Source organism: Streptococcus gordonii (assembly GCF_001553855.1).
In the GTDB taxonomy this organism is placed as follows: domain Bacteria; phylum Bacillota; class Bacilli; order Lactobacillales; family Streptococcaceae; genus Streptococcus; species Streptococcus gordonii.
In genome coordinates this window covers 288,358-346,028 of the sequence record NZ_LQWV01000012.1, presented here as the reverse complement: position 1 = coordinate 346,028, position 57,671 = coordinate 288,358, and the positions used below count along the sequence as shown (strand labels likewise).

At 41.5% G+C, this 57,671-nt stretch carries 45 protein-coding genes and 3 pseudogenes (2 of these 48 only partly in view); 13 read left to right on the top strand and 35 right to left on the bottom strand.

The window, feature by feature from the left end:
* The 5 genes from AWH02_RS04650 to AWH02_RS04630 all read right to left on the bottom strand — a co-directional run.
* Positions 1-679 carry the beginning of a DUF2194 domain-containing protein gene (locus AWH02_RS04650; protein WP_060553096.1) on the bottom strand. The gene continues 1,151 nt to the left of window position 1, outside the view, so the window shows 679 of its 1,830 coding nt (coding positions 1-679); it begins with the start codon at positions 677-679; its stop codon lies off the left edge, out of view.
* A gap of 9 nt (positions 680-688) precedes the next feature.
* On the bottom strand, positions 689-1,588 hold the full coding sequence (locus tag AWH02_RS04645) for a hypothetical protein (RefSeq protein ID WP_060553097.1): 900 nt from the start codon (positions 1,586-1,588) through the stop codon (positions 689-691).
* A 1-nt stretch (position 1,589) separates the two neighbouring features.
* Positions 1,590-3,371, bottom strand: coding sequence for a hypothetical protein (locus AWH02_RS04640; RefSeq protein WP_060553098.1), 1,782 nt, complete (start codon positions 3,369-3,371; stop codon positions 1,590-1,592).
* A 475-nt stretch (positions 3,372-3,846) separates the two neighbouring features.
* Complete coding sequence (locus tag AWH02_RS04635) at positions 3,847-4,575, bottom strand: pseudouridine synthase (RefSeq protein WP_060553099.1); 729 nt, start codon at positions 4,573-4,575, stop codon at positions 3,847-3,849.
* A gap of 1 nt (position 4,576) precedes the next feature.
* On the bottom strand, positions 4,577-5,719 hold the full coding sequence (locus AWH02_RS04630; protein WP_060553100.1) for an MFS transporter: 1,143 nt from the start codon (positions 5,717-5,719) through the stop codon (positions 4,577-4,579).
* A 155-nt stretch (positions 5,720-5,874) separates the two neighbouring features.
* Here AWH02_RS04630 and def point away from each other — a divergent pair, with 155 nt between their 5' ends.
* The 4 genes from def to AWH02_RS04610 all read left to right on the top strand — a co-directional run bounded on the left by def (position 5,875) and on the right by AWH02_RS04610 (position 9,055).
* Positions 5,875-6,489 (top strand): peptide deformylase, encoded by a 615-nt coding sequence (gene def / locus AWH02_RS04625; protein WP_060553101.1) that lies wholly within the window; start codon positions 5,875-5,877, stop codon positions 6,487-6,489.
* Between the two features lie 229 nt (positions 6,490-6,718).
* Positions 6,719-7,762 carry a bifunctional glycosyltransferase family 2/GtrA family protein gene (locus tag AWH02_RS04620; RefSeq protein WP_060553102.1) on the top strand — a complete coding sequence of 348 codons (1,044 nt, stop codon included), beginning with the start codon at positions 6,719-6,721 and terminating at the stop codon, positions 7,760-7,762.
* On the top strand, positions 7,759-8,658 hold the full coding sequence (locus AWH02_RS04615; RefSeq protein ID WP_060553103.1) for a phosphodiester glycosidase family protein: 900 nt from the start codon (positions 7,759-7,761) through the stop codon (positions 8,656-8,658). Before AWH02_RS04620 ends, AWH02_RS04615 begins: the two co-directional genes overlap by 4 nt.
* On the top strand, positions 8,639-9,055 hold the full coding sequence (locus tag AWH02_RS04610; protein WP_060553104.1) for a hypothetical protein: 417 nt from the start codon (positions 8,639-8,641) through the stop codon (positions 9,053-9,055). The genes AWH02_RS04615 and AWH02_RS04610 overlap by 20 nt, the downstream gene beginning before the upstream one ends.
* An 87-nt stretch (positions 9,056-9,142) precedes the next feature.
* On the opposite strand, the gene AWH02_RS04605 is transcribed toward AWH02_RS04610, so the two are convergent.
* From AWH02_RS04605 to AWH02_RS04565, 9 genes are all read right to left on the bottom strand, one after another.
* Positions 9,143-13,627 carry an SGO_0316/SGO_0317 family LPXTG-anchored serine peptidase gene (locus AWH02_RS04605; RefSeq protein ID WP_060954908.1) on the bottom strand — a complete coding sequence of 1,495 codons (4,485 nt, stop codon included), beginning with the start codon at positions 13,625-13,627 and terminating at the stop codon, positions 9,143-9,145.
* A gap of 84 nt (positions 13,628-13,711) precedes the next feature.
* A complete protein-coding gene (locus AWH02_RS04600; protein WP_060553106.1) occupies positions 13,712-18,196 on the bottom strand; it encodes an SGO_0316/SGO_0317 family LPXTG-anchored serine peptidase in 4,485 nt (1,494 codons plus the stop codon).
* A 446-nt stretch (positions 18,197-18,642) separates the two neighbouring features.
* The gene (locus AWH02_RS04595; protein WP_060553107.1) at positions 18,643-19,254 is read right to left on the bottom strand and encodes a histidine phosphatase family protein; all 612 of its coding nucleotides are present in this window, start codon (positions 19,252-19,254) and stop codon (positions 18,643-18,645) included.
* Positions 19,251-19,847 carry a histidine phosphatase family protein gene (locus AWH02_RS04590; RefSeq protein ID WP_081041916.1) on the bottom strand — a complete coding sequence of 199 codons (597 nt, stop codon included), beginning with the start codon at positions 19,845-19,847 and terminating at the stop codon, positions 19,251-19,253. Before AWH02_RS04590 ends, AWH02_RS04595 begins: the two co-directional genes overlap by 4 nt.
* Positions 19,848-19,858: 11 nt before the next feature.
* The gene (locus AWH02_RS04585) at positions 19,859-20,701 is read right to left on the bottom strand and encodes a Cof-type HAD-IIB family hydrolase (protein WP_060553108.1); all 843 of its coding nucleotides are present in this window, start codon (positions 20,699-20,701) and stop codon (positions 19,859-19,861) included.
* Positions 20,702-20,925: 224 nt separating this feature from the next.
* A complete protein-coding gene (locus AWH02_RS04580) occupies positions 20,926-23,310 on the bottom strand; it encodes a phosphoketolase family protein (protein WP_060553109.1) in 2,385 nt (794 codons plus the stop codon).
* A 455-nt stretch (positions 23,311-23,765) separates the two neighbouring features.
* Complete coding sequence (gene metF / locus AWH02_RS04575) at positions 23,766-24,620, bottom strand: methylenetetrahydrofolate reductase [NAD(P)H] (RefSeq protein WP_053794185.1); 855 nt, start codon at positions 24,618-24,620, stop codon at positions 23,766-23,768.
* Positions 24,621-24,757: 137 nt separating this feature from the next.
* Positions 24,758-27,010, bottom strand: a complete 2,253-nt coding sequence (gene metE / locus AWH02_RS04570; RefSeq protein WP_060553110.1) for a 5-methyltetrahydropteroyltriglutamate--homocysteine S-methyltransferase — start codon at positions 27,008-27,010, stop codon at positions 24,758-24,760.
* A gap of 279 nt (positions 27,011-27,289) precedes the next feature.
* Positions 27,290-27,661, bottom strand: coding sequence for a hypothetical protein (locus AWH02_RS04565; protein ID WP_060553111.1), 372 nt, complete (start codon positions 27,659-27,661; stop codon positions 27,290-27,292).
* Between the two features lie 131 nt (positions 27,662-27,792).
* Here AWH02_RS04565 and pabB point away from each other — a divergent pair, with 131 nt between their 5' ends.
* The 8 genes from pabB (at position 27,793) to AWH02_RS04525 (ending at position 35,710) form a co-directional block, all read left to right on the top strand.
* Positions 27,793-29,526 (top strand): aminodeoxychorismate synthase component I, encoded by a 1,734-nt coding sequence (gene pabB / locus AWH02_RS04560; RefSeq protein WP_060553112.1) that lies wholly within the window; start codon positions 27,793-27,795, stop codon positions 29,524-29,526.
* Between the two features lie 220 nt (positions 29,527-29,746).
* A complete protein-coding gene (locus AWH02_RS04555) occupies positions 29,747-30,655 on the top strand; it encodes an ABC transporter ATP-binding protein (protein ID WP_045505483.1) in 909 nt (302 codons plus the stop codon).
* Positions 30,656-30,671: 16 nt separating this feature from the next.
* Entirely contained in the window at positions 30,672-31,430 is a 759-nt protein-coding gene (locus tag AWH02_RS04550) for an ABC transporter permease (RefSeq protein ID WP_060553113.1), read from the top strand.
* 37 nt (positions 31,431-31,467) lie between these two features.
* Positions 31,468-32,160: an ABC transporter permease gene (locus AWH02_RS04545; RefSeq protein ID WP_060553114.1), complete on the top strand. Its 693-nt coding sequence runs from the start codon at positions 31,468-31,470 to the stop codon at positions 32,158-32,160.
* Positions 32,161-32,302: 142 nt separating this feature from the next.
* On the top strand, positions 32,303-33,211 hold the full coding sequence (locus tag AWH02_RS04540) for an ABC transporter ATP-binding protein (RefSeq protein ID WP_060553115.1): 909 nt from the start codon (positions 32,303-32,305) through the stop codon (positions 33,209-33,211).
* 11 nt (positions 33,212-33,222) lie between these two features.
* Positions 33,223-33,918 carry an ABC transporter permease gene (locus AWH02_RS04535; protein WP_060553116.1) on the top strand — a complete coding sequence of 232 codons (696 nt, stop codon included), beginning with the start codon at positions 33,223-33,225 and terminating at the stop codon, positions 33,916-33,918.
* A gap of 144 nt (positions 33,919-34,062) precedes the next feature.
* Complete coding sequence (locus AWH02_RS04530) at positions 34,063-34,995, top strand: ABC transporter ATP-binding protein (RefSeq protein WP_060553117.1); 933 nt, start codon at positions 34,063-34,065, stop codon at positions 34,993-34,995.
* The gene (locus AWH02_RS04525) at positions 34,988-35,710 is read left to right on the top strand and encodes a lantibiotic ABC transporter permease (protein ID WP_060553118.1); all 723 of its coding nucleotides are present in this window, start codon (positions 34,988-34,990) and stop codon (positions 35,708-35,710) included. The genes AWH02_RS04530 and AWH02_RS04525 overlap by 8 nt, the downstream gene beginning before the upstream one ends.
* An 88-nt stretch (positions 35,711-35,798) precedes the next feature.
* On the opposite strand, the pseudogene AWH02_RS04520 reads toward AWH02_RS04525, so the two are convergent.
* From AWH02_RS04520 to AWH02_RS04455, 13 genes and pseudogenes are all read right to left on the bottom strand, one after another.
* Positions 35,799-36,417 (bottom strand): annotated as a pseudogene (locus AWH02_RS04520) (helix-turn-helix domain-containing protein).
* A 121-nt stretch (positions 36,418-36,538) separates the two neighbouring features.
* Positions 36,539-36,772: pseudogene (locus AWH02_RS04515) on the bottom strand (hypothetical protein); the annotation flags it as partial.
* A 449-nt stretch (positions 36,773-37,221) separates the two neighbouring features.
* On the bottom strand, positions 37,222-38,097 hold the full coding sequence (locus AWH02_RS04510; protein ID WP_048777376.1) for a sensor histidine kinase: 876 nt from the start codon (positions 38,095-38,097) through the stop codon (positions 37,222-37,224).
* Position 38,098: 1 nt separating this feature from the next.
* A complete protein-coding gene (locus AWH02_RS04505) occupies positions 38,099-38,779 on the bottom strand; it encodes a response regulator transcription factor (protein WP_060553119.1) in 681 nt (226 codons plus the stop codon).
* Between the two features lie 382 nt (positions 38,780-39,161).
* Entirely contained in the window at positions 39,162-40,601 is a 1,440-nt protein-coding gene (locus AWH02_RS04500) for a 6-phospho-beta-glucosidase (protein ID WP_060553120.1), read from the bottom strand.
* Positions 40,602-40,809: 208 nt separating this feature from the next.
* The gene (locus AWH02_RS04495) at positions 40,810-41,070 is read right to left on the bottom strand and encodes a SemiSWEET family transporter (protein ID WP_001291473.1); all 261 of its coding nucleotides are present in this window, start codon (positions 41,068-41,070) and stop codon (positions 40,810-40,812) included.
* Between the two features lie 250 nt (positions 41,071-41,320).
* On the bottom strand, positions 41,321-42,895 hold the full coding sequence (locus tag AWH02_RS04490) for an ATP-binding cassette domain-containing protein (protein ID WP_060553121.1): 1,575 nt from the start codon (positions 42,893-42,895) through the stop codon (positions 41,321-41,323).
* 541 nt (positions 42,896-43,436) lie between these two features.
* Positions 43,437-43,784: a VOC family protein gene (locus tag AWH02_RS04480; protein WP_060553122.1), complete on the bottom strand. Its 348-nt coding sequence runs from the start codon at positions 43,782-43,784 to the stop codon at positions 43,437-43,439.
* Between the two features lie 109 nt (positions 43,785-43,893).
* Positions 43,894-45,669 carry a pyruvate oxidase gene (spxB, locus tag AWH02_RS04475; RefSeq protein ID WP_060553123.1) on the bottom strand — a complete coding sequence of 592 codons (1,776 nt, stop codon included), beginning with the start codon at positions 45,667-45,669 and terminating at the stop codon, positions 43,894-43,896.
* Between the two features lie 329 nt (positions 45,670-45,998).
* Positions 45,999-46,631, bottom strand: coding sequence for an SGNH/GDSL hydrolase family protein (locus AWH02_RS04470; protein WP_060553124.1), 633 nt, complete (start codon positions 46,629-46,631; stop codon positions 45,999-46,001).
* A 4-nt stretch (positions 46,632-46,635) separates the two neighbouring features.
* Positions 46,636-47,463, bottom strand: a complete 828-nt coding sequence (locus tag AWH02_RS04465; protein WP_060553125.1) for a Cof-type HAD-IIB family hydrolase — start codon at positions 47,461-47,463, stop codon at positions 46,636-46,638.
* Positions 47,460-49,130 carry a MutS-related protein gene (locus tag AWH02_RS04460; protein WP_060553126.1) on the bottom strand — a complete coding sequence of 557 codons (1,671 nt, stop codon included), beginning with the start codon at positions 49,128-49,130 and terminating at the stop codon, positions 47,460-47,462. Before AWH02_RS04460 ends, AWH02_RS04465 begins: the two co-directional genes overlap by 4 nt.
* Positions 49,131-49,252: 122 nt before the next feature.
* Entirely contained in the window at positions 49,253-50,689 is a 1,437-nt protein-coding gene (locus AWH02_RS04455; protein ID WP_060553127.1) for a glycoside hydrolase family 1 protein, read from the bottom strand.
* A gap of 112 nt (positions 50,690-50,801) precedes the next feature.
* Here AWH02_RS04455 and AWH02_RS04450 point away from each other — a divergent pair, with 112 nt between their 5' ends.
* The gene (locus AWH02_RS04450; protein ID WP_060553128.1) at positions 50,802-51,674 is read left to right on the top strand and encodes an AraC family transcriptional regulator; all 873 of its coding nucleotides are present in this window, start codon (positions 50,802-50,804) and stop codon (positions 51,672-51,674) included.
* Between the two features lie 110 nt (positions 51,675-51,784).
* Here AWH02_RS04450 and AWH02_RS04445 read toward each other — a convergent pair whose 3' ends face one another.
* From AWH02_RS04445 to AWH02_RS04410, 8 genes and pseudogenes are all read right to left on the bottom strand, one after another.
* On the bottom strand, positions 51,785-51,979 hold the full coding sequence (locus AWH02_RS04445) for a hypothetical protein (protein WP_048777391.1): 195 nt from the start codon (positions 51,977-51,979) through the stop codon (positions 51,785-51,787).
* A gap of 16 nt (positions 51,980-51,995) precedes the next feature.
* Positions 51,996-52,223, bottom strand: a complete 228-nt coding sequence (locus tag AWH02_RS04440) for a hypothetical protein (protein WP_060553129.1) — start codon at positions 52,221-52,223, stop codon at positions 51,996-51,998.
* Between the two features lie 103 nt (positions 52,224-52,326).
* Positions 52,327-53,589 (bottom strand): CapA family protein, encoded by a 1,263-nt coding sequence (locus AWH02_RS04435; RefSeq protein WP_060954907.1) that lies wholly within the window; start codon positions 53,587-53,589, stop codon positions 52,327-52,329.
* A 251-nt stretch (positions 53,590-53,840) separates the two neighbouring features.
* Positions 53,841-54,050: pseudogene (locus tag AWH02_RS04430) on the bottom strand (PTS transporter subunit EIIB); the annotation flags it as partial.
* Positions 54,051-54,333: 283 nt separating this feature from the next.
* The gene (locus AWH02_RS04425; RefSeq protein WP_060553132.1) at positions 54,334-55,605 is read right to left on the bottom strand and encodes a TRZ/ATZ family protein; all 1,272 of its coding nucleotides are present in this window, start codon (positions 55,603-55,605) and stop codon (positions 54,334-54,336) included.
* A gap of 92 nt (positions 55,606-55,697) precedes the next feature.
* Entirely contained in the window at positions 55,698-56,384 is a 687-nt protein-coding gene (locus AWH02_RS04420) for a DUF4947 domain-containing protein (RefSeq protein ID WP_060553133.1), read from the bottom strand.
* An 84-nt stretch (positions 56,385-56,468) separates the two neighbouring features.
* The gene (gene msrB / locus AWH02_RS04415) at positions 56,469-57,404 is read right to left on the bottom strand and encodes a peptide-methionine (R)-S-oxide reductase MsrB (protein ID WP_048775476.1); all 936 of its coding nucleotides are present in this window, start codon (positions 57,402-57,404) and stop codon (positions 56,469-56,471) included.
* A gap of 163 nt (positions 57,405-57,567) precedes the next feature.
* Positions 57,568-57,671: the 3' end of a dihydroorotate oxidase gene (locus AWH02_RS04410; RefSeq protein WP_060553134.1), read on the bottom strand. It continues 835 nt past the right edge of the window; 104 of the gene's 939 nt are visible here — the last part of the coding sequence; its start codon lies beyond the right edge, outside the window — the gene reads right to left on this strand; its stop codon occupies positions 57,568-57,570.

The following is a 57,671-nucleotide window of genomic DNA, read 5'->3' as shown; positions in this document are numbered from 1 at the left end:
GACCATGTTTCTTTTCCCAGACCAAAGGAGTTTTTGCCTCATCATCTGTCCAGGCGTGAACTTTGGCATCGGATGATAGTGTAACTGCCCAAGCAGAATGGAAAGCGCCGTCAATGGCATAGCTTTTCCCACCGCCAATCATAAAGTCTTTATCAATATAAATTTTCTTAACATAGGCATTTTCAAAACTAGAACTTGAAACGCCTAATTTTTGTTCGATTTCTGTTAGTTTGCTGTCCTTGGAGAGGGTTACAGCAAAGAGAACATTTCCTCCTTGCTCAACCCAATCTACCATTTCAAGTGCCTTGTCTCCCAAGCCTTCCAAATCGCTCAGAAGAACAACTACTTTTTTATAATCAGAAAAATTAGGAATCGTCTCTTTTGAAATATCAACCAAGCGGTACCCCATTCTCATATCTTTGAGAATCTGAGTAAATTGCTCTTTTGCCCTTCGACTTGTATCATTGTTTTCATCATAAAGAACCAGATTATCCTGAGCTAAGCTGTCAAATACAGCATTAGACGAAGGAGCATTTTTAAGATAAATGTTTTTTTCAGGATTAACTGTATATTGTTCGCCACTCTTTTGAATCCACAAAACTGCAGATAACAAAAGAAAGATTACAATTACAATAATGGATTCTTTTGAATATAAGATTTTTCTTTTTTTCTTTGTCATCTTAAAAACCTACGATTGCCAGAAAGCGAGACGTTCTCGATTCGCTTTAGAAATATAAATAGAACCATTTTTGATAGCTTCTACCAATTCTTCTAGCCTTTCTCCCTGTCTCGTTTCAAAATAATATCTGAGATAGAGCATATAAATCTCTTCTTGTTGAGGCCATTTTTGAGAAATAGTATTCAAGTATTTTTCAACACTTTCATATCGCTTCAATAAGAGTTCATTCTCTATCAATTTCACATAATCAGAAAGTTGCTCTTTTTGTTGAAGTTTCTTTTCTAAGAGATGGGAATAATCTTTCCGCAAGACCTCTTCCATCCGCTTAGTCACCAGATTCTTTTGCAGGTATGCCGCTAAAACTGCACAGTATTCTGCTAGAATCCGGTAATCCGAAGGATTTTCCTGGTGCTTTTTATCCAGTGTCTGGAGACGGATATCATATTGTCGAGATATTTCCGCAATCAAGGTCGTCGCATAATGCACAACCTCTGTATCCTCATCCTGACGAGCTAGGAACAATAAGTCAATAAACTTAGCTGGAGCCCGACTGACTATTTCCATCAACATCCACCGAGAAACTTCTTTGTCTTGCAAGACAAGAGCTTCTTCTAGAGGAATAATTTCTTCAACGTGATCATAGGCACTTTCAACCCTACTCATTTTCTGTGTGTCATCTACGTCAAACCATTCTTCGAAATCGTCTTGAACCAGCGAAAGGTCAGATTCATCCTTTTGAACAGAACGATTCAAGCCCCAAAGTAAAATATAACCTAAAAAGGGTAGAGCAATAGGGAAGACTATGTAAAAGAGAGGCAGCTGCATCCGTTTTGTTTTTAATAAGATAAACGAATGCAGGCATAAAGCTAGGTCTAAAAAGACACAAAAACTAGTAATCATCCATTCCATTTTAGTTTCCTTGCCTCATTTCGCCGGGACTGCTATGCGTGGTCAGGCCAGAATCTTTATTCATGCTAGAGAAGACTTGATAATAACCGGCCTTGTCTACCATAGACGCTGTCAGTTCACTTACCATCTGTAGGAAATGAAGTTTTGAGAAAGTCAATTGATCATAAGAAACTTCGTCGACCCATATCAGATAATGAAGCCCAGAAGCACTCTTCATTTCTACTGCAAAAACTGGATAGTCTTGAAGCATTTTTTTGTTAATCCAAACCGCTTCTTTTTCCAAACCTTCTTTCAACTGAGGATAGAGCTCTATCTTAAAGTTAGAAAAAGGAGACAAAGGGTAAAAATGAACTTCATCAGTTGAAAATTCTTCCCCAATGATTTTTTCAGCTTCAGCAATCACTTCTTCAACTGTTTTCTTGTTTAAACGTTGGTGAACAGCATATAGTTGACTGTTGCCATTGCTACTGCTCACTACTTTTTGAACTAGTGCATCTCGATCATGAGCCGCATCTTCATATGAAAGAGTCAAAAAGTCATTTTGCTCATTCAACAACTGATTTTCTTTTTCCAGCAATTCCTTCTCATCTTGGTATTTCATCTGGATAATACCACAAATAAGAGCCACGAAGATATAGGCGGCAAATGGAAGCCATCTATCGGTGTTATATACAATTGATTGCCACTTATTACCTGCTGCTATGCTCGTTACAAACAAGCCTAAAACAGATAAAACACCAGCAAAGACGCCATATACTGTTCCAAAAATAGTACTAATTAAGGTTACAAACAAGAGGCGCACATCAATCATTCCTAGCTGATTAAATCTTGCGACGACAAAACTGAGGACTTCTGATAAGAGAAAGGCCAGTAAAATCTCTGCTGATTTTTGAAAATCATTATGGCCCCGCAGTCTATAGATATTTTTTTTCAAACCTCGGAATTCAAGCCGTCTTAAAGGCTTACTTTCAGAAGCAAATTGGCAATAAAGGTCTGATAAATCATCTAAAATAGAATAATGGATAAACCAACCATACCGACCACGCAGATTATTCTTATCCATTGTTTGGTAAAGAGGAGACAGTTTGTTGGATGATTGAAAGCCAATCGTACTGTGCGAGAGCTCTAAATTTTGTAACTTGGTCGCCAACTGCTGGAAGGTATCCTGAAACGGACTAGGAATTGTTAGAACTTCAATCTCATCTGTCCAACTATTAAATACTTTATAAACAAGTTCCGCTAGGTCTTCTGAATTAATAAAGTTTGCTACCTCATCAGGCTGCTCGTCAAAACGAATTGGCTGATTGCGGCGGATGTTAGACATTAAACCGTAGAAATAGTCCTCTGGCTGTGTTGCAGAATAGACATAAGGGCTTCTAATAATCTTAAGAGAGCCACTGTAGGTATGAGCCCAATGCAGGCAAAGATTTTCTGCTGCTCTTTCTAAATCCTGAGGCAGATTGATAATTTCTGGTCCGGTCAGATAGATAATCTTAGACCAGGTCAATTTAGAAGTGTTTTTTAAGAAATCCTGTAGCCTTTCCAATTCCCCAATCTGTTGATTTTTATAGGTCAAGAAATTTGAAAGATACAAAATCTGATCGAAGCGATAATTTTCTAAGATTTCAGCGATTCCGATTGCCTCTGTCTTCTTAAAAACTGTTACTCTCTTTAAGCCAGTTAAGTTGGTCTCTCCAAAAATATAGACATCGCTATTGGGGAAAGCACCCTCAATGAACTCTTTAGATATGTAACCTGTGTTTCCGAATAGTAAAGTCTTCACATTTCTCTCCTTTTTTTATATTCTTTGTTCGCCTTAAGAACAAAATCTAGGTCGAAAATACTTTCATATATCGTATTATTTCACACTCAGTTTAAAATCATATAATTTTTTGGTAAAAATATCAAGTATATCACCCCGTAATTTACATAAAATATAGAAAGAACAATGACTTTATAAATTTAAGAATCAGATCAAACATTTGCTATATATAAAAAAACATCTTCGAGGATTATAATGCAACATAAAAAAACATTAGAAGGGCTCAAAGATTCACCCTCATTATACCACAAAAGGCGATCAATGAACACTATTCACCTGTCTCAAATCCAGACTTAATCTTACAAAAAATTCTCATCTTCAAATAATTGGAAACTTCCCACTATTTTACGAAAATTTTGCGAAAATCAAAAGCACCCTCGGAGTCAGATTTTCATTCTAACCTCGAAGGTGCTACTATACTGTATAATTTAGCTCTTTATAGCTCTACCTGAAATCTCTCCAAAGATTTCATCTCTTCTTTCGTTAAACGGCGCCATTCTCCAAGGGCAAGCCCAGAATCCAATTGCAGAGGCCCCATCGTGAGTCTCTGAAGATCTGTTACTTCTTTTCCGCAGGCAGCCACCATGCGCTTGACTTGGTGGAACTTGCCTTCGGCTAGACTGATTTCTACAAGAGAGGTCTCTTTTTCTTCATCTACTTCTAAAATCTTGAGTTGAGCTGGTTGACAGGTAAAGTCTTTCAACTCTATCCCTCTAGCAAACTGCTCCACATCTGATTGATTCATCAAACCAGCTACTTGAGCTCGGTAGATTTTCTCAACGTGTTTTTTGGGTGACAGCATGGCATGAGCTAGCTTACCGTTATTGGTCAGAAGGAGTAGACCATGAGTGTCAATATCCAAGCGACCAACAGGAAATACTTCTTTTTGGCGAGCAGTCTCATCCAATAAATCCAGAACTGTTTTATGTCGTTCGTCCTCTGTTGCTGAGATATATCCCTTGGGTTTGTTAAGAAGATAGTAAACAAACTTTTCGTAGGTCAACTTTTGACCAGAAACAACAATCTCATCCGCCGTCTCGTTAATCTGAGTCTTGGGAGATTTTTCCGCTCTGCCATTGACCAAAACCAAACCTTTTTTCAAAACATCCTTCACTTGGCTTCGAGAACCAAGACCATTTTCTACCAAAAACTTATCTAGGCGCATATTATTCCTTTATGATATTGTAACTTAGCATTGCTATGATCATCATGACACCCCCTAGGACGGAGAAAATGAAAAGCGGAGCTTGAGATAGATGACCAATCAAAGAAAGGATAAATGTCGTCACAGAGGCACCACCACTGCAACCTAAAACAGTAATTGAAACAGCCTGATTGATTAGATGAGGGGGGATCTTTTCTGACACTGTATGAAAAACGGTCGTCAGAGTTATACTGTAGGTAAAGCCTGCAAAAAGGGCACTAAAAGCTAACATCCATATATTGCTGGAAAGACCAATCAGAATCAAGCTCAAGCCAAAACAAATTCCAATAATCGTCAGTAAACGGTCCTTAAAAATTCCGACCATAGGAGCAAAGCTAACACCAGCCACAATTCCAATTAACTGCATACCACTTAAAATCAAACTGGCCGTTTGCGCTGTCCCTATTTGATGGTACAACACTAGACTAGGTACGCGCAAGTTGATGGCTGTATTACTGAGTACAATTACCCCAGCCACCAAAGCTGATAATAGGGTGAAGCGGAACTGGCCTGCTGTCATTTTTTCTTTCTTGGCCTGCTTATGTTGATGAACTTCCCCTTTTTCATAAGGAACAAAGAGGAGAAAAAGTCCCAAAACCAAAAAGCAGAAGGTATAAACAAGGAAGGTTGCTGTCCAGCCAAAGCGTAAAAGTTGGCCGACTGCCAAGGTCAAAAGGGCTGTCCCCACTACTTCTGCTGATCCTCTGTAGCCTAAGAGCTGTATGCGCTCATGACCTTGGTAACGCTCGCTAATAATTGAAATAGCCTTAGCATTGATCAAGCCTGTCCCCAAGCCAAAAATTAAACGGGAAAGAAAGACTAGATTATAGGATGGATTCAAAATGGGAACAAAGGCGCAAGCAGACATAATCAGCAAGCCAGTCACAATCATGATCCTTTCAGATAAGAAACGCTCAATTAGTCCATTCAACAAGAGCATGACCATAATCCCTATAGAGGGCAGGGATACTAGGAGTTCTACCCTATCGGCTGGATAGTCCTTATAAAAATCAAACATGGCCGGCAAGGCACTGGAGATTGAAAAAGAGGTTGTCAGTACCAAAGATAGACTCAGGATACTGATTTTTTCCATTGTTCTTTTCATTTTCTTTCCCTTCAATAACACACTATTAGTATCATACAGTTTTTTGCACAAAGACGCAATCTGTTTATTTAGAAAAATTCATCATCAAGTCGTCTTCTTTATTTCTAGTCTGTTTTGTGATATAGTATCTTATAGAAAGAACGAGGAAAGAGAAGATGTCTGTTATTGAAAAACTTATTAAACCAGCTCATTTGATTGATATGAAGGATATTATTCGCGAGGGAAATCCAACCCTACGTGCTGTTGCTGAGGAAGTTTCTTTTCCCTTAGCGGACGAAGATATTCTTTTGGGTGAAAAAATGATGCAGTTCTTACACAACTCACAAGATCCAGTCATGGCTGAAAAACTTGGATTGCGTGGCGGTGTGGGACTGGCTGCTCCGCAACTTGATATTTCCCGCCGTATCATCGCTGTTCTCTTACCTAACCCAGAGGATGAAAACGGCAATCCACCCCAAGAAGCTTATGCTCTGAAAGAGGTTATGTACAATCCTAAAATCGTGGCCCATTCTGTACAAGATGTGGCTTTGGCTGACGGAGAGGGTTGCCTATCAGTCGACCGCTATGTCCCTGGCTATGTAGTCCGACATGCGCGTGTCACTGTAGATTACTTCGATAAAGATGGTGAAAAACATCGAGTAAAACTTAAAGGTTACAAGGCTATCGTTGTCCAACATGAAATTGACCATATCAACGGTATCATGTTCTACGATCGGATCAACGAGACAGATCCATTTGCCATTAAAGAAGGCATGTTAATTTTGGAATAATGGATCAAAAGTACAAAATTTCTGACTTCTGTCTCTTAACGAGGTGAGACCAGACTAACTGTTTAAACAAGTAGTCTGGCCTCCCTCTTTTTTCTTGTCTCTCGACCATTTTTCCTTAAACAAATATTAAGCCAAACTTAAAGAAAACTGATATCAGTTAGCTTTAAGGACTGGTCTTTATACTGTTCTGTATCTTATCTATCAAACATCTAAGAAAGAGGTACAGCTTATGGATTATCTCGTTATTCCAGCTTATGAGCCAGATTACAATCTCATTCGCTTAATAAAAAAAGTTCGTGAAAAGAGTGACTTTGAAGTAATCGTAATAAATGACGGCAGTTCTGCTTCATGTAATCGTGTCTTTGAACAAGCAGTAACGTATGCAACTATCCTGCATCATTCTCTTAACCAGGGCAAGGGGCAGGCCCTAAAGACAGCTTTTCGCTATATTCAGTCTCAAGGTCGCTATGGTGTCATTGTCACAGCAGATGCAGACGGTCAACATAAACTTTGGGACATCCTACGTGTTGCCCACTGTGCCCATGAGCAACCTCAGAAGTTAATCTTAGGGGCACGAGCATTTACCGGAAAGGTCCCTCTACGAAGTCGATTTGGAAATAGTCTGACTCGTCTGTTATTTAAGCAACAGACTGGCGTCGCTATTTCTGATACTCAGACTGGCCTTCGTGCCTTTACCAGCAATATGCTTCCATTAATGCTCTCCATTGAAGGTCAACGCTATGAATACGAAATGAATATGCTTCTGCAAGCTTGTAAGACTTATCCAATCGTGGAAGTTCCGATTGAGACTGTCTACATTGATGATAATAAAACTTCCCATTTCAGACCCATTCAAGATGGCTTAATGATTTACAAAGATATGTTTAAGTTTGCTCTATCCTCACTAAGTAGCTTCATTGTGGACTATCTAGTCTACGCTGTCGCCCTACTCTTTCTGGTGGCTGTGCCGACAACTCTGCGTATTCTACTTGCCAATGGGATTGCCCGCGTTACCAGCTCTATTTTTAATTACTCCACCAATAAAAAGCTCGTCTTTAAAAATGAAGATAGCATTGCAAAAACAGGAAGTGGCTACTTTGGCCTGGCTCTAGGTTTGTTTATATTAGACACCCTTCTAATCAGACTCTTCTACGCTGTCTTTGGGATCAACCTTCTACTCGTTAAGATTTTGGTCGGCATTCTGCTATTTTCTCTCTCTTGGCTTATCCAAAAGAAGTTTATTTTTAAAGAAAGGACCCACACCGTATCATGAAATTATTTAAAAAATCTTATGTTTATGCTAGTCTTTTTGGCTTATTGTTGATTGCATCTTTCGGCTACTCTATGCTCAAAACCTTTGTCTTATCAGAGTCCATCACAACTGTTAAAGCCAATACTACAAGTAGTAGCGCCAGTACAACGGCAACCAATGTCAGCACGTCTGATACTAGCTATAGTGACGACAATATCTCCATTACACTGACGGAAAAAACAGTCAGCAATACTCAGGTTTATATTGCTGACATAACTGTCAGCTCTGCTGAATATCTAAAAACAGCTCTGGCTCAAAACACATATGGAACCAATGTCACTGCCAAAACCTCTGTCACTGCTGCCAACAACAATGCTATTCTAGCGGTCAACGGTGACTACTACGGGGCTAATTCCACTGGCTATGTTATCCGCAACGGAGTTGTCTACCGTGATACCGTCCGAGAAGACTCCAGCAATGGTGATTTGGCGATTTACAAGGACGGCTCATTTAAGATCATTTATGAGGACGAAACATCTGCAGAACAGCTGGTGAAAGACGGAGTTGTCAATCTCCTTGCCTTTGGTCCATCCTTAGTAGAAAACGGTGAGATTGTTGTTGACACTAATTCTGAAGTTGGTCAATCCATGTCTTCCAACCCACGTACAGCCATCGGTATTATCGACGAAAACCACTATATTATTGTCGTGTCAGATGGCCGGACCTCAGAAAGTCAGGGACTATCCCTCTATGAGTTAGCTGAAGTTATGAAATCTTATGGCGTCAAGACTGCTTATAACCTTGACGGTGGCGGATCTTCTACACTCTACTTCAATGGTCAGGTAATCAACAAACCAACGACCAATGGAAATATTTCAGAAAGGGCGGTGAGCGACATTGTCTACATCGGTTACTAATCCAAGCAAAAAACGTTTTAAGAAGACAGCTCTTGTCTATACTCTCTTAAGTATCTTCTTCTTTGCCTTTAGCCGTATATATGAGTCTTTTAGCTTTGGTGAAACCTCTACCTATATGCACTATCTCTATGCAGTTCCTTTGATTGGAGGTATCCTCTTATTAATCCTACTCAAGATTATTCCCAACCTCTCAAGGCTCAGCCTCAACCTCTGGAACTCAGCAGTTGCTACTCTCACGGCGGGTGTCCTTTTCCGAGGCATTGTTAATCTATCTGGACGTTCCACGACGCTGGATCAGCCCTATATCTATACTAGCATTGGCTTTCTTGTATTAGCTGTAGTCTCAATATTATTTACTAGAAGCGTCTGGACAGAAGAAAATAATCTTATTGATTAAATAACAAAAACAACCGGAGTCTAAAATGACTCCGGTTGTTTCTTATGTAGGTAAGCTAACTAAAAATATTTTTAATTCTCCTATAGACTATTCGCTTTCTTCACGCTTTTTGTGAATGACCATTCCGGCCAAGGCTAGCGAAGTTATTCCAAAGAGACTGAGTGCTAGAGAGGTTTGATCCTCTTGTCCTGTCTTCGGAAGGACACCAGATTCTTCTTGCTTACTAGAAGCTGTTTTATAGTTAATCGTTAGTGGCATAGCTGTTACAACTTTTTCACTAGCTTTATTTGTTTCAAAAGTAGGACGACTATCCGGATTTGTAGGAGCTGGGACTCCTGGTTTCCTATCTGGTTTTACAATTATTCCACTATCTTGATCTGGATCAGGCATCGGAATCACCATCTCCTTCAGATAGGATAAAACATAACGATTAATCTTATTTGTGACTTCATAGATAAAGTCATTTTCAGTTGCACGATATCCTGCTGGAAGCTCAACATGAATACGATAGTTTCCATTCATCAGCATGCTTTCAAAGCTCAGAAGATCATAAATAGTATGAGCAAGCGTACGGACAACCCCTTTCTCATCAATAGTCTTCACAACAGTTCCTTCTGGCACTGGCTTGTCAAACCCTATTGTCAACTTATTCTCAGATAAGTAGCGCGAAGCAAAGGTGACTTTTGGATGAGGATCCTCAGGAGAAACTGTCACTTTTTTCACTAGCTCATCTCCCCAATCATAATGGTAATCAGAAAGGGTAATCTTGACTGTATAAGTGCCGAATGGAAGCTCTGGGAAGCTACCACCATTATAGGACGAATTAAACTCACCAGTTACAGCACGCCCCTGATCATCAAAGACTTGGTAACGCACAATTGATGGATAATAATTAATTACCTCTCCACTACTGTCTGTAAAGACAAGCTCCAAGGTCCCCTTGTCAGGAGTCTCTTTGTTTTCTGGACTTGATGTTGGCTCTTCAGCGACCGACGCTGCCTGAGCTGTTAGGTCTTCGCTAGTCTCTACTTTATTTCCTTGCAAGTCTAGTTCAGCTGTATTGTATACCTTATCCCAAACTGAATAACGAATCGTTGAAAGATCCACTCCCTCAGGAATGACATAACTTCCATCTTCTTCTGGAGTCAAGGCGTGCGTTTCTCCATCTTTAGTGTATGACAGATAGGTACCTGCGACTCCACTTCCTGTTTCGATAATCTTTCCAGGACGGAAAACTCTTGTCTTAGGATCATAGTGGGCGCTACCCGTCTCGATGCTTGGAGCTGTATTATCAATTTTAACTTTGAAATTCAACTCCTGCTTCTTAGCACCTGAGGCTGATGGACGGTAGGAAATGACAAATTGATATTCTCCATCTGGAAGCCGATTCCCATCATTATCCAAACCTTCCCAAGAAATTTCATAGAATTCTTCACTTCTGTTTCCGCTTCGGTAGCTCCAGTGCGTTTTTCTATGAACTTCATTTCCGATCTCATAAATGGGTTGTTTTCTCTCTGTGTCTTCTTTCTTGTAGACTGTCAGATGCACATTTTCGACATTGCGGAGCATAACAGCTTTTACCTTCACACTATCAAAACTAGAATCGTTATTTGGTGAAAAGTAGAGTTGATCCCCATCAAACTTTTCGCCATCCTGTCCCAGTGTTTTAGCTACAGATTCGCCGTTTTCGTACACATAGCTGATCAAGGATGTAAAATGATTATCTGGATGTCGCTCTTCCACATCAGGAATCTTGCCATCTGGATAGTCTGTTTTGTCCTTATAGTAATAGAAAGGTTTGTCAGAGCCAGTATATTCATAAATCGGTTTTTCAATTCCTCGCAGATTTTGGTATTCCCCTCGGAAACCTACATAAGGAAGACTGACCAAATGCTGGTTGCTCTTAGCATCTTTAACAAGGAAAAATCCTTCTAGGAAATAACCATTTGGCATTTGTTTGCTCAGTTCAGATTGATACTTGCTAGCATCTACTGAGACACGAATGGTCCGTTGACCACGAGCTGGAACAGTGACAGTTTCTTTACCAGTCAGGGTCTCTAAAAGACGTGGGTGGAGCGTAAATTTCCCATCTTCAACTTGATCCGTCTGAAGAGTTGTTTCGTAGGTGACCGTCTTTTCCTGATCAGATAAATTATGAACTGTCACATCAAACTCGAAGGTGTCCTTGACATTTCCCAAGGTCAAGCTACTCTTTTCGCCTTTTGCAGTGACATATAAATCACCTAGAGCAGCCGCTGTCACATCCATGACTCCAGCCCCCTGTTGACGGACAGAAGAATAAGCCTTTGTTTCTTCATCCACATGGGGAACTGCTGTACTCATCGTCATTTGCTTGACGAGGATTTGGAGTTGTTCAGGTGTCAGATGAGGGAAGCGCTCTTTCAAAGACTGCTTGACCAAAGCTGTTGCCCCAGCAGCATGAGGAGATGCCATACTTGTTCCTCTGTCCATATAGTATTCACCGTTATTAACAGATGAGTAAATCATTCCACCTGGCAAGGTCACATCTGGCTTCAAGTCACCATCAACTGATAAGCCCCAGGATGAAAAGTCTGACATCTGTTTAGCAGCTTCATACGGTACACGCTTAAATTTGTTGGCAATGTTCAGTTGATAATCACTGGCGTGCTGAGACAAAAGTTCTCCTGCACGGTGACCGATTACCCCAACAGGGAAACGCTCCCCTAAACCTTCTAGATCAAATGGAGTAGGCCTTTCACCTTGCTCTTTTGTCTGATAGAAGATCACTCCAGCTGCTCCAGCTGCTTTCAGCTGTTTGACTTTTTCAACATCTGAGACCTGACCGCCTCTTTCAGTCAAAACCAAACGGCCATTAATCTGATCTCCTTGATAGTTTTCCATCCCACCATTTTCCACATGGATATAATTTTGTGGAATGGTCGTCCGGAAACCATCTCGTTCAACAAAAGAATGCATTGGAATTTTACCATCAGGGAATTCTGTAGAACCGACTAGCTCCTTAACGGTTAAGCTTGCTTCCGTTGAAACGTGTTTAGTCAAGCTATTGATTGAAGCAACAGAAATGACATTTGGATTGACTGACGGTGTCCCTGTCATCCCGTAATCAGGTGTTGTAGCAAGTGGCTTACTATGCCAAAAACCATTGGTTGCCATATTGGTAGAAGCAACAGTAATGGTCACTCCCGCCTTGCGAGCTTCATCGAAGGCTTGACGGGTGATTTCACCAACATCATAGATGGAGCCTGAGGCAGTTCCTAAACTCATATTAATGGTATCAGCCCCAAGCTTCACAGCGTCTTCCACAGCCTTGGTATAAATAAAGTTTTGGACTTGTCCACCTTTCGTATCTGAAAAGACGCGCAAAAACATGAGCTGAGCTTCTGGAGCTACCCCGCGGAAAATTTCTCCGTTTGGAGATGGTTGAGAAGCATTTCCTACGGCAGTCCCAGCCACATGGGCACCATGTGAAATCGGATCTTCTTCTTTTACATTATCATCCATATCACTATAGTTATGGACATAGACGACTTTGTTGTTGTACCACTTACCATAGGTAATACCAGCCTTTTTCTTGGCTGCTTCAATATCAGCTTCACTTTTGAATTTTGCCTTGCTGATGTCCGTTAAACGAAAAGCGTCGTGGGCAGGATCTACTCCTGAATCAATCACAGCTACAACCTGACCCTGACCTTTAATCCCTTTATCCCAGAGCGGTTGTAAATTGATTAAACTGTTTTCTTCGCTAACTTTGGCAGGACTTGGGGTTGGGGAAGCGACAGCTGGTTGCTCCTCTTCCACTCTGGTCCGCCGAAGAGGAGCGTAGTCCACAGCATCGACACGCGCCAAACCTCGAATTTTCTTCGCATCTCCGTAAGTCGTTTCTAAAGCAAGTCCACTAAACAAAAGATTAATATCATAGAGTTTCTTAAAGCGAATGGACTGTCTTTCTAATTCTTTTAAAAATTCCTCGTGTTCCCGATTTGTCTTCTCAATTCGTCTAGCCTTGTCCGTAGCTGATGTAAGAGGGGCTTCGCCAGGTGTTTTTTCTTCCTTTAGGCGAACAAGAGCTTCTACAGGAGTCGCTTCATCCAGTTCATTTTTTGGAGCTTCAGCTACTTCTTTGTGGGATTTTTCTTCTATATTTTCCTGAGCTACTTTCTTTGAGGTATCAAGGACAGGCAGCTTATAATCATTTTCACTTCTCTTCTCAGGTTCAGGAGTGACATTGCTTCCTGCCTCTTTTTCAGCACTTACCTTGTCGGGCTCATTTGCACCTCCTTTTACAGGCTCATTACCCTTATCAGATGGCTGAACACCTTCTGTCTGACCCGAGTCAAGAGCAGAAGAAAGGGACGGTTCTTCCGGTTTTCTTACTTCTTCCTCTTTGACAGGATGATTTTCTTCCGTCGTCTGTGCAGTATCCACTGCAGACGCTGTAATGACTTGTTCTTCAGAGGTTACTGTATCTGCCGCAACCATTGGTCCAACAAGAGCCAGTCCAATCAATACAGATGCTACCCCTATAGCATACTTTCGAATTGAAAAACGTTGTTTTCGGTGAAACTCCATACAAAACTCCTTTATTTTTAAGCTGGAAGTAAGAAACCTGACTGCTTCCAGCTGTTGTCTAATTATTAACGAATCCTTAAGTAATTAATCCTGATCTTCTTTTCCTCTTTGACGAATGAGTCCAAAAGTGCAAAGTGACAAGAACAAGCCTAACAGGCTCATGCTATTTCCAGCTTGTCCGGTCTTTGGCAAGTTCTCTTTTGGATCCAAGTCAGAGATTTCTCGTATGTTCTCTTTCTTCTTTTCACTTGGTTTGATATACATCGGACGCAAGTCTGCTTTTTTCTGAATCTGGTGTTCTTCTTTATCCACTTCTTTTCCTTTACCAGGTTCTGGTGTCTTATCCGGAATGAGTGGATCTGGTTTTGGATCTGGTACTGGATTTGGAATTGGATTTGGTGTTGGGTTCGGATTAACCGGATTGTCTTCTGCAACTTCTATAAATGTTGTTAAGAAGCGATTGATTTTTTCTCCTACTGAATAGAAAACATCATTTTCTACTGCACGATAACCTTTTGGCAGTTCAATATGAATCTGATAATCTCCATTTAATAGAATTTTTTCAAAAGTCTTTGGTTCATAGAGGGTTTGTTCTAATTCATGCTGTTCTCCGTTATCCTTACGAGTAGCAAATACTCTAGTTCCAGATGGTAAATCCTTATCAAAGACTACGTTAAACCGATTCTTAGATCTGTAATGGTAAACAAAGTTGACTAGGCCTTCAGGATGTTCTTTCGTCAACTCAACCGTTACAGTTGTAGGCGATACCCATGAATAGTTTTCATCTTGTGCAACTACTTTGACGGTATAGCTACCAAATGGCAACCTTGGCAACTCACTTTCATAATAAGTATTAAACTCTTTATCAATTCGATTGCCCTTACTGTCGAATACTTGGTAGCGCATCATCTCAGGATATTGAGAGGTTGGATTTCCCTCTTCATCAACAACACGAACTTCCAGCCTTCCATCTGTTGCTTCTGCTTGACCGTCCTCAGAACTTCTTTTTCCTCTTGATTTTCCTGATTCCTTCTCAGCCGACTTATAAGCGTTCTGACCATCAAGGGTTAAAGTATTGGTATTATAAGCCTTATCCCAAATATAAAAACGAACAGTTGCTGGATCAACCCCTTCTGGGATCAAATACGAACCATCTTGATTCGGGCTGATTTCAATGGTTTGTCCATCTTTTTCGTAGGATAAGTATTTACCTGCCAGACCACTACCTTCCTCAATAATCGTTCCCGGTCTAAAGATACGCGTTTTTGGATCATAGAGGTCTTTGTTTGACGCTAATTGAGGGACCTGATTATCGACCTTGACCTTCAAAACGATTTCTTGAGGTTTTGCTCCAGGAGTACTTGGACGGTAGGTAAGAACGTATTGGTATTCCCCATCCGGAACGACCTGATTGTTTTGATCTTTTCCTGTCCAACGACTAGCATAAAGGATTCTACTTCTATCGTTAATTCTCCAGCCGTAATCAGTTTTTTTCTCACTTTCGTTTCCTTGTTCAAAAATCGGATGTTCACGTTTCGTATCGTCTGCCTTGTAGACTGCTAAATGGATATTATCAACATTTCTTAAAACGACCGCATTTAGTTTAACCGTATCAAAATGCCCATCTCCATTTGGAGAGAATACCAAGGCGTTACCATCGTATTTACCGTCTGTTTCACCAAGAACAACCTGCTCTTTCTTGCCATCTCTACGAATAGAGCTAACTAAAGCAGTAAAATGATTTCCCGGATCCTTGACTGGATTTTCCACTTTCTCATCTTGATAGTAATAGAAAGGTTTTTCCTTACCAGTAAATTCATAAACTGGCTTTTCGATACCAGGTAGGTCTTGGTAATGTCCTTTAAAGCCAATATATGGAAGACTCACTAAATCTTTTTGCGTCTTAGCATCCTTGAAGAAAACGAAACCTTCTAGGAAATAGCCATTCTTCATTTGTTGGGATAATTCTTTGGTATAGGCGCTCGTATTAATCTTAATCGGAATTGTCACACTACCCATTGGAGGTACAAGGACAGTCTTATCACCTTTTTGGTCCAGTAGCTGACGCATTTGAAGCGTAATACGACCATTTTCAACCTGATCTGTATTAACAACAGTATGGTAGCTGAGTTCTTGGGCTTGATTAGCCAAGTTATGAACAGTCACCTCGAAAGTAAAGCTATCTTTAACATTTCCAAGTGTCAGACTACTATCCGTCCCTTTTCCAGTTACATACAGATTGCCAAAAGCAGCTCCCGCAGCGTCCATTAGACCGGAACCTTGTTGGCGGACTGAAGAATAGGTATTGCTTTCCTTGTCCTTGTGAGGTTTAGCTGTACTCATAACCAGTTGACGAAGCAAGGTATGAATTTGCTCTGGACTATATTGCGGGAATCTTTCTTCTAATGCTTGCTTAATCAAGGCTGTTGCCCCAGCAGCATGAGGAGTTGCCATACTAGTCCCACCATCCATGTCGTAAGAACCGTTCGGAATAGCAGAATAAATCATACCACCTGGCAAGGTTACATCCGGCTTCAGTTTTCCTTCTGTTGACAGTCCCCAACCTGTGAAGTAGAGCATCTTATCGGCTTCACTATAAGGAACCTTTTTGACCTCTTGATGGAAAGTCAGCTTATACTCACCTGCATGCGCAGCTAATTCTTTACCTAAACTATGTCCTAGCACACTGACAGGATAGAAGGAACCCCAATAGCCCATTGGAAGATTTTGTAGCTGGTCTCCTTGTTCCTCATTTTGATAAACCAAAACCCCTTTGGCACCAGCTTGACGAAGGGAGTTTACCTTATCTTCATCCGTAACATCGCCACCACTCTCAACTAAAGCAATTTTTCCTTTGACAGAAGCTGTCCGGTAAGCTTCTTCACCACCTTTTTCAACATGGACATAAGACTGCGGACCTTCAACAGGGAAAATGAGCCGATAGACCGGTAAATCAACAAGACCATTCTGGAATTCTTTCTTATCTTTTAAGGCAGGGATTTCCAAGCGAATCTTTGTCACATGGTCGATTTTATTATTAAAGGCTCCGATTGCTAAAACGCCATTTTCAATGGCTGGTTCGTCGATTGTTCCTGTATCAGGAGCATCTGCTTTTGGTTTGGCTTGCCAATATCCATTCACAGCATAATTTCCTGCTGCAGCATTTATGACAACACCTGACTTTCTAGCAAATTCAAAGGCTTGTCGAGTAAGAGGATTGGTATCAGCTTCTGAACCACTAATGCCACCGAAACTCATATTGATTGTGTCTGCTCCAAGCTTAACGGCATCTTCCACAGCTTTTGCAACGATAAAGCCCTGCTCAGTCATTCCTTTCTTATCTGAAAAGACCCGCATAAACATCAGTTGCGCTTCTGGAGCCACCCCTTTAAGCAGTTCTCCAGTCGGAGCTGGTTTAGTCGCATTTCCAACTGCTGAACCGGCTACGTGAGTTCCGTGTGAGCGAGGATCGTCCTCTTTGATCTCATCATTCATATCAGAATAGTTATAAGCATAAACCACCTTATCGTTATACCATTTACCATAGGTAATTCCTGCTTTTTTCATAGCAGCTTCCATTTGTTCTTTATTCTGGTATTTGGCCTTGCTTTTGTCTGTCAAACTAAAGAAGTTATGTTCGTAATCAAGACCAGTGTCAAGAACTGCGACGATACGTCCTTGTCCTTTTATCCCCTTATCCCATAATGGTTGGAGATTGATTAGTTCATTTTCATCACTAACCTTGGTTGGCAACAAGGTATTTTGTTTCTTAGGAAGATCTTGAGGAGTGTTGGCAGTTGAAAGAGGTGTGATGTCAACTTTTTCAACTCTGGCTACCTGGCGAATCTTCAAAGCTTCCTTATAGCTTGTTTCTAAGACAAAACCATTAAAAATCAGATCAAAATCTGCTAATTTCTTATATTGGATTCCTTTTTCGTCCAATTCCTTTAAGACCGCAGCTTTGATTGGTTGATTTTCATGCATACGAGCTTCAATTTGTGTAGCTCCTACTGGTGTCTCCTTTTTTTCTCCTGCCAGACGGACTACGGCTTGAACACGGGCCTCCTCATCTACTTTATTCGCAATATCTGACTCAACATTTGCATCATTTTTTCTTGCTTCTGAATCATTCTTTTTAGGCTCCTGTGTCACTTCTTTCTTTGTAGTTTCTGAATCTATCTTATTTTGATTAGGCGATATTTCCTTATCGGGATTTTCCTCCGATGCTTTATTTTCTTGTCCATTTTCATTGACGACAGAATCAGCAACCTGGGTCTTGTCTCCTTCACCATCTGTCTTTGTTGTTTCACTCTGCGTTTCAGAGCGAGGCAACTCCTGACTCCTTGTATCTGCCTCTGAAGGTGCTAACTCTGGCTGTTCCAACTTTGAATCTTCTTTCTTCACAAGTTCGGAACTCTGTTCGACGATTGCTGGTGGCTCCAGTTGTGGATTTACTCCTGATTCTTGGGCCAAGACAGTTGGACTATAAAAAAGGCATCCGACTACCACGGATACTAAGCCAACTGAATATTTGCGAAAAGAGAAGCGTTGTTGTCTGTCGTTTCTCATAATTGGACCTCCTATATAAATTGTAAGCGCTTGCCTCGGCTTCATTGTAGTCTTTCTATGTTTTAAAGTCAATGAAAATTAGTAGAAATATATGAGTGTAATATAATATTAATATTTCTGACAATTAATCTTAGAAAAATAATAGAAATTAGTTCAGAAATCCCCTTAGAAGCCTCATAAATAAGGAATTTCTCGCTATTTTTCTCTCATTTAAATTTACAAATCCATTAGATAGAATCTAGATCAACTACAAGCCAATTTCAAAAAAATGGGACTAAAGAGACTGTTTACAATATGAAAATAATCTAACTCTCATTTTCATTTAACACTTTTCGATGAGAGATAAATAAAAAGTCCTTAGAATATTATTTCTAAGGACTGTATTTTATATCTAGAAAAGGAACTTGAGTCTGATCTTTTTCCGTACTTATTCTCTCTTTTTATAGTCAAAGAGAAGTTTCACACTCATACACACTACCCGTCAACGGGTCAATGACTTCTGCCAGATTAAAGTGTCCCTGCTCATAATGGTAATGGCAGATGGCGCAGTTGCCAAAGCGCACCTTAGGATCCAGAGCTTGAGCTGCAATCTTGAGATAAAAGGCCCACATGGCACCGCCGTGACTAACAGCCAAGACTGGCTCTGCTCCTGCCTGCTCCATGACCTCAGTCAGAGTGACCAGCATGCGCTCACCGACTTGGTCCACACCTTCTCCACCATAAGGGACGAAGAGGTCTTCAAAAGAGGTCGCTCCCGGCCGAAATTTCGGCTGCAGGCGTTCAGGCTGGGCTTCAAAGAGACCAAAGTTCCATTCTTTAATACCTTTGAGACGAGTATAGTCGGTCCGGCCAGAGACAAGTTCCAAGGTATCAGAAGCCCGCTCCTGGGTGGACGAGTAGAGCTGACCAAAACGAATGCCCCGCTCTTTCAAATAAGCTCCTGCCTGCCGGGCTTGATCCTGCCCCAGTTCTGTCAAAGGAGAATCGCTAGCTCCCTGCACCAAGTCTTCTTGGTTGAAAAAAGTCTGGCCGTGCCGCATCAAATATAAATCTTTCATTTTCCCTCCCAGTCGCTAAAATCGTGACCAATGGCTTCTTCTAAGTAAAATTGGTCATCTTCAAAAGTAAACTTCAAGATACCGCAGTTGGTCATGTGACCTAAATCATCCAGACGCCAGTTTTTCTGCCAAGCTCTGGCAAAATTAGCCATAGATCCGCCATGGGAGACCATGAGCACAGACTGACCATCTGTCTCTTGCATGAGCTGGAGAATGGTCGACGCCATACGCTCCTGCACCTGATCCTGTGATTCACCGCCATAGGTTACAAAGAAATCTCCGTAAGGCAGGGGCGGATTGAGGTCTTCACTTTCCCCTTCAAAGGTGCCAAAGTTCCACTCCTTGAGTCCCTTGACACGCTTATAAGGAATCTTACCGTCCGTTACCAATTCCAAGGTATCACAGGCCCGCTCTTGAGTAGAGCTATATGCATCATCAAAAGTAATACCCGCATCCTTAAAATATTTCCCTGCCACCTTGGCCTGATAAATACCAAAATCGGTCAGAGGAGCATCACACCAGCCCTGCACCTTATGACGCAGATTAAAAAGCGTCTGCCCGTGCCGCATCAGATAAAGAGTTTTTGCCATCATTCATATCTCCTTTAGATGAGTTCTAACTTTTCAAAGGCCTTGTAGAGACCGTCTTGACTGACAGAGTCTGTCACCAGATCGGCCATGGCCTTGATTTCTGCTCCGCCATTTCCCATAGCAACGCCGACCTGACAATAGTCCAGCATAGGAATATCAACCTTGGCATCGCCAAAAGCCAGAGTATCCGACCTATCAGCATGAAGATGCTTCAGCAGAACCTCAATGGCATGCGCCTTGGTAATATCTTTGACTCCTAAGTCGCCAAAGAGTGCATGCTCCCCCTTGCCTCCCCAAGTACCCGCCTTAAGCTCAGGAAAAGCTACCTTAGAGTCCAGATGGTCTTGGTAGCTCTTAAGGATAAAGCTGACTTTATTCAGGTCGTCTCGATAGAGCTCTCCTCCATAGACCAGGCCGTGAAGGGCTTCTTCAGCCTCCATATTTACGACTTCTTCTGGCTTAGCACCTTTTCCAAGGACGTAGGTCTGAAGCACTGGTCGTGCTGCTTCGCGGAAGCCCCTGCTGGCAAAGAGGCCATTATTACTCTCCAGGTAAAACTCTAGCCCCCGCTCCTGAAGCCAGTCCACTAGCCTCTTAGCGACATCTCGCGGAATCAGCTGGTGCAGAATAACCTGCCCCTCATGCTCCACATAAGAACCGTTGCCACCAATCATACCATCAAAGCCAATATCCCAAAATTCCGGCGGCATCTCAGCCTTGCTACGACCTGTGCAGACATAGACTAGGTGCCCCTTCTCCCGCGCTCGGCGAACGGCAAGTACAGCAGACTTCGGTATATGATTATCATAGTCGATAAGGGTCCCGTCCACATCCAGAAAGATAATTTTTCTCGTCATAAAGCTCCCTGTTTTCTGGTTTTTATTGCAAAATCTGTAGATTTTATCACTTTAGATTAACTTGTTTTAGTGAAGTTTTCTAGTTTTCTTCTATTATATACTTATTTGAAAGCCTTTTCTTGTGAAATAATTAGAGATTCTAATACTATTCTATGATTTATTTAAATAATTTACTTCTCGAATCAACAAGAAAAGGCTGGAAAAAATTCCAAGCCTTTTAAATCTTATTTGTTGATGTTTTCCCATTTCCAGTTTTGAACTTCTGGGATATCATCACCATTTTCACGGATGTAAGCATTGTGGTAAGCCACCGTCTCATCCATTTTAGCAGAGAAGACAGCTGCATCTTCACCAAGTGCTGCATTTGCTGCATCTTGAGCCAAGTGGAAGCGATCCAATTCTGACATAACACGCATATCAAACGGAGTAGTGATGTCTCCATTTTCACGGTAACCGTGAACACGAAGGTTGTGGTTGTGACGGTTAAAGAAGATGTCACGAATCATTCCTTCATAGCCATGGAAAGCAAAGATGACTGGCTTATCTGTTGTGAACACTTTGTCGAATTCTTCGTCTGAAAGTCCACGCACATCTACAGATGGATGGCGTAATTTCAAGATATCAACCACGTTAACAAAGCGAATCTTAAGCTCTGGAAAGGCCTTGTGGAGAATAGATACTGCCGCAAGAGCTTCTAAGTTTGGCTCAGTTCCTGCTGCTGCAAAGACAACATCAGGCTCTTCATTGTTAGACACAGTTGAAGCCCAGTCAATAACCTTGTAACCTTCACGTACCAATTCTTCTGCTTCTTCAGCTGAGTAGAATTGCGGACGTGGGTGTTTTGAAGTAACAATCAAGTTAACCTTGTCTTCTGCCTTGAAGGCTTTATCCATAACAGCCAATAAGCTGTTTGTATCTGCAGGCAAGTATTCGCGGATATACTCTGGAGTTTTCTCTGCCAAGTGAGTCAAGATACCTGGATCTTGGTGAGTATAACCATTATGGTCTTGTTGGAATACTGTTGAAGTTGCAATCAAGTTCAAGGCTGGGTAGTTCTTACGCCATGTAGTATGAGTCTTACATTTACGCAACCATTTGAAGTGTTGTGTCACCATTGAATCTACTACACGAAGGAATGATTCGTAAGATGCGAAGAAGCCATGACGACCAGTCAAGACGTAACCTTCTAACATACCTTCAGCCTGGTGCTCTGACAATTGTGAGTCAATAACACGACCTGCTGGGCTCAAAGCTTCATCGTATTCAGGTCTCATACGGCCCAACCATTGACGGCTAGTACGAGTAAAGACTTCCTGCAGACGGTTTGATTTTGTTTCGTCAGGACCAAAGATACGGAAGTTATCTGGGTTAGCATCTACCAAATCAGCAGCATATTTACCAAACTCAATCATGTCTTGAGCCACGATCTCACCTGGAGTTTCAAACTTAAGGGCGTGTTTCTTCCAATCAGCAGTGTCCATTGGTTTGATAACACCAGCATTAGTGATTGGGTTCATAGCCATACGGCGGTCACCTTTCGGTGCAATCGCAGCGATTTCAGGCAAGACTTTTCCAGACTCATCAAACAATTCTTCTGGACGGTAAGATTTCAACCAATCAAGAAGGGCATCAACATGCTCCATATGGTGAGCATCTACTGGAATTGGCACTTGGTGAGCACGGAAACCACCTTCGATTGGAGTACCTTCCCATGACTTAGGACCAGTCCATCCTTTTGGAATGCGGGCAACCAATACTGGGAAAATAGCTTGAGTTGCTTCTTCAGCTGATCCTTTACGAGCTTCAGCTTGGACTTTCTTAATTTCTTCGATTGCTTCGTCCAATTTAGCCGCAAAAAGAGCATGAGCAGCTTCATGATTTTCTGAAACAGCTGTTACATCAGCAAAAATAGGCTTCCAACCTAAACCTTCAAAGAACAAGGTCAATTCTTCGTCTGTTTTACGTTCAAAGATAGTTGGGTTGTGAATTTTACCACCGTTAAGATAGAAAATTGGAAGAATAGCACCGTCATTAACAGGGTTGATAAAAGTATTTGACAACCAACCTGCCATCAATGGACCAGTTTCCCCTTCACCATCACCGATAACAGTTGCTGCAATCACATCTGGATTATCTAAGATAGCTCCTGCTGCATGAGATAGGGCATAACCGAGTTCTCCACCTTCATGGATAGAACCTGGTGTTTCAGGTGCCGCGTGAGAAGCGATCCCCCCTGGGAATGAGAAGATCTTGCACAAATGTTTGAAGCCTTCTTCGTTTTGAGGAATATTTGGATTTAACTCTGTATATGAGCCGTCGAGGTATGAGTTTGAAACCATTACCTGACCACCATGACCAGGTCCTTCAATGTAGAACATATCTAGGTCATATTTATTAATCGTCCGGTTCAAGTGAGCGTAGATGAAGTTTTGTCCTGGAACAGTTCCCCAGTGTCCGATTGGGTGAGCCTTTAGATCATTAGCTACCACATCGCGTTTCAAAAGTGGATTGTCTTTTAGGTACATTTGAGCCGCTGAAATATAGTTAGCAGCACGCCACCAAGCATCAACTTTTTCTAAATAAGCCTTAGAATTATAATCTGTTGTCATGTTTCCTCGCCTTTCTATTTGGGTTGATTAGCCATAGCTAAGTCCCTAAACATGAATCTACACCTGGTCTCTCCCAAGATCTCCCCTGAAAAGTGCAAAAAATAAAACATTTAGCTGTTTAATTTTCCCTCTTTCACTTCCATACTCTATTGGGTCAGGAGGTTGTATCTAGTAGAAGTATAGGTGTGATATAAAAGAAGTTAACCAATAAGATTTAAAACTCCTATGTTACCATTCTACCATACTTTTTGGAATATGAAACAATTTAATTAACTTTATATAAAATAATCTGTTTCAGCTGATTTATAAGAAATGTAAGCAATTTCATACTCCGAGATCAAAAACAACCAAGAACATGCATAAATAAAAACTTACAGAGACTAAAAAATCCCCTCTCTTCCAGACCATGCTAAATATCAATCAGTCTGAGAAAAATAAGGGATAGGGGGTTAATATTATGAGAAAAATGTATGCGTTGCCTGGTAAATATGATGGGCAGTTGCAGCATTGTTCATGGTATATAGATGAACACCCGCTACATCTTGAGTCACCAGATCAACAATTTGGTCGATGGCATAGGCCAAGCCAGCAGATTTCAGAGACTCTGGATCATGCTCGTATTTATCCAGAATAGCTCGGAATTTTCTTGGAAGTTTGATATTCTCACAAGTTTTAAGCAGACGCAAAGCCTGATTTCGATTAAGAATAGGCATAATTCCTGCGTGAATAGGTACTTCAATTCCTGCTAAAATACATCTTTCCTGAAAATCATAGAAGCGATCATTGTCAAAAAACAGCTGAGTGACGAGACTAGAGCAACCAGCATCCACTTTTTTCTTGAGATTCCTGATATCAGAAACACGATCTGGCGAATCAGGATGACCTTCCGGATAGCAGGCTCCGATGATATCAAAGTGCGGTGCTTCTTCCTTGATATACTCAATTAAGTCAGTCGCATACTTAAAATCATCCTTGGGTGCTACATCAGGGAAAATATCCCCTCTCAAAGCTAAAATCTTATGCACACCAACCTTGTCCAAAGCCTGGAGTGTATCTGAGACCATTTCCTTGGTTAGATAGACCGCTGGAAGGTGAGCGATGGTAGGAATCTTCAAATCATTATAGATGAAGTCAGCCAAACGAACCGTTGTCTCCTCTATATTAAATTTATTATTGCTAGCGGTCACACTAATATAGTGAGGTGCAATATCCTGCATTTCCCGAAGAGCTTGGATTATTTTTTCATTGCCTACTGCTGGATTGGGAGGAAATACTTCAAATGAGAGACTAGGTGTGTGGTGACGAACCATAAAATAAAAAGTTCCTTTCAGTGATATACCGCTAAGCTGAGAACAATCCTACAGGAACAATTTCTGCAGGATTGTCAGCTCCGGTTTAAATTTTCTGTTTGCCCTCCATAAAAATAAACGATTGTGTTAGAGGAGGATTATTTCAAGTGTTGTCTAGCTGCTTTTGCTGCCTCTACTAGACGCACCAAGCTAGCTTTAGTTTCTGGGATACCACGTGTTTTCAAACCACAGTCAGGGTTGATCCAAACTTTCTTACTTGGGACTTTGGCAAGGATAGCTTCGATGGTGTGATCGATTTCGCCTTCGTTTGGCACGCGTGGTGAGTGGATATCGTAAACCCCTGGCCCCACTTCTGTTTGGAAATTCTTCGCTTTGAGTTCATCCAAGATTTCAAGGTTTGAACGGCTTGCTTCAAAGGAAATCACGTCCGCATCCATGTTGTCGATAGCTGGAATGATATCGGTAAATTCTGAGTAACACATGTGAGTGTGGATTTGAGTATCTGGCGCAACTGTAGAGTGTACCAAGCGGAAGGCAGGGATTGCCCAGTCAAGGTAGTCTTCGTACCAGTCGCTACGACGAAGTGGCAATTTCTCACGAAGAGCAGCCTCGTCGATTTGGATAATCTTCACTCCTGCAGCTTCAAGGTCAAGAACTTCATCCTTGATAGCAAGAGCGATTTGAAGAGTAGAATCCTTGATAGAGATGTCTTCACGTGGGAATGACCAGTTAAGGATGGTAACAGGTCCAGTCAACATACCTTTAACAGGTTTGTCAGTACGGCTTTGTGCGTAGCTAGACCATTTAACAGTGATTGGGTTTAGACGAGTCACATCACCCCAGATGATTGGTGGTTTCACCCCACGCATACCGTATGATTGTACCCAACCATTCTTAGAGAAGAGGTAACCTGACAAGTTTTGACCGAAGTACTCAACCATGTCATTACGCTCGAACTCACCGTGAACAAGAACATCAAATCCAACTTCTTCTTGCCATTTAATCCATTCGTCGATTTGCTCTGCCAAGAATTTGTCATAGTCTTCTGCTGACAACTCACCCTTACGGAAGGCCAAACGTTTGGCACGAACTTCCTTAGTTTGAGGGAATGAACCGATTGTTGTTGTTGGAAGAGCTGGAAGTTTGAAAGCCTCTTCTTGGATGGCTTCACGTTCTGCAAAGGCTGGCAAACGAGTGTAGTCAGCGTCTGTCAATCCAGCAATGCGCGCACGAAGTTCTGCATTTTCACCAACACGTTCAGTTGCAAAGAGAGCCTTGTTTGTTGCAAGAGCTTGATCTCCTTGACCATTGCGGATAGCATCCAAATCACGAAGCTCTTCTAATTTTTCAACTGCAAAGGCAAAGTGATTCAAGATAGCTGGCTCAAATTCTTCGTTAGCTGTTGTAAATGGCACATGAAGAAGTGAGCATGAGCTTGTCAAGACAATGTTTTCAGCTGGGATTTGCTCAAGAACAGCCAAGCTCTTTTCGTAGTTGTTGCGCCAGATGTTTTTACCATTGACAATACCTGCATAAAGAGTCTTGTCAGCTGGGAAGCCACCTTTAACAAGTTCAAGAGTTTTCTTACCTTCAACGAAGTCCAAACCAATCGCGTCTACTGGCAACTTTACAAGATCAGAATAGATATCACGAACGTCACCAAAGTAGGTTTGAATCAAGACTTCCAAGCCTTTTTTGTCTGCCAAAAGCTTCTTATAAAGATCCAAGAAGAGAGCTTTTTCTTCTGCAGACAAATCTTTGACCAAGCTTGGCTCATCCAACTGGATACGCTTTGCACCCAGCTCTGCCAGTTTTGCAAAAACTTCTTGATAAGCTGCCAACAAGGCATCTACAAAGTCAGCCGGTGCCACACCGTCTTCAAAGTCAGATACTTGCAGGAGGGTGAATGGCCCGACCACTACTGGACGGGTTAGCAAGCCCAACTCTTTAGCTTCAGCAAATTCATCAAAAATCTTGTGGCCAGCAAGTTTTACTTGAGTTTCTTTTTCAAATTTAGGAACGATGTAGTGGTAGTTAGTGTTGAACCATTTCTTCATCGGAAGAGCACGGACATCCCCTTTTTCACCCTGATAGCCACGAGCCAAGGCAAAATAACGCTCCAAGTCAGTCAATTCCAAGCCTTGCACAGATGACGGCACCACGTTAAAGAGAAAAGCTGTATCCAGCACATTATCATAATGAGAAAAATCATTTGATGGAATCTCAGAAATTCCTTTTTCCTTAACAATATTCCAATGCTTAGTACGTAGCTCTTTAGCTGCAGCCAAGAGTTCGTCTGCTGAGATTTCTTTTCTAAAGTATTTTTCAGTTGTAAATTTCAATTCGCGGAATTCACCCAAACGTGGGAAACCAATGATAGTTGTTGACATATGTGTCCTCCAAAATTTTTCTTGATTTTATCTTATCAGAAAATCCACCCTCTGTATAATTGGAATTTCCCTAATTTTGATATAGTCAAAAACTATATCCCGATTGTTTCGATCATTAGAAAACCCTATTTTACAACTGACATTGATTGAAATTATTGTTTGGTATAATCAAAAACTATAACTCAAAATAAGAAAAGCCAGCGATTTTCTCGCTGGTTTTTCTTATTTCGCCATCATTTTCTGAGCTCTTTGAATGAGAAAAAGTGGACGCGACACAGCTTACTCAGCCTTTTCATCACTCTTAAATCTCGGCAAATCTAAAAGGTATGGAGCTCCTCCCCCTATAGATAAAAGGCCAGCGAAGTTACCCAAAAAAGGGATAAATCCAACAATAGATGCAAAAAAGAGTAGCTTATGGCTGGTCTTATTGACTCTTGAGTCTTCGCTATAATGAGCCATTCCGACAATAGAAAGCGCCAAAAACAGCAGGCTTATTAATACTACCAAGCCACCCCAACCAGAGTTTTCGACCAGTTTGGGAACTAAATCAACTATTTTCCAGTCCCATCTCTCAGAAGAAGCGTAAAGGATTAAGAGACCTCCTAAGATACTGGTAATTCCATTTACCAATAACAATTTATTCGACTTCATAACAATCTCATTCTTTCTTTTTTAAAATAGTATACCTAGCCACTTTCTATTCTGTCAACTTTCTTGAAAGAATTGATGATCTACTAGATAAAACCGTTTTCATTCAAATTATCTTGTGATAAAATAACTTTATGCACAAGAAAACGATTATTGATTTTAAGCAGTTGGGACAACGCCTGATTTTCACAAATCCTATCAGGGAGCTAAAGACTCGTCGCCTTGACCAAGTGGAGGAACTTTTGACAGAGATTGAGAGCTGGCAGGAGAAAGGATACTACGCTGTCGGTTATGTCAGCTATGAAGCAGCTCCAGCCTTTGAGGAAAAGTTCCGAGTTCATTCGGCCCCGCTCCAGAAGGAATATCTTCTCTACTTTACTATCCACGATAAGGCCGAGCAGGCTTCCATTCCCTTGACCTATGAGGAAGTGGAAATGCCTGTAGCTTGGCAGGGACTGACTTCTGAGCGAGAATACCAGAAGGCTATCGAGACTATTCATCATCATATCCGCCAGGGCAATACTTATCAAGTCAACTACACGGTGCAGTTGTGCGCAGAGCTCAATCATGAGGACAGCTTGGCTATTTACAACAGACTGGTCGTTGAGCAAAATGCAGCCTACAATGCCTATGTAGAGCATGATGAGACCGCCATCTTATCCATCAGCCCTGAACTCTTTTTCGAGGAGTACCGAGGCCAACTGACCACTCGTCCTATGAAAGGAACTACCAATCGGGGGTTGACTTTAGAGCAGGATAGAGAGCAGGCTGCATGGCTGGCCCAGGATGCCAAAAACCGAGCAGAAAATATGATGATTGTCGATTTGCTGCGGAATGACATGAACCGCATTTCTCGGACGAGTAGCGAGCGGGTTGAGCGACTCTGCAGCGTCGAGCAATACTCTACGGTCTGGCAGATGACCTCTACCATCAAAAGTCAGCTGCATGAGGGAATTGGGCTGGCAGAGCTTTTCAAGGCGCTCTTTCCTTGCGGATCCATCACTGGCGCGCCAAAAATTTCAACCATGGCTATCATCAAGGCGACAGAAAAAGCTGCTCGCGGGGTTTACTGCGGTACAGTCGGCATCTGCCTACCAGACCAGAGACGGATTTTTAACGTCGCCATCCGCACCATTCAGCTAGAGGGAAGGAAAGCCATCTATGGCGTTGGCGGCGGCATTACTTGGGACAGCACGTGGAAATCTGAATACATCGAAACCCAGCAAAAATCTGCTGTCCTCTATCGGAAAAATCCGCGATTCGACCTGATTTCTACTGGAAAAGTGACAGATGGAAAGCTGACCCTGCAAGACCAGCACCTGCAAAGACTGGCAGAAGCAGCTAGCTACTTCGCCTATCCTTTTGACCAAAACAAACTGAAGCAAGAGTTAGAAGAGACCTGCGCTCAGCTGGATAAAGAGCAGGATTACAGGCTGCGTATAGCTCTTAAAAAAGGCGGCGGCATTGAGCTAGAAACGACTCCTCTACTACCTCTGACGGAGACTTTCAGAAAGGCAAAGCTGGTCGAGCAGACAGCCAATCTAGCCCAACCTTTCACCTATTTCAAAACCAGCCATCGGCCACATCTGACCTTGGAACAGCAAGAACATATTTACTACAATGCACAAGGCCAGCTGCTGGAAACCTCTATTGGCAATCTACTACTGGAGCTAGACGGCAAACTCTACACACCTCCGGCAGAACTTGGTCTTCTCAAGGGCATCTACCGCCAGCAACTACTGGACAAGGGGCAAGCTATTGAAAAGATTCTGACTCTATCTGACCTAGCTAAAGCCGATAAAATCTATGCCTGCAACGCAGTTAGAGGACTGTATGAGCTGGAATTGGACAGTAAGCCACCAATGTAAAAGTAAGCATTAAAGCCTTGTATCACAAAGTCTTCGATGATCAATCAAGGACTTACATAAGCTAGATATAACTGAAAAATTTCTGCTATTTGCAGGAATTTTTTTGCTAAAAAACTTTAGAAATATTTTAGAAATGCTTGAGAATTATTTGAAAGATTGGTACTATACTGGATAGTGAAAAGAGAGCTTCCTCTCCCTATCTATACAAGGAGAACTCATCATGGAAAATATTTTGGTTATCCAGCAAGTTAGCAAGAAATTCGGCCAACAATATGCCCTGACCGACGTTAGTCTGACCATCAAAAAAGGTGACATTTACGGTCTTATCGGGAAAAATGGAGCCGGAAAAACGACCCTCATCAAGATTATCGCTCAACTACTAGAGGCAGATAGTGGCAGTGTTTCTCTTTTTGGTTCTCAAAATCAAAAAGAATGGACGCAAGGCCTCAAGCGGGTCGGATCTGTCATCGAAACTCCGGTTGCTCACAACCACTTGACAGCTTACGAAAATCTCAACTACTACTGCAAACTCCGCCATATCCCCCATGCTGACAAGGTTATCCAAGAAACCTTGGAATACGTAAACTTAACAGATACTGGTAAGAAGAAATTCAGAGATTTTTCACTCGGTATGAAGCAACGTTTAGGCATTGCTATCGCCTTGCTATCTAAGCCAGATTTGATGATTCTAGACGAACCGATCAATGGTTTAGACCCAGTCGGTATTAAAGAATTCCGTCAGATGGTCCAACGGCTCAACGAAGAATTGAGGATGACCTTTATCATTTCTAGCCATATCTTATCTGAACTCTATTTAGTGGGAACAAAGTTTGGCATCATCGAACAAGGCAGACTGATTCGAGAAATTTCTAAGTCTGAGTTTGAAGAGCAAAGCGAAGACTATATTGTTCTTAAGACTTCCAAATTAGAAGAAGCCAGCCGGCTTATTCATGACCAGCTTAATTATCGTATCAAGGTGGTCAATGCTTCTGACGAAATTCATATTTTCACTCATTCGCACCAAATCAGCAAGATTGTAGAAGAACTTGTAGCTGCAGGTCTACCTGTGCAAGAAATCTACTATGCACGTCAAAACCTGGAAAACTTCTTTACGGATTTAGTTGAATAACAAAGGGAGGCTCATTATGATCGACTTCATTCGTGCCGATTTTTACCGGCTCATGCGCTCAAAAGGCTTTTGGATTACAGAATTTGCACTATTTTGTGTCATTTCTCTGGGAACCCTATTTCAATCAAATATCCGATTTGGCGCAAATATTTCCAACCACGAAACTGCTACTCCAGCCTTGGGAAAGTTAACTGGTCTTCAAGCCCTGAACTACTTTGCGGACAATACAGACAGTCTGTTCTTTTTCACCATCATTATCATCAGTATGGTCCTTGGAGTGGATCTATCACGAAAGCTCTACAAAAACTGCCTCAGCTACGGCATTTCAAAACTCAGCTATTATCTTTCTAAATTCTTTGTCTGCGTCAGCATCGCACTTCTACACCTTCTCTTTATTCAAGCTATCTCCTTTGTGACTGCTAGTCTGTCCAACGGAATTGGAAGTGCACCTAGCCACTTTTGGAGTCAGCTGGGAGCTGCTCTCTTCGTTCAATTTCTCAGCACCATCGCTTGGATTAGTATCATCTCTTTGGTCCTCTATGCCAGTCACTCTATCGTATCTAGCTTTTTAACCTATTTTATCGGCGGAGCCCTACTATCTATTCCTCTTATCTTTTATCCTGATAATGAATGGCTCCCCTATCTCACTCTACGTTTCAACACTGCTATGGCAGCTGATGGAGGAACTGTCATCAAGGCCATTCTTACAACATCAGCTGTTACCCTCCTCTTTCTCATTGGGGGACTGAAAATCTTTAAAACAAAAAATTTATAAAATACTAGTAGTATTTTAAACAACAGGAGGAAATTCCATGTTACACACCATTCAGGCGGAACTCTTCCAGCTCACCCGTTCCAAACTTTTTTGGATAATAGAGGGTCTGCTCTTCCTCCTCATCTTCGTTAGCTCTTTTGGAGAAGCTAACTTTAGTTTGTATGTCTCTACACCTTCTGGACAAGATGAAATAGTCAGTAAAGGATGGACAGGATTTCAAGCCCTCAATCAAGTCGCTCACGATTTCCTCCCTTTTGTCATGATTGCAGTTCTTGTCCTCACTACTTCTTTATTGGGGCGAGACCTGACCAAAAAACTCTACAAGAATACATTGGCTAGTGGCCTTTCGCGAAAAGAATTTTATCTATTTAAAACTGCTACCCTTGCAACTGCCAGTCTTATTCAATTGGCTACCGTATTTGTCACAGCTTTTATCTTGGGAAGCATCTTTCATGGGGCTGGAAGGATGCCAATGGATTTCTTTGAGAATTTTTCACTATCCTTCTTTCGTTCCTTTGTCTTTATCATGGCCTGTAGTTCTGCCTTTGCCTGCCTACTCTACCTAACCTACTCTACTCTAGCCAGCTATCTAATTTTTTTCGTCCTGATAATGCTTCAGGCTAGCCTCCACGCTCTTTTCCCTCAACTAAATTCTGATTTCTTCACATTCTTGATCCTTGCCGGATCCCTTTGGGGTGGCTATCAAGCCTTCCAACATCGAGACTTATAAATATACCGAGTTAGTCCCTGACTAGCTCTTTTTGTTTGTTTTTGCATTTCGTATTTCTTTAGAAATACTTTAAAAAGACTTGAGAAATATTTGAAATTTGGCTTGTATACTATAGTTAAACCTAAGAAAGCGAGAATATACCATGCAAACTGTTTTAGAAGTAAAGCAAGTTACCAAACAATATGGCCAGCAATATGCCCTTGACCATGTCAGTCTTTCGATCCAGAAAGGCGATATTTATGGACTGATTGGGAAGAACGGAGCTGGCAAAACCACTCTTCTCAAGACCATCAGCCGGCTCATTCATGCCAACAGCGGAACCGTGTCTGTCTTTGGTTCTCAGAACTCTAAGGAATGGAATGAAGCCCTGCGCAAGATAGGTACCGTCATCGAAACACCGGTCGCTTACAATCAAATGACTGCTTATCAAAATCTCAACTACTACTGCAAGGTCCACCAGATTGCCCAACCCGACCAGCTCATCAAGGAAACCTTGGCCTATGTCGGCTTGAGCAATACTGGTAAAAAGAAATTCCGCAACTTTTCGCTAGGAATGAAGCAGCGTCTGGGGATCGCTATTGCCCTTATAAACAAGCCTGAACTCATGATTTTAGATGAGCCCATCAACGGCTTAGATCCGCTTGGCATCAAGGAATTTCGCCTGATGATTCAGCGGCTCAACCAAGAGTTGGGAATCACTTTTATCATTTCCAGTCATATTTTGTCCGAGCTTTATCTGGTAGCCACCAAATTTGGGGTGATTGACCAAGGACGGCTTGTCGCAGAATTCACCAAGGATGACTTTGACCGAGCCAGCGAAGATTATATCGTCCTCAAGACCAGCGATAAAGACCAGGCCGCCAACCTCATCCAAGGCAAGCTCCACTATCAGCTCAAAGAATCTGATAAATCTGACGAGTTGCACATTGTCGCCCAAGAACAGGAACTAAATGACATCAACAGGGAGTTGGTCCTATCCAATATTCATGTCAATGCTATCTATGCAGCTCACAAAGATTTAGAAAAATACTTTACAGATTTAGTCCAGTAAGGAGAAAAAACATGTTACATACTTTTCAAGCAGATTTTTACCGTTTCTTTCGTTCCAAGGCTGTTTGGATTACCGAATTCATCTTTCTACTGACGACCTTGAGCGCAGTCTTTAGCAAATTAAATGCCGTCCAGCTGATACAAGCTGGCTCCAGCGCAATCGGTAATAATACTTTTATCATCATTATCCTCTCTATGATCGTCATCGGGACAGATCTGAACAAGCAGCTTTACAAGAACACATTGACCAGCGGTGTTTCCCGTACCAGCTTTTTCATCTCTAAAGCCCTAGTCATGGTCTGCCTAACCTTCTTGCAGTTGGCTCTCTTTTATAGTATCAACTTTATCCTAGCGACTATTCTAAACGGTATTGGTGATTTATCCGCCACCTTCTTACTTCAATTTATTCTTCTATTCTTTGTGCAATGCCTGACTGTCATGGCTTGGACAGCCATTATTTCCTTTATTCTTTATCTGAGTAAATCTATGATTGCTGCCCTGGGAGGTTACCTTTTCTGCGCATCCTTAACCGGAGCTCTTGCGCAATTATACCCCAAATCTTTATGGTTGCAGCATTTCACCCTGAGCTTTGATTTTGGGACGCTTCAAAGCAGTGGCGTAACCTTGAGAATTGTTCTCATCGCCTTGGTCTTTGGAACCGTCTTCACCGCAGCGAGTCTCTATACTTTCCACAAAAAAGATTTATAGTAAAAAAGGGGCTGGTTCTTAACTGGCTCCTTTTAATCTTTTCATTTTATATTTCTTTAGAAATACTTTAAAAAGTCTTTAGAAATATTTGAAATTTAGTTTGTATACTAAAACTATAAACAAAGGAATTAAAGGAGAAACAGCATGCAAAATGTTTTAGAAGTGAAAGAGCTCACTAAAAAATACGGTGATCAATATGCTCTGAAAGATGTCAGTCTTTCCATCAAGAAAGGAGAGATCTACGGTCTCATTGGTAAAAACGGTGCTGGTAAGACCACGCTAATCAAAATCATCACTCAAGTCATCTATCCTAGCGGAGGAACCGTGTCTGTCCTGGGCTCTCAGAGCCAACAAGAATGGACCACAGCCCTCAGCCATACTGGATCTGTCATCGAAACCCCTGTAGCCCATGCCCACATGTCGGCCTATGAAAATCTGCGTTACTACTGTACCGACCGGGGCATTCCAAATGCTGACAAAGTCATCAAAGAAACCCTGCAGTACGTCGGCCTGACTGATACTGGAAAGAAGAAATTCCGTAATTTCTCTCTGGGGATGAGACAGCGGTTGGGCATTGCCATTGCCATTTTGGGGCGTCCCGACTTGCTCATTCTGGACGAGCCCATCAATGGCTTAGACCCAGTTGGGATTCAGGAATTTAGAGAAATGGTCAAGCGCCTCAATCAAGAACTGGACATCACTATCATTATTTCTAGCCATATCCTGTCCGAACTTTATCTAGTAGCCACTCGTTTTGGCTTTATCAATCAAGGGCATTTTATCAAAGAGCTGTCTAAGGAAGAATTTGACCAAAAAAGCGGCGACTATATCATCCTCAAAACGGATAATATCCAGCAAGCTGCTCATTTAGTGCAAGACAAGCTCGGCTACCAGCTCAGACCGACCAACAAGGAAGATGAGCTGCATATTTCCGGCCAAGTACAAGAAATTCGCAAGATTGCCAAGGAATTAATCCTAGCAGATATCCCAATCGGGGAAATCTACTACGCCCACAAAGACTTAGAGAAATACTTTACAGACTTAATCAACCAAGAAGGAGGGAACACCCATGTTTAATAGCATCAAGGCGGATTACTACCGTATCTTCCGCTCCGTAGGATTCTGGGGAGTGCAGGCTTTCTGCATCTTTGGAATTCTCCTCGCCATTTTCACTTCCCAAGCCGTCAGTTCCGACAACGGTATCTTTTTTGCCATATATGCCGTCACCTACAATATTGGCATGCTCTTTATTGCCTGCAATGTCATGACTAGCTTGCTTCTCGGTGTTGATCTCAATGACAAACTTTATCACAATAACCTGACTACAGGCAAGACTCGGACCCAATATTACTTCTCTAAAGCACTGGTTATCGGCAGCTTACTTCCTCTACAGTTCATACTGCTCTACACTTTTGGTATTGTCATCGAATTTGTCCGAACCGGCGGTAATATGGGAACCCTACCAGCTAATTTCTGGGGACAATTCGCAATACTCTTTGTCATGCAGATCATCTGTACCTACGCTTGGTACTGCATTACCAGCTTTGTCCTCTACTTGACTCGAAACTATAGTGTCGTCTTTATCACCTATATCATGACCTACATCTTACTCGGTCTCCCTAGTCAAATGTTCGATGCCAATAATGAATGGTTCAAGGCTATCAAGATGGAGTTCTTCTATGAAGACGCTTCAATACCAGGTGTCATCGCCAAAACAGCTATCTTTGCTCTCAGTCTAATCACGGTCTTTACCATAGCAGGACTGGCTACACTGAAGAAGAGAGATTTGTAAAATAAAAACTCAGCTAATCACTAAATTAGCTGAGTTTTTTTGAGCGGATTTCACCCCTTCTGGTCTAGCCCGCTTTATCGGCTTTCTTTCACTGCTTCCAATCTTTGCTTTTTCAAGAACAGACTGATGCAGACTCCTAGGATAAGGTAGAAAATGACAAAGGCAAGGCTAGCTGCTAGACTAGTCGGATATGGAAAGATCTTGCCCATAGGAAAAAGAACATTAGATAGAAATCCGAGAGGAACAAAAAGCAAGAATAAAATCAAGGCTAGCTTAACCTGAAAAGAAGGTCTTACCTCGGATAGATTGTGGCCTGTTCCCCACACCAGTAGCCCTACTCCCTGGACGATCAGCACCGGCGTTAGCAAGACACTAACCTTGAGAAAATCAGCTAGGATAATGGAGAGGATGATTCCCAGACCGACCAAGCCAAGAGTGAGTTGATAGCAAATATTGCTGGCAATTCTCCTGTGCTCGATTGACTGCTCTTCCTCTTTCTGGACTACAGGCTCAATTCCCTTGAGCAGATAGTCTGTAGTCACCTCAAAATAGTCACTCATGGAAATGATCTTATCCAAATCAGGCATACTCTGCTCGCTCTCCCACTTGGAAACGGCCTGTCTGGACACACCGATTTGGTCGGCTAGCCCCTCCTGCGAAATGCCCCGCGCTTTTCGCAGGTACTGGATTCTGTCTGATAGATTCATGGATTGTTTTACCTACTCTTTCTTATTTTTTATACTTTCTTTCATTGACACTTATTATAGCACAAGGCGAAGACACCGCAAAGTCTGCCTGTCACCTCATCATACAATGCTAGGTTTATTCTTTTTCTTTGTTCATATAGCCAAAGAAATCTTGGTAAATGGTACCGTCCTTGTCGAAGACTGCTGTCGCCATGCTAGCCGATGTCTTTTCATGTTCCTTGACATAGTCTTGGATTTTCTGTCCGATTTGGCTATAGGATGTCTCAGAGGGAAGTCGAGCCTCATCAGCAGCAGCCGATAAAGCAGTTAAAAATAAAAATAAGATTAGCATAATGAATAAAGGAACTTTCTTCATGCTTTTTCCTCCTTCAAATTAAACTCAAGTTTTTAATCAAAATCCTCAAAGACAGCGATTCGTTCATTCCGAAATCAAAAACTTGGCTTCTGCTTTCAGATTAACAAAAAAGCCAGTTGCCTTTCTAGCGACTGGACTTGGAATAAAGAAAAAATCTAGTTGCTTTTTGGGTGATTGAACTTGGAATCATTGTCAACTGTCAGTTGCAAGTCAGTTATATCAAGGGTTTAGAGCAGTTGGTTGATTTTTCACTTTGACAGGCAAAATGGCCTCTCTAAGATAATTGACTTTTCAAATCACAAAACAAAAATGCATTTTTATCAAGCCTTTCTTTGGTTTAATCTAAAAATAAACCTCAGCCAATTCAAAAATTAGCTGAGGTTTATGAGCGGATTTTAAGGCTAGCTGATAGAGCTGAGCCTTCCTTATTTTGCTTTTTCAAGTCTTTTTTACAAGGTCACAACCAGTTCAAACCAGTCGTCTTCGGCTCTCATGGTCAAGTCCCCACCTAGGATTTCGACTAACTGCTGGGTGATATAAAGACCTAGACCAGAGGACTCCTCACTGCTGGAGAGATTTTCTGAATAGAAACGGTTGGTTAATTTATCCAGGTGCAAGATTGGTTGTTGAACGATATTTTTGACGATAAAGATACAGTGCTCTCCGTCTTGTTTCAGAGAAATACTGGCAGCCTTTTGACCATGCTTAAGGACATTACTTATCATATTTTGGACAATACGCTCCAAAATATCAGGATCCGTTGTCAAGGTCAAACCTTCAGTCAAATCAAGATCCAAGTCAATCTGAGCTTTCTGAAAGGCATCGTAATAAGCAAAAAGTTGCTGAGTCACCAGCTGAGAAAGATCCGTCTTAACAAAGGTTGGGCGAATAGCTCCCTCCATCAGTCGGCGATACTCCATCAAGGCTTCTAGCCGTTTGGATACCATCCCCAGACTATCCGCAATCTTGACTAGTTGCTGACTCTCTTGGTTATTTTCTTTTAATAGTTGCTGGGTATAGCCACTAGCAATGGTCAAAGGCGTCCGGATATCGTGAGCAATATTACTGATAGCCATGTCCAGAGTCTTTTTCTCTTGCTGCACCACAAAGGTCGTCTTATCCAGCTCCTGAAAGATCTCCTCAACCTCTTCAGTCAGCTCTAGAATACTTGCTACATGGACCGATGGAGCTAGCCTACTAGAACTAGCCTGTTGACGCTTTTGCCGGATTTGCTGGGCTACATCCTTAACTGCTATATGATAACGTATCAAGACAAGGACTAAAAGTAGGCAGATAATGGCCAATAAAAATGCAAGAACTCCCATTTCAGTCCTCCTTGAGTCTTACACCTAGGCCCCAAACTGTTTCAACATACTCTTCGGATGGATCCAGCTGAGCCAGCTTTTTACGTAGGTTGCTAAGATGAGTATTGAGGGTATTGTCCCCAGGAAGATAGGCTTCTTCCCATACAGATTCAAACAAAGCTTCTTTAGTAAAGATTTTTTTAGGATGGCGGAGCAAGAGTTGAAAAATTTGAAATTCTTTCTTACTCAAACGAATCTCTCGTTCCCCACAAACAGCCTGAAAAGTTGCTGGCAACAATTGAATATTCTTAAAACAAAGACTTTCTTCCTCTGCCGATGCGACTTGCTGACTACGCAACTGAACTGTTACACGGGCAAAGACCTCATCCAGATTAAAGGGCTTGACAATATAGTCATTGGCTCCATTTAAAAGATACTCACTGACAAGCGACTTCTCTCCCAAAGCCGTCAGCATTAGAATAGGCACTTGGCTGTTAGTCCTGCGAATTTCCTTCAATACTTGGTCACCATTCTTACCAGGCAACATGATATCCAGCAAGACCAGATCAGGCTTTTCCCGCTCAAAAACAGCCAGCCCTTCTGTTCCCGAATAAGCCGAGTATACTTCATGTTCTTTCTCAAACAGACTTGTCAGAATCGCATGAATATCATTATTGTCTTCAATCACCAGAATTCTAGCCACAGTCCTTCTCCTCTGTTCCATTTTTACTATTAGTGTAGCAAGGAAAAAGCCGTAAGTCAATGAAATGTCATCTTCGTACAAAACTTTAGAAATATTTTAGAATTTCTTGAAGAATATTTGAAACCTGTTCCTTACAATGAAAGAAAGCAATATTTCTGGATCGCGTGTAGAAAGGAAACAAAGAATGATTAGAGTATTTTGTAGAGTTATCTTTAGAAGTATAAGATTCGCTATTGAGGATTTATAAAAGAAAATTTATTTACACTATTTCTTTTTAGGGTCATAATGCTTGGGTTCTCCCAGTTCTCATCCGATTCAGTCTAAGATCGGAATGGGGACAAATCAAAAACAAGGCTGAGACATTCATATCTCAGCCTTTTTCTTATTTCACAGACGCTCCGTTAGTCGCGATGACTTCCTTGTACCAGTCAAAGGATTTTTTCTTAGATCGCTTGAGTGTTCCCTTGCCTTCATTGTCCCGGTCCACATAGATAAAGCCGTAGCGCTTCTTCATCTCGCCAGTGCCGGCTGATACTAGGTCGATACAGCCCCAGGTCGTGTAGCCCCACAGCACCACACCGTCTTCATTGATGGCTTCCCGCATAGCCTTGACATGGGCCGCCAGATAGTCAATCCGGTAATCATCAGCCACATAGCCATTTTCATCTGGAGTATCCACTGCACCCAGACCATTTTCCACGATAAACATAGGCTTTTGATAACGATCCCAGATGGTATTTAGCGTAATGCGCAAGCCCAACGGATCAATCTGCCAGCCCCACTCAGAAGCTTCCAAATAAGGGTTCTTGAGAGAAGCAAAGATATTGCCCTCGGTCAGCTCATTGACCTTAGGGTCGCCTGAAGCCACCCGGCTAGAGTAGTATGAGAAGGAAATGAAGTCCACCGTATGCTCCTTGAGCAGCTGTAGGTCTTCTTCTGTCATCTCGACAGTGATGCCCTCGCGCTCCCAAGCTTTCTTGGCATAGTTGGGATATTCACCACGCGCCTGCACGTCGATGAAGAAATAGCTTTTCCTGTCTTCCTCCATACCAGCCCATACATCGCGTGGATGGCAGGTGTTAGGATAATTTTGACCCGCCGCCAGCATGCAGCCTACCTTATTTTCCGGGTCAATCTCATGTGCCAGCTTGGTAGCAATGGCTGAGGCTACCAGCTCATGATGGGCCGCTTGGTACTTGACCTGCTCCTCATTTTCACCTTCTTCAAAGCAGAGCCCCGCCCCCATAAATGGTGCATGGAGGATCATATTAATTTCATTGAAGGTCAGCCAGTACTTGACCAAGCCCTTGTAACGGGTAAAGAGAGTGCGGCAGAGACGCTCGTAAAATTCCAACATTTTGCGACTCCGCCAACCACCATATTGCTCAATCAAGTGCATGGGACAGTCAAAGTGAGTAATGGTCACCAAGGGCTCAATGCCGTACTTGTGGCATTCCTTAAAGAGGTCTTCGTAAAATTTCAGGCCAGCTTCATTGGGCTCCAGCTCATCCCCCTTAGGGAAAATCCGGCTCCAAGCAATGGACAGCCGATAGGTCTTAAAGCCCATCTCGCCAAAGAGAGCAATGTCCTCCTTGAAGCGATGGTACATATCAATGGCTTCCTTGGCTGGGTAGAAATAGCCTTCCTCAAAGTCAAACATCTTTTTCTTACCCGTGATGATGGCCAGACGATCCTCACCAATCGGCACCACATCTACATTGGCTAGCCCGCGACCATCCGCATCATAAGCGCCTTCGCACTGGTTGGCAGCTGTCGCTCCGCCCCACAAGAAACCATCAGGAAAAGTCAGTTTTTCAGTCATATTTCTACTCGCTTTCTAATTGCTTGTTTATTTACTCATATTATAGCTCATTCTGTAAACCTTTTCTTATAAAATACTGTGACATACTGATACTATTCTACTATTTAAGTTAATCAGATCGTTTTTAAAAAAATTATCCTCTCGAAAAAGCAAATAGCCTCCCCTGAAACAAAAAAAGAAGACTGAAAACCAGTCTCCTCCGTTCCTTTTAAATCAAAGCTGTGATAGCAGTTACTAGACCAAAAACAATCCCGGGTGCATTGGCTGCTGCAAGAGGGATATCTCTTTCCTTTTTGAAAAGTCCATAGTAGACCCAGAGACTGCAGTTAATCGCTGCAACCAAGGGCTGGATGAAGTTCCCTTTTTGACCAGCCAAGTTGTTCATGATTTGTGGGAAGTAAGACACATACATCATAACAGACATGAAGGTCGCTACCCAACCCAAAATTTTCATTTGTTTTTCAGACATTTTCAAAACCTCTTTCATTTTTGCTGAATCTTATTTTATAATCTTCTTTCAAAACAATCAAGTCTTTAAAACTTTTGTTATAAAGATGTAAACTATCACAATCTTGTGATAAGAAATAAGAGTGAAGTTGGGAAAAGTATTTATAAGCAGAATAACGCATATTTTTATGTTCTGAAAAATCTTGATACTGGGTCTTTTATTGCTGAAAGAGTTACTTCATTTTATGAAAAAAATGACTTTTGGGCCAGAATCAATATTTTCCTAAATCTACAACTTGTTGATATCTACTTTCATCATCAATATGATGGGCAATTTCTAACATCATAACAGGAAGAGAAAATAGTAGTTCATGTACCATGAGGGCGTTTTCTTTATCTAGAGTTGCTGTCACTTCATCAGCTAATAATAGATTTTTTCTACGAAGAAGAAAGCGTGCCAATTCAATCCGCACCCTTTGTCCCCCAGAAATATTCTCCCCATTATTCTTGATAATAAAATCCAGCCCACCTGTCAATTCAAAATCTAGTTTGACTTGTTTCAAAACAGCAAACAACTCTTCCTCAGAAAATTCTTGTCCTAAGGTCAAATTGTAACGCACTGTATCGTTAAAGAGAAATGGGTGTTGGCTAATAATTCCTATACTGGATACAAAACTTGATGTACATTCATTAACAGATGTCACGCCGATAATTTCTCCCTCATCTGCTATTTCTTCTCCAGTAATAAGTCGGAACAAGGTTGACTTACCACAACCACTCGGTCCTTTGATTAAAACTTTCTGACCTGCTTGAACATCCAAGTTTAGATGAGTAAAAAGCTGTCTGTCACCATAGGATTTACTTAAATTTTTAATGTGCAGGGCATGCAATTCTTGCGCATCTTTTTTATCTATCTGTTTTACATCTCCAATTTCTAATATTCCAAAAATCTTATCTGCTGTCGTTTTTGCCCCTTGTATATCTACAGCATCATACATAATAGTCTGAATAGGACTCACTAGCTGACCTGCTGCGATGTACATGGCAACAAGACTTGCCACTGACACTTTCTGCCCAGCCATAGCAAAGTAAAAACCTAAAACAAGTGGTAAAACTTGGCTTAAAAAGACCATGAATCCGTTGCAAAAGAAAATAATATTATGGGTAAAGCAAAATTTTTGAATTGCTCGTTGATAATTTTGATTAATCTTCCAAAATCTGTTCTGATTTTCAGAAATTGCTTGGTTCATGAGTAGAGTATGTGATCCTCGGATACTATCAGATACTTGATTATGAACTTCTACTCTGCCTTGCGCCATGTCATCACCAGTATGTTTGAGTCTTTTATTCATCAAGAACTGAGGAATAGGACGTAAAATTGTGAAAAAGACAAAAATGCTACCTAGCAACAAATTTTGCGAAATAATATAAATCGCTGTTAGTAATGCAACAAAGATCCAGCAAATGATATTGACGTATTTTTCTAAGTAATTATCCCCCAAATACTCCATATCTTGTGTGAGCATGGTGATTTTTTCATCTTCGCTAAAATCTTTATTTGTCATCAGCTTGCTAAATAAATCTGCCCTCATATTCATTTGAATTTCACGACGAAAAACATTATGTGTATGATTACAAAAGAGCATTAAGCTATACAGGACAAAGTATACTGTAAAGCCGAAAACAGCAAACTGTATGATTTTAGAATAAGTCAGTTCTCCTTGATTTAAGGACAAGGCTTGTGATACGACTAAGGGTTGAGCAAGAGCCAAACCTCCATTTGCTAGTGCACCAATGATAGTATAAAACTTCGTTTTCTTATCCAGATAGTGAAATATTTTATTCATAATGCCCTCCTAGAAAAAGAGAGAGGCTAGCACTCCTCTCCATTTTTATCATATAAATTTAACAAATATTATAATCTCATTATTCCTATCTTCTATCTGTTTTAAATATTTGTTTACCTCATTTACTTCAGGAAAATATTTATTCTCTTCTAAATAGGCAATATATTCACTTTCAGTTGTTTTATTTTTCTGTATTGTCTGCTTTAATTCATCCGTGATTAAAAATGAATGATTATTTTTAGTGTTGAAATACACGCTACCATCTTCTGTGTCGTACCTCAATACATATCGTGATAACTTTCATATTACCACCTCTTTATCTTTGCTTTATCTCAAATACATTATACAACTATTAAAATAACAATTCAAGAAAAATCAGAATATTAGAAAAGTTCTACATTTTAATAATATTCAATCGAGTACAAACTAATTTCAAATTCCCTTATCTACCACTATACATGCCGTACTATCACATTTCTGTTCGTAGAGACACAATCTCTCTATTCCTTCCTCTAAGGTTAACTTCAAATGACTACACGTCCTATTTCATTCGATAAAAATCAATCACTAGACCGGCAGGCCCTTCAACTAGCAGGCTTTCTGTCCCCCAATCGGTTACAGCTGGGCCGTGTAAAATCTCGGCACCAAATTCTTTCAACCGTTGGTAGTTCTGATCTACATCCTCAACCTCAATATGAAGAATGATGCCTGACTGAAAATTTTCCAAAGGAATCAAATGATTTTGGGACAACATGAGACAGTGACTGCCGATCGTGAACTGTGCAAAACTGTCGTCAACATAATCGGCTTTTTTAGCAAAAATACGTTCCAAGTCAGCACAGACTTGGGGAACATCTGAAACGATAATATCTAATTGATTTAAATTCATTGACTATTCTCCATAAAAAGACCGGATTACTCCGATCTTTTCAAGTTCGACTCTTGAAAATCAAAGAATAAAATCTACAAAGTTTACATTTGATTTTCGACGAGAGGAATTATTTGATTGCGCGTGATTGCAATCCTTCTTCTTCCAAGAAGAGGCGGAATGGTACGAGTTCTTCTGCTTCGTATTTTTCCTTGAAGGCTTTGATTGCTTCTTCTGAGTGAAGTTTTGGATCCAACTCAAGTACTTCTACTGGAAGTGGACGGTGTTGAGAGATGCGAGCATCGATAACAACAGTTTTACCTTCTTTGTTCAATTTAACAGCTTCTGCAACAACTGCGTCGATGTCTTCGATACGGTCAACTGTAAATCCAACAGCTCCTTGAGCTTCAGCGATTTTCGCATAGTCAGCATTAGGGAAGTCACAACCAAACAAGTGTTTGTTTGTGTCTTCGTATTTGTCCTTGATGAAGGCATATTTACCATTTGAGAAGACAACGTTGATAACTGGAAGGTCGTATTGAACGTTTGTGATAACGTCTGGGTAGCACATGTTGAATGCACCGTCACCCATGATGTTCCATACTTGGCGATCTGGATTGTCTTTCTTAGCAGCGATACCACCAGGAAGGGCAATACCCATTGTCGCAAAGAGTGGAGATGTACGCCACATGTTCTTAGGTGTCATGTGAAGGTGACGAGTAGATGTTTGAGTAGTGTCACCTACGTCGATTGAGTAGATAGCGTCTTGATCAGCATGTTTGTTGATTGCATTGTAAACTTGGTACAATTGCAATTCACCCTCAGTTTTACCTTCGAGTTTGTTCATGTAATCACGCCAGTTTTGGTTGTTCTTAACGTTTGCACGCCACCATGGAGTAGATTCTACTGGGTTTACTTTGTCAAGGATTGCTTTAGCTGCTTGACCTGCATCACCAAGGATAGAAGCGTCAAGGGCATGGCGTTTACCAAGTTTGTAAGGGTCGATATCGACTTGGATGAATTTTTCAGTGTTCTTGAATGCTTCGTAAACTTCAGCAAATGGGAAGTTTGAACCAAGGAAAAGAACGGTGTCTGCTTCAAAGACCACTTCGTTAGCTGGTTTCCAACCAACACGGTAAGCAGAACCTGTCAAACCTTCGTAGTTCCATTCAAAGGCTTCAAAGTTTTTACCAGTTGTGATGATTGGGGCTTTGATTTTACGTGACAATTCAGTGATCACTTCACCAGCTTTAACACCACCAAATCCAGCATAGATAACTGGGCGTTCAGCATTGTTCAAGATTTCAACCGCTTTGTCGATTTCAGTTTCGTTCAAGGCAGGAGCGATGAATGAACGCTCATATGAACCTGAACCGTAGTATGAGTTTTCATCGATTTCTTGGAAACCGAAGTTTACTGGGATTTCTACAACAGCTGGGCCTTTTTTAGAAACCGCAGCACGGCAAGCTTCGTCAATTACTTTTGGCAATTGCTCAGCGTAAGCTACACGTTTGTTATATACAGCGATACCGTTGTACATTGGGTTTTGGTTAAGTTCTTGGAAGGCATCCATGTTCAATTCGTTAACTGGACGTGATCCAAGGATAGCAAGGAATGGAGTGTTATCCATAGCTGCATCATAAACACCATTAATCAAGTGAGTCGCACCTGGACCACCTGAACCAACTGCAACCCCAATTGAGCCGCCGAATTTAGCTTGCATGACCGCAGCAAGAGCACCTGTTTCTTCGTGGCGAACTTGCAAGAAGCGGATATCTTTGTCTTCAGCCAAAGCATCCATGAGTGAGCTGAGTGTTCCTGATGGGATACCGTAGATTGTGTCTACGCCCCATGTTTTCAATACTTTGAGCATTGCTGCAGATGCAGTAATTTTCCCTTGAGTCATAAGAATAACTCTCCTTCAATAAATTAAATTTTCAGTTATTGAAAACATTTCCATTTGTGAATGAAAACGCTTCAAGAAACTTTACTATATCAATTTACCATGTTTTTTCTCACTTGTATAAGAATATGCTCAGAGACAAGATAGAACTATTACATAACACAAGACAGTTATTTCTTCACAAACTCCAATGTGTTTTATAATAATTTTCATAACTCCCTTGAAATCAAGCTTTGTTCGCAGAAAATTTATGGAAGAAAAGGAAAACAAAAAACTTGATTCCTACCTTAACGGAACCAAGTTGTGTCTTTAAATGATGTAAGTAGTCTCATCTACAAATACTTATCCAACTCACTAGACAGGACTGCATAACCAGCAATAGTTAGATGGAGGCCATCTGTGGTGAATTCCTGGCCTAGCTGGCCAGTCTCATCCAGCAATGTTTCATAAAGGTCAATAAACTGGACATTGGTATAGATACTGGCTAGGCCTTGATAAGCTCGATTGAGGTCCTGAATCTTCTCGTTCGTCCTGAGATAAACTGTCCCCTTGTACTCTTCTCCCTCATTCACTGGCAAGACTGATAGAAGTTGGATCTGGGCCAATGGGTACTCTCTGGAAATCTTCTGAATCACTCCTTCAAGATTTTCCAGTGTCTCAGACTGAGGCATTTCTTTGCCAATATCATTGGTTCCTATTAAAATAAAAACCTTATCTAAAGCAGAACCAAAGAGATGGGCATCAAGGTTGTCTAGGAGCAAATCCGTCTTGTAGCCACGGATCCCACGGTTAATCAGAACCTTATTCGTCTGCAATAGTTCCTGCAAAGGGTAGTATTCTACGATGGAATCTCCGATAAAGATAATATCTGGTTCCTTAACGGATACTTGATTCAATTCTCGGTATTTATCCTGCATTTTTGCCTGCTCTTTCAAGAGCCATTCTTCTAATAATTGTACTGCCATATCCCTATCTTTCTTTTAAATACTGCTCTAAAACTTGAAGAACACCTGTCTCATCATTACTTGGTGCAATATATTTGGCCATTCTTTTGACTTTTTCTTCTCCGTTTTCCATAGCAAAAGAATAACCCGCCAATTCAAGCATTTCTAGATCATTTTCGCTGTCGCCAAAGGCCATAATTTGATCAGCGTCAATCTTCCAACGCTCCATCAAACTACGCAGTCCCCAACCTTTGTGGATTCCTCTTGGCAATAGATCAATAGCCCCGTAACCACTGGTAACTGCATTGAGACGTCCTGCAAAATCTTGATTGATTCTCTGTGTCACAGAACTAGTCTGCTCTTCATCTACTACGATACTCATTTTTATAACAGCTTCTTTATCCAGCTCCTGAAAGTCACTGAGAAAATGAATCTGCCGGTAGAATTCCTTGGCTCTTTCTTCTGTCATAATTCTATCTATAATAGGAAAATCCATGCCTTCTAAGGTGTGAGGACCATTTTGCAGATTAGCAACCAAATGGTAATTTCGTTCTCTGCCAGCAAAATATTCTAAAACATCCTGGACCAGATGGCTATCCCAATGCTGCTCCACAATCTTGTCTTCCCCTTCGAAAATTCGGGCGCCATTAGCCACGACAAAGGTAATACGATTCGTCAGTTCTGTACCAAAAAGTTTTCGCATCCGACCAATTTCATTACCAGTAGCTACTACAAAGCGAATGTCCCTCTTATCTAGCTCATCTAAAATAGTAGTCAGACGAGGAAGATCTAGCTGTCCCTGACCATCCAGCAAGGTCCCATCCATATCTGTCGCAATCATTCTGATGCTCATACATTTTCCTCTTCTTCTGGCAAATGCCACTGACCGCTCGTTTCATAGTCTTGGATAATTCTTCTAGCCCCATCCGTTATTTCCTTGGGATAATGAAGGCTTTCAAGTGTATTCACTGCATTTTTGGTCAGGGCACTACCCTCTTTAATCTGATAATCAAATACAATCTCTCCATCACGGTATTGGCTGTCGAAGTGAAATTGGTCATTTAAGTCTCCAGAAGTAGCCACCAACTCCACATCATGACTGGAAATCATGTATAGACAGCGACGCTCGGCCAGCCATTTTATAATACCTAGACCTGCACCAATCCGCTCAAGAGTGTTGGTCCCCTTAAAAAGCTCATCGATGAAGAAATAATGGATTCCTTCTTGTTCCAAACTCTCTAGCATCCGCTTAATGGTGCGACTCTCAGCAATAAAATAGCTGTCGCCTGTCTCGATACTATCGCTCACATCCATGGCTGTCAAGACCGAACCATAGGCTAGGTTGAGACTTTCTGCACAGGCAAAGTTCAGACTTTGAGCTAGGATAGCATTGATAGCAACTGTCCGTAGATAAGTAGATTTTCCAGAAGCATTGTCTCCGCTGATCATGATATTTTTGGTAAAGCTGACATCATTGCTGACTGGCTGACTAAGTAGAGGATGATAGAGTTTTTTGCCCTCTATTCCTGCCTCTTCACAAAAAATCGGCTGACAGTAAAAAGGAAGAGAATCTTTATAGTTCAAAAGGCTTATAGCTGCTTCCAGGCGACCGAGAATATCTAAAACAGACTTTGCCTCTTGCTGATGGTGAAAAATTTGTCTGGAAATATAGGATTGCGCCATCTGAGGAATTAAGAAAATCATATTAAGGTAGAGCAAGATGATTTCCAACTCTGACCCACCTGATTGATTTTGAAAAACCGAACCAAATACCCTAGCAGCACGGAAAGGTTTGTTAGACGATTTCAAGTATTCTTGACCTGGGAAATTCAATCCCTTCATTTTATCAGCTATATAGAAAATTCTGACCAAATAACTCATATTTTCCAGCTTCATAGATAAAGACCAGCGCGTCATGGCCGAAAAGATTATATTAACCACTAGGCTGGTCAAAAATAGAACTAGGCCTAGTGAACCAGCTACAAATATCAGACACAAGGAGATAATTGGCAACAAACCTAAGAGGATATAAAGAGGCCACCAGTAATTGGGCTTGATGGGCTGTAAAACTAATTTCTTAGCATGATTGTAATTCTTCTTACCTAACTGAGCAAATAAAACTTGCAGATCCAAGCGCTCCTTGGGATGGTTTTTCAGGTAGCTCTGCAATTGTTCAAAAATTGGATCTGCTTCAAAGTGCTGCAACCTCAGTTTACTATACAAGTACTCAGAACCAAGACTAGACTGGGTTCCAGCATCTATCTTAGAGAAAATATCATACAAATCCAAATCCGACCAGGTTTGATCGTCTACTAAGCTATCGTATGACTGAAGTTCCATTTCCAGCAGAAGAGACTCACATAGACTCGCTTCGCTATCGGCTTTAGCCAAACGATTAGAACTTCCCCAGTAGCCTGCCAATTTTTGTTTGAAACGGCGACGACTCACTATTCCAATAATATAAATCACAACACAAATCCCTAAAATAAAGAACAGGATTTTAAAAGAAGAATCAAACATAAGAACTCCTTAATAGCAATTGAAATAATCCCCCTCATTATACTACTTGATATAGTAAAAATCAAAGAGGCATTCAACCGCCAACAATTAAAAAGCGGGTTCGAAAACCCACTTTTTACTCTTTAATGATAGAGACTATCTCCATTCGTCGCAATGACTTCTTTGTACCAATCAAAAGATTTTTTCTTGTAACGGGCTAGACTTCCGCTACCGTCATCGTTGCGGTCAACGTAGATAAAGCCGTAACGTTTGCTGAGTTCTGCCGTGCTGGCTGAGACCAGGTCAATGCAGCCCCAAGTCGTGTAACCTAGCAGTTCTACGCCATCTTCCAGCGCTTCTCCCACCTGCTGCAAATGCTGTTTAAGATAATCAATACGGTAGTCATCTTCAACCGTTGGGCCATTTGGACCATCCACTAAGACATCCTTGGCACCAAGACCATTTTCCACGATAAAGAGAGGCAGCTGATAGCGATCATAAAAGCTATTTAGAACCAAGCGCAGGCCGACTGGGTCAATCTGCCAGCCCCATTCTGAGCTAGCCAGATGAGGATTCATAATACCACCTAAAAGATTGCCTCGGCCGGAAGAATAATTTTCCGGATCATGAGCCGCAACCACACTCATATAGTAGGAGAAGGAAATAAAGTCTACAGTATTTTCAGCCAAAAGCTCTTTGTCGTCCGGCGCAAACTGAATCTCAATCCCATTTTCCTTGAAGAAACGATTGATATAGGCTGGATATTTTCCACGCGCATGGATATCAGAGAAGAGGTAGTTTTGATTTTCAAATTCCCGTGCTGCCAGCACATCTTCAGGCTTAGGTGTCATAGGATAGGCCGGCATAGCCAGAACCATACAGCCAATCTTAAAATCAGGATTGATCTCATGACCGATCTTTGTTGCCAAGGCAGAAGCCACCAGCTCATGATGGACCGCTTGATAGAGGTCCTGTTTGGACAGATCTTCAGCTGGCGTGGCAATGCCTCCGCTCATAAAAGGCGCATGGAGGACAGAGTTGATTTCATTAAAGGTTAGCCAATACTTGACCTTGTCCTTATAGCGGGTAAAAACCGTGCGAACATAGCGCTCGTAAAATCCAATCAAATCACGGTTGGCCCAGCCATTGTACTGACGCGCCAAATGCAGGGGCGTTTCATAGTGAGACAGGGTAATCAGAGGCTCAATTCCATATTTAGCCAGCTCGTCAAAAAGATTATCATAAAATTGTAGGCCAGCTTCATTGGGTTCCAGCTCGTCTCCGTTTGGGAAAATCCGAGACCAGGCAATGGAAGTCCGGTAGACCTTGAAGCCCATCTCCGCAAAGAGGGCAATGTCCTCCTTATATCGATGGTAGAAATCAATTCCTTCCAGCTTGAGATTATCTGGTGTCGGACCCTCAGTAATCAAAGGATTGCGATCACCTGGCGAGGCCGGCACTCCACCTTTTGGAGTCACATCCTGAACAGACAGGCCTTTTCCATCCAGATTATAGGCGCCCTCATACTGGTTGGCCGCCGTTGCACCACCCCAGAGGAAATTTTTAGGAAATTTAGCCATTTGTATTTTCTCGCTTTCGTTTTTTCTTTGATTATATTATAATCTTAGATGAAAATGTTTTCTTGCACAATTCTCTTATATATTGATACTATTCTACTACAAGGAGCAGAGAATGCTAGATCTTGGACAGCTTCATAAAAATACCGTATATAAAAATCAAGGGACCCCCTATTCACTGACCCGCACTATTACTGAAAATGGGCAACCGGACATCCTCTTTCATTGGCATACTGACGTTGAAATGATCTATGTTCATGAGGGAACTGCCAAGTTTCATATTGACCAGGAATATTTCAACAGCAAGGCGGGAGACATCATCCTGATCCGCCCCAATGCTCTTCACTCCATTCATCCTATCGAAAATCAAAAACATTACATGGATGCCTTGAATTTTCAGCTAGACTTAATGGGCTACTCTGCAATGGACCAGGCTAGTATCGATTACCTGCAACCCCTCTACAAGGGGGAGCTGGACTTTGTTCACGTAATCGAACCCCATCACAAGGGATATCAAGCCATCCGTTCCTGTCTGATTGAAACCATGGAGACCGGCTATCATCGCAAGGACTACTTTGAATTTCAAATAAAAGCCCAGCTCAACCAGCTTTTCTATCTACTCTTTGAAAATGGTTATGTTGTCTCTAAAACGCAATCCTTGGAAGGCTATCGTAAGGAAGAGAAGATCAGGAATATTATTGATTACATCAGCCTTCATTATCAGGAGGAGTTGACAATTAATCGTCTGGCTAATATTTGTGGCTACAGCGCTACTCATTTTATGAACTTTTTCAAAAAACATATTGGCATCTCCTGCATGGAGTTCCTCATTCAGTTTCGCTTGAGAAAGGCGACCGAGCTTCTGCAACATTCAAATCTTTCAATCCTTGAAATCGCGAATCAATCTGGCTTCAACAACCTATCTAACTTCAATCGTCAGTTCAAAAAATACTATCAAATGACTCCCAGACAGTACCGAAAGAAATGACATTTATTGAAACACATAAAAACAGCTTCGACGATATCCGAGGCTGTTTTATTTGTCAAAAATATTGAAAATTATCTTTTTTATCTTGCTTGTCTTTTTATCCAAATCATTTAAGTCAGCAAGGCCAGAATGATATTAACAAGTCCCAACACTAGCAAACTCCGCAAAAGCAAATGTCCTAACTTCTCTTTAAAGAAATTGCGGCGAAGAAAAAGGCCAAAAATCAGCAGAACGATGGCTGCTAAAGCCAGAATCAACCAAATCACCAAAAGCAACCAAAAGAAAATGAATTGATATAAGAACATGATCCCTCCTAATTATCTAGTAAGCATGACCAGTAATGAGGGCATAGATAATTCCAAAAACAAAGTATAAAGCAAGCCCCATGCCAAACAAGAGCCATAGACGTCCCAAGAACTTCAAATAGAGAGATTTACCTGGTTGACCAAAGAAAATTACCAAAAGAGCTGGCAGACTAAGGATCAATAGTATATAAAACACAGGAACAAAGAAACCCACCATCAACAAACCACTCCCAATACCTTCCATCTCTAGGCTCCTTTCTGTTCATTATAGCAAATGCCATCTGTCTCACCAAACGAAAACCAGAAAAGCTATGCTCTTCTGGCTGTAGTGACTGACGAGAACACACTTAATCCCAATTTAAGGCAACATGTTCATTCATTTCCCGGTAGGCTATGTCGACCCGTTCTTTGGTAGCCTCATCCAGTCTATCCCGATATTTTCCACCTTCTATAAAGTCTTCCAGAATCAGAGTTTGGTAGCTATAAAGCGGATAGCCTTCAGCAGAAAATCCTCCTTTTTCTACACGGCTGACCCAGGTCGGATGAGCCTGAGCGCTCTTGATTCGGGTACCTTTGAGCGTCTTTTCAAGAGTCAGATCCATGAGAACACCCCGCTCGGTCCACTGAGCATTTTCAACTCCTTCCATGGTCTCAATCCGTTGATTAGAGATGAAATTTCCCATAGAGTAGATGATTAGTTTTTTCTGGCCGTCCTTTTCCAGAGTTTCAGATGGTTGTGTCACATGTGGGTGTCCACCAAAGATGATGTCTGCACCCCAGTCCACCATTTTGTGGTAGAGGGTTACCTGTTCTTCTGTCGGTTGTAGCTGATACTCTACTCCCATTTGGGGCATAACAACTGTAATGTCGGCTTCTTTCTCAGCACGTTCGATTTCCGATTTCATTTTCTCCTCATCAAGATTAGATAAATGCTGGTCATATTCATCTTGACTGAGATTTCCTTCCATTCCATTAAATCCGTAGGAATAGGCTAAAATAGCTATTTTAATCCCATTTACCTCTTTAATAGTCAGAGGCGCTTGGCCACGTGGTTCATGGGTATAAACACCAACCGGTGTAATTCCTTGGTCTTCAAAAGCCTTAGCAGTTGAAAATAGACCAGATAATTGAGAATCTAAAATATGATTATGAGCCAAGTCAAGCACATGATAACCCGCATCTTTAATAGCTCCTACTACTGACTCAGGTGCATTAAACAGCGGATAGCCTGCTAAAGGTAGGTCTGGACTAATGGTCCCTTCAAAATCTCCAATCGTAAGATCTGCTTGATGGAGCCATTCTTTAGCATACTTAAAATTCTCTGAGAAATCATAGCTACCATCTTCTCGTAGGGCGCTCATATATAGGGCATCATGGTAAAGCAAATCACCATTTGCCATGATACGAGCCGTTTGAACCTGCTTGTTTGCTACTGTCTTCGGCCTAGCTGAACTTTTATTTTCTATACTTGCCTGCCTCGTCTGCTTTCTTGCATCTATTTCCTTTTGGAAAAATAAAATGAGACTAGCTGAAAGAATAATCAGACTAAACAAAGCAAAAACAAACCACTTCTTTTGGGCTTCAGCTTTTCTTCTATCCGAACGTTTCATCCTTGTCGCCTCCTACCATATCTATTTTACCATAAAATAGATGTTCCAGTCATCCTCTAGAAAAACATCGTCATTATTAAAATATCTGAACCTTAAGACCTTTTGAAACTTAAAAAGAGCAGGTGACATCCACATCCTGCTCTTTTCATATGGTTTTTAGTTTAATTCAAATAGAGTATCCCCTAGGTCAACTTCCCCTTCTGCCAAAACCTTCAGATCTCTGAAGCGACTCATATTGGTGACAATGATTCATGATTTCCAATAACGACTTGATATTGACCGCCGGCTTTGACAACCGTTACAACCCCTTCTCGCTTCATCAGGTAGTCTGTGTCTGCCTTTGATTCATCCTTTAAGGAAAAACGCAAGCGTGTCACGCAGTGTACTAGTTTGGTAATATTGTCTTTGCCCCCAACATGGGCAACAATGTCCTTAGCTAATTCGGTATAATCTTTAGCCATTTGGGATCCTCCTGTTCTATTTTGATCACGCTAGGCCTGTTCTTCAAGCTCCTGAAAAAAAGAAGAAACCTAGACGAATACCAAATGAGAAGATAGAACAAAGTACTAACTCATTATTTGTATTCATCTAGGTTTTGCCTGCGTGATCAGTAACAATCCTTACATCTAGTATAGCATATGATTTTAAAATTGCAAGCGTTTTCTAAAAAATATTTAATATTTTTAGAAAGTATTTTAAAAAAAGAGGCTGAAAGCAGATGCAGCCTCTATTTTCTTCTCAAAATCAATCTTCTATATTGACATTCACTGTCAAAACTTGGCCATCTCGGACAACCTGCCGACCGGCAATATAGACATCCTGAACATCGCTTCCCTTCACAGCATACACGAGGTGCGACAGCATATTTTCCAAAGGATAAAGGTGAATCCGCCCCTTTGGTTGAATAGCAATGAAATCGGCTTGCTTCCCCACTTCCAGACTACCAATTTTGTCCTCCAAACCCAGCGCTTTAGCACCCTCAATCGTCAGTGCTTTCAAGGCTTGATCAATCGTAAACTGACTTGCATCACCTACCCGCATCTTCTGAAGTAGAGCAGCGGTCCGACCTTCTTCAAACATATCTAGATTATTGTTAGAAGCGACAGAATCTGTTGCCAGGCCAACAGTCACACCAGCAGCTAGTAGGTTAGTCACCGGGGCTACACCAGAAGCCAGCTTGAGATTACTGATAGGATTGTGGGCCATGCTGACTGATGACGTCGCTAAATCCGCAATCTCTGACGGATTCAGCTCAACTCCATGAGCAAAAATGGCTGGTCGCTCCAAGTAGCCCAGCCCTTTCAAGAAAGCTAGAGGCCGTTTACCGTAGCGTTCTAGGATAATTTTATTTTCATTTTTGGTCTCTGCTACATGGATATGAAGCCTCAAATCCAACTCACGCGCTAAATCTACACTGCCCTGTAGCAAATCTTCATCACAGGCATAGGGTGAATGAGGAGCCACCATGACCTGAAAATCTTCGTCATCATAGGAGAGGATTTCCTCTATAATAGCCCGGGTACGAGCCAGGGTCTCTGCTGCTGTTTCTGCTGGTGAAGTGAAGAGAGTTGGCGAGAAATAACAGCGCATCCCCGACTGACGGACAGCTTGATAAATCTGCTTAATATCCACCCCATGAGGATTATACATATCATTAAATGTTGTTGTTCCTGACAGCAACATCTCAGCCAGAGCAAATTGAACTGCTTTAGTGGTCACTTCTGCTGTAAACTGGCTCTCTGCTGGCCAGATGTAATCCTCCAACCATTCATGCAGATTGCTATCATCACGAATCCCACGTAGCAAAGTCATGGCCGAGTGAGTATGGCAGTTGACCAATCCTGGCATGATCCAAGCCCCCTCATAGTCCACTGTTTCACTACATTTCGCTAGCCAAGCTTGGTCATAGGGTCCACAGTAGGCAATGCGGTCATCTTTCACCACAAGCAGTCCTTCCCGATAAACATGAAATTCGCTATCACAGGTCACCAGATTGACATTTGTATAAGCTTTCATCCGGATATATCCTCACTTTCTAAACACTTGCACTCAGGAGATTTTAGCTATTATAACAGGCCTTATAAAATAGTTCAAGAGATTCTGATAGTTTATTCGAAATTAAGATAATCAGGGTCCGGTGTAATATATAATAATTGGCCTTTATAAAATACGAGAAAAACCTCGTTCTTCTTGTAACTATATAAAACATAACTGTTATCAGAGTCTTCTCCCCCAGCTAGTCCAACTCCGACTGCAACATCTGCTACTGCAGCACCAAAGGCGCTCAGCTGCTCTTTTGTAAGATGCTGGTCTAAATATAATGATTTTAAGTTTTTAATTTCTTGGTTTCTAAAGTTTCCAGTGAGGTATTTTGGATCCCTTATCACTGCCTCGGGTTCCCCCAGAGCTTCTTTGACTTTTTCTTCAGTATAACCTTCATAACTAGGCACTTGAGCTTTGATTTGTCCATCAGAAGAGTTGTAAGATACACTTCCATGTCCTTTTGCATAGATTTTATCTTTTGGAGCTGACTGGTCTCCTTCATCCGAAGCTTCCCTTTTTTCTGAGAATCCAGAATTATCCTTCTCTCCACTTTCCTTACTTGACGACTGAGTCTCTTTACTAGTTTTCTTTTCTTTACTAGTTGACTTAGTCTTTTCTTCTGATTTTGAGCTTGAACTTTCTTCAGCTAGTTTATCCGAATTAGCCTGCCCTTTACCATTAGATTTACAAGCTACCAGAGTGATAATCGTTAAAATAGTAAACAAAAGCGTCGAAAATCTTTTTAATCTCATCTTTCACTACTCCTTTTTATTATGATCATTATCCCTTATCTAAAAATTTTTGTCAACGCTCAGCAAAAAAGGCCATTAGGCCTTTTATTTCATATATTGAAGCAGATAAGCATATCCTTCTGCTTCCATTTTTTCTTTTGGAATAAATCGCAGAGCTGCTGAGTTGATGCAGTAGCGAAGACCGCCTGCTGATTCTGGACCGTCAGTAAAGACATGACCCAGATGGGCATTGCCAGAACGGCTACGCACTTCAATCCGCTCCATGCCATGACTCTTGTCTTCATAGTATCTCAAAACTTCTCTGGCAATAGGCCGACTAAAGCTAGGCCAGCCACAGCCTGACTCAAACTTGTCACCGGCAAAAAAGAGAGGCTCACCAGTCGTCACATCAACATAAATCCCCTCTTCAAAAGTGGCATTGTAGGCATTATGGAAAGGACGCTCTGTCGCACTATGCTGAGTCACCTGGTACTGCTCTTGCGTCAGCTGCTCTTTTAGTTCCGCATCTGTAGGTTTCTCATATTGGCCAGGATCGACCAAGGGCTGATAGGCATCATTGACATTGATATGGCAGTAGCCACCGGGATTTTTCTTGAGATAATCCTGATGGTAGTCTTCAGCTAATACATAGTGTCGTAAGGGTTCCAGCTCAACAGCTATCTTTTGTCCCAGCTGTTTTTCCTGCTCAGCAAAAACCTGCTCTATGACTGCCTTATCTCCTTCATCTGTATAATAAACACCCGTCCGATACTGACGCCCGACATCATTTCCTTGCTTATTGACCGACAGAGGATCAATGACTCGGAAATAATAAAGCAGAATTTCCCGCAGGCTGACCCGCTTTTCATCATAGATTAGATGAACCGTCTCTGCATGGTCCGTCTGATGAATCAGCTGGTAGTTGGTTGATTCCACCTGTCCATTGGCGTATCCCACTGTCGTTTTCTTAACACCTTCAATGCGGGAGAAATACTCTTCCAAGCCCCAGAAACACCCGCCTGCTAGATAAATTTCAGCCATAAAAACACCTCATTTCTTTGCGTCTATTTTCTCATAAAAGGAGTCGAAATTATAGCAATTTGATTAGAACTTTCTTCAAAATAATATGAAAAAGCTAGGTTTCAATACTTCTCAACCCAGCCATATTCTTCATTTCAAATCACAACAACACTTATATAGAAGATTACCCCTCAATATACTTCAATTTCCCTCGGAAATCTTCTAGACTTTCATAGCCTTTTTCTTCCATAATAGTCTTGAGTTCTGCGGTGATGCGCTCGAAGGCTA

What these genes read in the sequence shown, in the direction of transcription:
- AWH02_RS04470 (WP_060553124.1), bottom strand. Translation starts at nt 46,631, where the DNA reads ATGGCAGTACAATTATTAGAAGAATGGCTCTTGAAAGAGCAGGCAAAA.
- AWH02_RS04555 (WP_045505483.1), top strand. Translation starts at nt 29,747, where the DNA reads ATGGAAAATATTTTGGTTATCCAGCAAGTTAGCAAGAAATTCGGCCAA.
- def (WP_060553101.1), top strand. Translation starts at nt 5,875, where the DNA reads ATGTCTGTTATTGAAAAACTTATTAAACCAGCTCATTTGATTGATATG.
- AWH02_RS04435 (WP_060954907.1), bottom strand. Translation starts at nt 53,589, where the DNA reads ATGAAACGTTCGGATAGAAGAAAAGCTGAAGCCCAAAAGAAGTGGTTT.
- msrB (WP_048775476.1), bottom strand. Translation starts at nt 57,404, where the DNA reads ATGGCTGAAATTTATCTAGCAGGCGGGTGTTTCTGGGGCTTGGAAGAG.
- AWH02_RS04445 (WP_048777391.1), bottom strand. Translation starts at nt 51,979, where the DNA reads ATGTTCTTATATCAATTCATTTTCTTTTGGTTGCTTTTGGTGATTTGG.
- AWH02_RS04490 (WP_060553121.1), bottom strand. Translation starts at nt 42,895, where the DNA reads ATGAATAAAATATTTCACTATCTGGATAAGAAAACGAAGTTTTATACT.
- AWH02_RS04615 (WP_060553103.1), top strand. Translation starts at nt 7,759, where the DNA reads ATGAAATTATTTAAAAAATCTTATGTTTATGCTAGTCTTTTTGGCTTA.
- AWH02_RS04605 (WP_060954908.1), bottom strand. Translation starts at nt 13,627, where the DNA reads ATGGAGTTTCACCGAAAACAACGTTTTTCAATTCGAAAGTATGCTATA.
- AWH02_RS04595 (WP_060553107.1), bottom strand. Translation starts at nt 19,254, where the DNA reads ATGAAAGATTTATATTTGATGCGGCACGGCCAGACTTTTTTCAACCAA.
- AWH02_RS04420 (WP_060553133.1), bottom strand. Translation starts at nt 56,384, where the DNA reads ATGAGATTAAAAAGATTTTCGACGCTTTTGTTTACTATTTTAACGATT.
- AWH02_RS04550 (WP_060553113.1), top strand. Translation starts at nt 30,672, where the DNA reads ATGATCGACTTCATTCGTGCCGATTTTTACCGGCTCATGCGCTCAAAA.
- AWH02_RS04620 (WP_060553102.1), top strand. Translation starts at nt 6,719, where the DNA reads ATGGATTATCTCGTTATTCCAGCTTATGAGCCAGATTACAATCTCATT.
- AWH02_RS04645 (WP_060553097.1), bottom strand. Translation starts at nt 1,588, where the DNA reads ATGGAATGGATGATTACTAGTTTTTGTGTCTTTTTAGACCTAGCTTTA.
- AWH02_RS04510 (WP_048777376.1), bottom strand. Translation starts at nt 38,097, where the DNA reads ATGGGAGTTCTTGCATTTTTATTGGCCATTATCTGCCTACTTTTAGTC.
- AWH02_RS04500 (WP_060553120.1), bottom strand. Translation starts at nt 40,601, where the DNA reads ATGACTGAAAAACTGACTTTTCCTGATGGTTTCTTGTGGGGCGGAGCG.
- AWH02_RS04580 (WP_060553109.1), bottom strand. Translation starts at nt 23,310, where the DNA reads ATGACAACAGATTATAATTCTAAGGCTTATTTAGAAAAAGTTGATGCT.
- AWH02_RS04450 (WP_060553128.1), top strand. Translation starts at nt 50,802, where the DNA reads ATGCTAGATCTTGGACAGCTTCATAAAAATACCGTATATAAAAATCAA.
- AWH02_RS04465 (WP_060553125.1), bottom strand. Translation starts at nt 47,463, where the DNA reads ATGAGCATCAGAATGATTGCGACAGATATGGATGGGACCTTGCTGGAT.
- AWH02_RS04480 (WP_060553122.1), bottom strand. Translation starts at nt 43,784, where the DNA reads ATGAATTTAAATCAATTAGATATTATCGTTTCAGATGTTCCCCAAGTC.
- AWH02_RS04635 (WP_060553099.1), bottom strand. Translation starts at nt 4,575, where the DNA reads ATGCGCCTAGATAAGTTTTTGGTAGAAAATGGTCTTGGTTCTCGAAGC.
- AWH02_RS04540 (WP_060553115.1), top strand. Translation starts at nt 32,303, where the DNA reads ATGCAAACTGTTTTAGAAGTAAAGCAAGTTACCAAACAATATGGCCAG.
- AWH02_RS04495 (WP_001291473.1), bottom strand. Translation starts at nt 41,070, where the DNA reads ATGTCTGAAAAACAAATGAAAATTTTGGGTTGGGTAGCGACCTTCATG.
- AWH02_RS04525 (WP_060553118.1), top strand. Translation starts at nt 34,988, where the DNA reads ATGTTTAATAGCATCAAGGCGGATTACTACCGTATCTTCCGCTCCGTA.
- AWH02_RS04585 (WP_060553108.1), bottom strand. Translation starts at nt 20,701, where the DNA reads ATGACGAGAAAAATTATCTTTCTGGATGTGGACGGGACCCTTATCGAC.
- AWH02_RS04425 (WP_060553132.1), bottom strand. Translation starts at nt 55,605, where the DNA reads ATGAAAGCTTATACAAATGTCAATCTGGTGACCTGTGATAGCGAATTT.
- AWH02_RS04440 (WP_060553129.1), bottom strand. Translation starts at nt 52,223, where the DNA reads ATGGAAGGTATTGGGAGTGGTTTGTTGATGGTGGGTTTCTTTGTTCCT.
- metE (WP_060553110.1), bottom strand. Translation starts at nt 27,010, where the DNA reads ATGTCAACAACTATCATTGGTTTCCCACGTTTGGGTGAATTCCGCGAA.
- AWH02_RS04630 (WP_060553100.1), bottom strand. Translation starts at nt 5,719, where the DNA reads ATGAAAAGAACAATGGAAAAAATCAGTATCCTGAGTCTATCTTTGGTA.
- metF (WP_053794185.1), bottom strand. Translation starts at nt 24,620, where the DNA reads ATGGTTCGTCACCACACACCTAGTCTCTCATTTGAAGTATTTCCTCCC.
- pabB (WP_060553112.1), top strand. Translation starts at nt 27,793, where the DNA reads ATGCACAAGAAAACGATTATTGATTTTAAGCAGTTGGGACAACGCCTG.
- AWH02_RS04545 (WP_060553114.1), top strand. Translation starts at nt 31,468, where the DNA reads ATGTTACACACCATTCAGGCGGAACTCTTCCAGCTCACCCGTTCCAAA.
- AWH02_RS04590 (WP_081041916.1), bottom strand. Translation starts at nt 19,847, where the DNA reads ATGATGGCAAAAACTCTTTATCTGATGCGGCACGGGCAGACGCTTTTT.
- spxB (WP_060553123.1), bottom strand. Translation starts at nt 45,669, where the DNA reads ATGACTCAAGGGAAAATTACTGCATCTGCAGCAATGCTCAAAGTATTG.
- AWH02_RS04600 (WP_060553106.1), bottom strand. Translation starts at nt 18,196, where the DNA reads ATGAGAAACGACAGACAACAACGCTTCTCTTTTCGCAAATATTCAGTT.
- AWH02_RS04530 (WP_060553117.1), top strand. Translation starts at nt 34,063, where the DNA reads ATGCAAAATGTTTTAGAAGTGAAAGAGCTCACTAAAAAATACGGTGAT.
- AWH02_RS04535 (WP_060553116.1), top strand. Translation starts at nt 33,223, where the DNA reads ATGTTACATACTTTTCAAGCAGATTTTTACCGTTTCTTTCGTTCCAAG.
- AWH02_RS04460 (WP_060553126.1), bottom strand. Translation starts at nt 49,130, where the DNA reads ATGTTTGATTCTTCTTTTAAAATCCTGTTCTTTATTTTAGGGATTTGT.
- AWH02_RS04455 (WP_060553127.1), bottom strand. Translation starts at nt 50,689, where the DNA reads ATGGCTAAATTTCCTAAAAATTTCCTCTGGGGTGGTGCAACGGCGGCC.
- AWH02_RS04565 (WP_060553111.1), bottom strand. Translation starts at nt 27,661, where the DNA reads ATGAAGTCGAATAAATTGTTATTGGTAAATGGAATTACCAGTATCTTA.